The organism is Rhodococcus sp. KBS0724, assembly GCF_005938745.2.
Classification (GTDB): domain Bacteria; phylum Actinomycetota; class Actinomycetes; order Mycobacteriales; family Mycobacteriaceae; genus Rhodococcus_F.
The window spans coordinates 1,838,124-1,892,500 of record NZ_VCBX02000001.1; the positions used below are offsets into that span (position 1 = coordinate 1,838,124).

A 54,377-nucleotide genomic window follows, 5' to 3' on the forward strand; every position below is an offset into this window, starting at 1 on the left:
GACAGAGCGAAGCCCGCAGAGGTGGCAACAAATAGCACGTCGAACGTCATGAAGGACAGTGCGACGGCCGCAAGAACAGGGCTGAGCAGGCTTTCCATCGTGTAGGCGACCTGCGACGCCGACAGTGCGCGGGTGAAATCGGCCTCGTCGGTCACGATGTCCGGGATGACCGCCTGGAACGTGGGCGTGAACGCTGCCGACGCAGCTTGGAGAACGCCAACCAGCACATAGATATGCCAGACCTCGCTGACAAAGGGCAAGGCGATCACTACCGCTGCGCGAATGACGTCGAGTGCGACGAGGAAAGCCCGTCTCGGCAATCGATCTACGTAAGCTGCCGCGAGTGGCGCTATCAGGACGTACAGAGACATCTTGATCGTCAACGCTGTCGCGAGCACGGCGCCTGCCGCTGGTCCGGCCAGTTCGTAGGCGAGCAGGCCGAGTGCAACCGTCGCCAATCCGGTGCCGAACAGTGCGATGATCTGGGCGCTGAACAGAAGGCGGTAGTCGCGAATCAAGAACAGACGCATGCCATTGCGTCGTTCCGACGCGGTTCTGGCGTTCAGGTTCATGTTGTTTCACTCCGGTGAGAAGATTGAAGGCTCCGGTCAGGCTCTTCGACCTTGGGTGAGTGCATCACTACCGCGGTGATCCCAGCGCCCACCACTGCGATGACGGCTGCGCCGATGAACACTGCGGAGAACCCGTTCGTCAACTCCGTCAGGTCACCGAGTTGATCAGCGCCGAACACCGCTGCGATCGCGGTCATCACCGCGAGACCGACAGCCGAGCCGACCTGGTAACTGACGTTGACAATGCCGGAAGCCAATCCGCCCTCCTCTGGGCGTGCGGCCGAAATCGCCGTACCCAGTGAAGGAATGAACGCCAGCGTCATACCGGCCGCAGCTACCAGAGAAGCCGGCAGCACGTCGACCCAGAAGTTACCGGTGGGCCGGATCAACGACATCCACCCCAAACCGATTCCCAGGACCAGTAAACCGGCCACGATCATCGCTTTTGCGCCGAAGCGCGCCATGGCCCGTGGCGCCACGACGATCATGCCGAGCATGACGAAGATCGTCATCGGCAGCAGCGCCGCACCGGCGGGGAAGGCGCTGTATCCGAGCACTTGCTGCAGGTACAAGTTCAGGAAGAACCACATCGGTATCCAGGCGGCTCCGAGGACGAGCTGAGCGATGTTTGCGGCTCCGAGATTGGGCGCCTTGAAGATTCCCAGCCGCACCAGTGGCTCCCGACGCTTGGACTGGATCAACACGAATGCGCCCAACAAAGCGGCCGAGACGGCGAGTGCCAGCCACGTCTGCCCGGATCCCCAACCGACGTCAGGTGCCCTGACGATGCCGAAGACTCCGACAGCGAGGCCCGCGGTGACCGCCAGAGCGCCGAGGAAGTCGATCGACCCGGTACGCGCCGGTGCGTTAGGCATCAGGAAGGGAATGGCGATCAATGCGACGACTGCGATGGGGATGTTGAGATAGAAGACCCAAGGCCAGCTGGTGTATTCGGTGATGACGCCGCCTAGGAACACACCGGCCGTACCGCCCGCCGGGGCGGCTGCACCGTAGATGGACAGCGCCTTGGTCATTTCCTTTTGCGTGCTGCCGAACAGCATCATCAGCAGGGTGAGCGCCGACGGCGCGATGAGTGCGGCGCCGGCGCCCTGAACTGCGCGGCCCGCAAGTTCGACGGCGACGTTACCGGCGGCACCGGCGACAACGGAACCGATCAGCAGAATCAGCCAACCGGCGGTGAACACTCTGCGGGCACCGAACAGATCTGACAGGCGCCCGCCGAGGAGGAGCAGTCCGCCGAATGCGATGACGTAGGCGTTGAACACCCACGTCAGGCCTTCCTGGGAGAAACCAAGATCGCTCTGCATCTGGGGGAGGGCGACACCGATGATCGAGGTGTCCATGATGACCATGAACTGAGCGGCGGCGATCAACGCCAACGCCCACCACTTACGGGTGGATTGTGCCTGAGTGATCATTTCGCCTGTTCCTTACGGGTATGGGGTATGAGTGATGGCTGGGAGGAACTCGTTCGGGCAGCGCTTGGCGAAGGTGCACATCAGATCTCCTTCGAGTGAATTTGAGGTGACTCGTTCACGTTCGTTGCATACCCTAGGGGGGTATGGTACAAATTGCAATGGGTTCGGCGACAACGAGTGCGGAACCCGACTTAGACGGCAGGAGAAGCGCTGCCGACCTGACCCTTGGAGGGCAACATGTTCAGCGAAAACGGCTACACACTGGAATTGGCAACGTCGGAGGCTGCCGTCGGCAAGCGCGTACCCCTGCAGTTCCGGATCATCGACAAGACCGGAACTCCGTTGACCCGGTACGCGGACACGCATGCCAAGCAACTGCATCTGATCGTGGTGGGCCGCGACCTGACCGGATTCCAGCACGTGCATCCTGAACTCGATGCGTCCGGAACCTGGCATGTTCCAGTCGATTTCACTCACGCCGGGGAATACCGAGTCTTCGCTGACTTCACCCCGGAGGGTGGCGACGGAATCACGTTGAGCGCGGACGTACGCGTCGTCGGCGCCTATGACCCGCGGCCGTTGCCAGCTGCGGCCGCCACCGCGGAGGTCGACGGCTACACGGTTTCCCTCACTGGTTCAGCCCACGCGGGCCAGACGTCGAAGCTCACGCTCTCGGTCAGCTATGACGGACACCCCGTCATGGACTTACAGCCCTACCTCGCTGCGTACGGGCATCTGGTTGCGCTGCGCGCGTCCGATCTTGCGTATCTCCACGTTCATCCGGACGGGCATCCGGGTGACGGTGTTACCCCGGCCGGGCCGGCAATCATCTTCTACGCCACCATGCCGAGCGCCGAAGACTATCGATTGTTCTTGGACTTCAAACACGATGGTGTGGTGCGTACCGCCGAATTCACTGTGACTGCTGACAACGCAACGGCGCCTGTGTCGGAGCATGCGCACGCTCACCATGGGCACTGAATTCGAACGCCGACAGGCGAAACAACAGTGTTCGGCCGATAGGTGTCAGCGCCGAAGCGAGTCGGGAAACATTACTGCGCGGTTGAGAAAGTCGTCCGGGTCGAAGGCTCGCTTGATCGCCCACATGGTCCCGATGTCCTCCGGTGTGAGCGCCATGTCGAGGTAGTTGCGTTTGAGCGAGCCGACTCCGTGCTCGGAACTGATATTTCCGCCGTAGTGGCGCACCAGTTCGAGAATGCGGAGGTAGACGGCGTCGGCGTCCGGGCAATTCAGGATGTTCAGATGAATGTTTCCTTCGGCTACATGGCCGAACAAGATCGGGATCGCGTCCGGTGCGTGCTCTGCGACAACGCCGACCGCAGCGTCCGCGAATGCCGCCAGGGTGTCGAGGGGGAGTGCCGCGTCGAACTTGAGGGGTGGGCCGAACAACCCTACGACTTCTGCGAAACATTCACGTGCAGTCCATAATCGGGCGGAACCCGCTACATCGAGTGCCACGGCGGGCGCGTCCGGTGGATTGATCAGATCTATGGTGGAGCTCACCTCTTCGGAGGGGTCGTGTGCCCCGGATACCTCGGCCAGCAGGTACCACCGGCGTCCCGTCGGAACGACGGCACCCAATCTGCTCGCCGCAAGTTCCAAACCATGGCCGTCGAGTAGCTCAAGCGCGTCGACGCCGCCGACGGTACGCAGAATGCGTCCGGCATCGACAACGGCGCCCAGTGAATCGAACCCGATGAGTGTGGTGACCCGGTGCTTCGGGACGGGGTGAAGTGCCAGGTCGACGCGGGTGATCACACCAAGCGTTCCCTCGCTGCCCACCCAGAGTGCCGGCAGGTTGTAGCCGGAATTGTCGGACAGCACGTTCGGTGAGCGGCGCACCGTCGTACCGTCGGGGAGCACCACTTCGAGTCCGGCTACCTGCTCGGCCATGTTGCCGTATCGAACCGTGTGCAGCCCACCGGCATTGGTGGCGGCCATACCGCCGATTGTCGCCGTATCGCGCGACGCGATATCGACGCCGAACTTCAATCCGGCGTGAGCCGCCGCGGAATGTACCTGTGCAAGTGTCACTCCCGCGCCGACGGTGATCCTCCCCATTGCGGCGTCGACATCGCCGATCGTCGTGAGGCGCTCGGTGGAGAGCAGAACGTCGTCGTGTTCTGGCACCGTTCCGGCAACAAGTCCGGTGCGTCCACCCTGCACAGTGACGGGTGCGCCGAATTGCCGGCAGACATTCAGCGCGGCGGCCACTTCCGCGGTATCGGCCGGGCGGACCAAGGCCTGAGCGCGCCCGCTGTATCTGCCTGTGTGATCGACTGAGCGGGAGCGTAGAACATCGGGATCGTCGGTGACGAACCGTTGTCCCACAACGTCGGCAAGCGCTTTTCTCAGACCGTCCACTCCGTGATCGTATGCCGCCGTCGGCTGTGGCAAGGTGACGGCCATGACTGCTTCCGATCCGCATCCCACCCGTCTTGAGCGAATCCGCACCGATGGCGGCGCCGAGGTTGCCGTGCTGACCTTCGCTCACGGTCCGCTCAATCTGTTCGATCAGGCGATGTTCGACGCCGTGATCGCGGATATCGCGTCGTTGACTGCGGCGCCGCCGCGCGCGGTTTTGCTGCGGGCGGAGGGCAAGGTCAACTCGGCCGGTGTCGACGTCCATGTTTTCGACGGGTTGACCGCCGAGCAGGGCGCCGAGTTGTGGCGCGAGCTTTTTGCGCAGATCTGCCACCCGCTCGAGGCCCTGCCGTGTCCCGTGGTCTACGCCGCGCATGGTTTGACGCTGACGGCCGCATTCGAGATTTCTCTGGCCTGCGACATCATTCTCGCCGCGCCCAAGGCGAAGTTCGGACTGGTCGAGACAGTGGTCGGGCTGACGCCGTCGATGGGTGGACCGCAACGCCTGGCCGAGCGGGCGGGTTCCGGGCGTGCTCGTGAACTGGTGATGACGGGCGATCTGTACGACGCCGCGACGCTGGCGGCCTGGGGCGTGGTCAATGCCGTCCACGACGACGTCGATGTGGCCGCACGGGCGTTGGTGGCGCGGTTGGCCGACGGGCCGACGCGGGCGCATGATGCGACCAAGCAGATCGTGGCGGCGTGGCGTTCCGGCGGAATCGCTCATGCCGATGCGGTGACACCGACAGTGTCAGGAGCGTTGTTCGAGACCGACGACCTACGCGGCGCCGTGCGCAGCTTCCTCGATGTCGGTCCCGGAAAGGCCGTCTATACAGGCACGTAAGTACACGGGTATCGCCAGAGTGCTCCACTACGTGTGACTCACGTCATATAGTCGAATGACCGGGTGTGGGTTTGTCACGGTCTGTGGAGGTACAGATGCGGTCGAGGCTTGTGGAGTATCACTGTTCGAATGGGCTGCTCACGGATACACGCGTCAGTCGGGCAACGGACGGTCTGCTGCGCTACCGGCAGTTGGAGCCGTCACTGTCGGAGTTACTCGATGTTGCGGTGCACCGGTTTGCCGGGCGAACGGCGGTCGAGGAGGTGCATGGGGAGCAGATCACCTTTGCCGAACTGTGGGCCGAATCGTCTCGGGTTGCCGGCGGGTTGAAGTCGCGGGGAATCGAGATCGGCGATCGGGTGGCCATTCGGTTTGCGGCCGGTGTTCGGTGGCTGGAAGCGTGCCTCGGCGTCATCCTGGCCGGTGGAGTTCCGGTGTCCCTCGGTGCGCAGTGGGCCGACGCGGAGGTTTCCGCCGTGATCGCGGACAGTGGGTCGGTGCTGGTGCTCGACGGGGAACTGCCGCACGGGGTTCCGTTCATCGACGACGGTGCTGCGCCGGACGAGTTGGCGGTTCTGGCGTATACCGCAGATCCGTCCGGTGCGATGCTGGGCGTCGAATTGAGCAACGAAAATGTGCTCTCGACTATCGAGGCGTTACTGCATTCGCGGGACTACGGCGTCGAGGGTGTGCGAAATCTTCTGGTTGACAGTGATTTTCGATCCGTCCGGCAGTTGGTTCATGTGCTCGCCACGTTGGTGGTCGGCGGTACCGTCGTCGTTGCGGGTGATTTTTGGCGTGAGTGCACCCATACCGTCGACATTGTCACCGGGCGCCCCGAGGATCTCCTCGAACCACGATTGCTTTCGGTGGGCCCGGCGGCACGGGCCGGTTCACGATCCGTGAAGTGGGTGGACTGCAGTGGGTCGCCGGTCACGGCGGAGGAGGAAGAGAAGCTACTGGCGGCATTTCCGGCTGCGCAGCATGTGATCGGTTGGGGAAAGACCGAGACGTGTGGCGGGGGACTGATCTTGCCGATCGAATCGGCTTCGACACATTTGGGGAGTGTGGGAATCGCTTTCGGCGGAATGGAAGTCGCGTTGTACGGACCCGACGCGCCGGGCGGATACGGCGAACTGTGGTGCCGGGGGCCGAGTGTCGCGCGCCGGTACTGGAATTCGCCGGAAGTGACGTCGTCTCGTTTCACGCAGGGCTGGTTCTGCACCCATGACACCGCGCAGATCGATGCGGAAGGCTTCGTCCGTATTGTCGAACGAAACGTCGCGTGAGCGAGTGCGCGGCGTCGTCAAGACTACGAGAGGGAGCCAGATGGCAGACGAGGTACTCACCGAGCGGCGCGGGCGGACGCTGATCATCACGATCAACCGGCCCGAGGCACGAAACGCGATCAACGCGGCGGTCAGTCACGGATTGGCGGCTGCTGTCGAAGAACTCGACGGTGATGACGAGCTGTCATTGGCAGTGCTGACCGGCGCGGGCGGAAATTTCTGTGCCGGGATGGATCTCAAGGCATTTGTGACCGGCGAGAACGTCCTGGTCCCGGGGCGAGGACTCGGTTTCACCGAAGGGCCGCCGCGCAAGCCGATCATTTCGGCGGTCGAGGGCTACGCGTTGGCCGGCGGCACCGAGTTGGTGCTGGCCACGGATCTGGTCGTTGCCTCGCGCGAAGCCAAGTTCGGAATCCCCGAGGTCAAGCGCGGTCTGGCCGCAGGCGCCGGCGGATTGTTCCGTCTGCCCAAGCGCATTCCGTATCAGAAGGCCCTGGAATATGCCCTGACCGGTGATGCTTTCACCGCGGAGGAAGCGCATTCGTACGGATTTGTGAACACGCTGACCGAACCGGGTCAGGCGTTGGAGGGTGCATTGGCTCTCGCTGACCGCATCAGCCGTAACGGTCCGCTGGCCGTCGCGGTCACCAAGGAGATCATGGTCAAGGCCGCTGGATGGTCGGACGACGAGGCTTTTGCCAACCAGTTGCAGTTGCTGGCACCGGTTTTCGGATCCGAGGATGCACGAGAAGGTGCGACGGCTTTTGCCGAGAAGCGCGCGCCCGTATGGAAGGGTCGGTAACACGACATGGCTACACCAGTTGCCGAACTGCACATGCACATCGAGGGTTCGCTCGAACCCGAGCAGATCTACCGCCTCGCCGAGCGAAATCGAATGGACTTGCCCTACAAGGACATCGAAGACCTGAAGTCCCGCTACGAGTTCTCGGATCTGCAGTCGTTCCTCGATCTGTACTTTGCCAACATGGCAGTTCTGCGCACAGCCGAGGACTTTGCGGATCTCACGCGGGCGTACTTCCGTCGTGCTGCCGCTGCAGGTGTCTCGCACGCCGAGTTCTTCTTCAACCCGCAAGCGCACGTCGTCCGGGGTGTTCCGTTGACCGAGGTGCTCGACGGAATCATGGATGCCGTTGCATCCAGCGAGCGGGAGTTCGGACTCAGCAGTAGCGCCATTGCCGCGATTCTGCGTGATCAACCGGTCAGGGATGCCGAGGAGATCTTCTCGGAGATCATCCGGTTGCAGGCCCCAATTGTCGGTCTGGGCCTCGATTCTGCAGAGGTGGGTAACCCGCCGTCGCTCTTCGAGGACGTGTTCGCGCGGGCTCGCGCCGAGGGGCTTCACGTGGTTGCCCATGCCGGTGAGGAAGGCCCGCCGGAGTACATCTGGCAGGCGCTCGACATCCTCGGTGCAGAACGCATCGACCACGGCGTCCGCGCTCTCGAAGACCCGGCGCTGGTCGAGCGCCTGGTGGACGAGGAGATCCCGCTGACGGTCTGCCCGTTGTCGAATGTTCGTCTTCGCGTGTTCGACAAGCTCGAGGATCACCCGTTGCGGACGATGCTCGACCTCGGGCTCGTCGTGACAGTCAATTCCGACGATCCCGCATACTTCGGCGGGTACGTCGACGACAACTTCGCCGAACTCGGTCGAGCAATCGGGTTGACCGAGTCCGAACGTGAGACGTTGGCCCGCAATTCGATCAAGGCGTCGTTTGCCAGTGAATCGCGGAAAGCGGAATTGCTGCGTTAGAGAAGCGAACTCACTCGCCGAGAACCTGGCGCAGGTAGTCGTTGTCGAAAACGCGGTCCGCGTCGTACTTGTCTCGGACGGCGATGAAGTTGTCGAGTTTTGCGTACGTGGGGCGTAAGTCGTCGACGGACCGGTTGTGCATCTTGCCCCAGTGCGGCCGGCCGTCGACGGCTTTTGCCATCGCTTCGACTGCGGCGAAGTACTCGGTCTCGGACCGGCGGTGATATTGGTGCACCGCGACGTACGCCGTATCGCGGCCGTTGGCGGTGGAGAGCCACACGTCGTCGGCGGCGGCAAAGCGAACCTCGACGGGAAACGCAACGTTGGTTCGGGTTCTCTCCAGCCACTGGTTGATCTCGTGGAGTAGATCTTTGACGTGTTCCGCCGGGACGGCGTATTCCATTTCCTTGAACTTCACCCGGCGCGGCGATGCAAATACCCGGTAGCTGCGGTCGGTGTATTCGCGTGCGCCGAGCAGGCGTGACGAGATCTGGTTGATAGTGGGGATGGCGGCCGGCGCGCGTGCGGCGATGCGGTTGACGCCCTCGAAGAGCGTGTTCGACATGAAGTCGTCCTCGATGAAGCTTCGGATCGCGCCGACAGGGTTCAACGGCGTGTCGCCGGGGAGACGCGTGTTCCGTTTGGTGAGGACTCGATCGGTGTGGGGGAACCAGTAGAACTCGAAGTGGTCGACGCCGCGGCACTCGTCTTCCATAGTGTCCAAGATGTGGGACAGCGTGTCGGGTTTTTCAACTGCGTGCAACGTGAATCGAGGTGAACACGAGAGCGTGAACTTGGTGATGATGCCGATCGCGCCCAAGCCGATTCGGGCAGCTTCGAACAGTTCCGGATTTTGATCCGCGGAGGCGGTGACAATTGCGCCGTCGGCTGTCACGATTTCGAGGCTGTGAATCTGCGTCGACAGTCCACCGAATGCGGCGCCGGTCCCGTGTGTTCCGGTACCGAGGGCTCCGGCAAGGGATTGGGCGTCGATGTCGCCGAGGTTGGTCATCGCGTAACCGCGTTCCCATAACGCCTCGTTGAGGGCACGCAGGCGGGTGCCGGCGAGGACTGTGACTAGAGCCCCGTCATCGGTAGGCGTGATCGATTCGATCCCGGAGAAGTTGTCGAGACTGACAAGAACTCCGTCGGTGACGGCAGCGCCGGTAAAGGAATGACCGGCCCCGACTGCTTTGACACGCCACCCGCGAGTTGCGGCTTCGGCAACAAGTGTGGCGAGCTCACGAGTGTTTCTCGGGGTTGCGAATTGTCGCGGTGAGGCGCGTTGAGTGCCTGCCCAGTTCTGCCAAGTTTCTGAAGCCATTCGACAATCATGTACTTGGACGTTCGTCCAAGCAAGCATTGCGCCTAGTTTTTCCGCTCTCCGTTCTACGATCATGGGATGCTGAACAGGCTTCCGGCGGACGAGCGCCGCACACAACTGATCGAATCTGCCATATCCATCGCCGAACAGCGCGGCGTGAGTTCAGTGACGGTTCGTGCCGTAGCCGAAGAGGCGGGCGTATCGCTGGGCGTGGTTCATTACTGTTTCGAGAGCAAAGAGGAGCTCATCGCTGCGATGGGCGAGACGCTGATCGTTCAGCTCAGTGAATCGTTGCAGCATGCCTTCGGGCAGGTCCGCCACGCACCTGATCTGACGGGGATCCAAGGACTGAAGGAATTGCTGCACATTGGCTTGACGGGAATGTGGCCTCTTATCGAGGCGACGCCTGATCGGCAGTTGCTGACCTACGAGATCACGGCTCAGGCTCTGCGCAGTCGTAACCTCGGTGCCGAGCGCGCGGGGGCCGTCGCCAGCGACCAGTACCGAATCATGGACGAGCATGCCATCACTTTTCTCGAAGAGTGCGCCAAGATTTCCGGAACTGTCTGGACCGAGTCTTTGCAAGCGTTGGCGCGATGGAGTCTGGCGATGATCGACGGGCTCGTGCTGCGCTGGCTTGTCGATCGTGACTCCGACGCAACCATTGCGGAATTCGGCGAAATGGTTCAGGTCATTGCCGGAAAGGCGATCGAGGCGCCGCACTGACCCGACATGGACATGCGTCCAATTCGGGTGTTGACTTAGCCGCAACGCCCCGAAGATAGGACACACGTGAGAACAACACTGGATCGACTTACTGCCGCTACCGCTGATGTCGACCCGCCCCTGGCCGCTCTCGACCTGACGACCCTGCGCAGCAATGCCGCCGATCTGGTTCGCCGGGCCGGGGGAACTCCGGTGCGGGTTGCGAGTAAGTCGGTCCGGTGCCGCGCCGTGCTCGAGGAAACTCTGGGCAGCGGGCTCACCGAGCAGGGTGGATTTCGCGGAATCATGGCCTACTCACTCCGCGAAGCATTGTGGTTGGTCGGTCTTGGTGCCCGCGACATCCTGATGGGATATCCCACCGTGGATCGTGGAGCATTGGCCCAACTCGCCGGCGATCCTCTTGCGATCGCGTCGATCACGCTCATGATCGACGACGACGCTCAACTCGACGTCATCAGATCCGCTGCCTCCGGAACTGCGCCGATTCGGGTGTGCCTCGACGTGGACGCATCCTTGCGGATCGGGCCGATACACTTGGGCGTCCGACGCTCGCCGCTTCGCGAACCGAATGATGTTGCCGCACTGGCCTTGCGTGCGCGGTCACGCGGATTCTCCGTTGTCGGGGTCATGTTCTACGAAGCGCAGATCGCCGGGTTGCCCGACACCAGCGCGCCGATCGGCTGGGTAAAGAAGGCATCGGCCCGGGAGTTGTCGCACCGGCGAGGGGCCGTTGTTTCTGCGGTCACTGATGCGGTGGGCACCCTCGAGATTGTGAACAGTGGTGGCACCGGGTCACTCGAAGTCAGTTCTGCCGATTCGGTGGTCACCGAAGTAACAGCGGGTTCGGGACTGTACGTACCGACGCTCTTCGACAGATACCGCGCCTTCCGTCCGGACCCCGCTCTGTTCTTTGCGCTCTCCGCGGTTCGTAAACCGACGCCGAAGGTCACCACACTCTTCGGTGGTGGGTACATCGCCTCCGGGCCGGCAGGCGCCGCGAGGGTTCCGAAACCGATGCGTCCACTGGGCCTGACATTGCTCCGCAACGAAGGCGCAGGAGAGGTGCAGACGCCGGTCACCGGACGGGCTGCCGGCGACATCGCGATCGGTGACCGCGTGTGGTTCCGTCACGCGAAGGCCGGTGAATTGTGTGAGCGGTTCGATCACGTGCATCTGGTTGATGCCGACGGCACCGCCACCGCGGTACCCACGTATCGCGGCGACGGTCAGTGCTTCGGCTAGCCGGCCGTCAGGCGCATGAAGGCTCCGAGTTCCACCAACCCAGCGGGAGTAGTCGGCATGTACTGCGTCAGTGCATACGACCGGACGATGATGGCGCACCATTTTCCGCGTGAGACAGCAACATTGAGACGGTTGCGGGAGAGCAGAAACGACATTCCGCGTGGAACGTCCTCGACCGCGGACGCCGCCATCGATACGATCGCGACTGCCGCCTCACGTCCCTGGAACTTGTCGACGGTGCCCACCTCGACGTCGGTGAACCCAGCCTCGGTGAGGTCACGCTCGATGGTGCCCACCTGAGCGTTGTATGGCGCGACCACCAGAATGTCAGCCTCGGTCAGGGGACGGGTGCCGTCGAATTCGCTGGGATCGGTCCACGGTGTTCCGAGGAGTTCGCGGATCTGCGTGACGATCACGGCAGACTCTTCGGGTGAATACGTCGAGTTGCCGGAATGGTCGACGTACACCGTGTGCACACCCGCCGCAAGACCGTCGAGTTTCCGTGCGGCACTTACCGACTCTTGTGACAGGAGCTTGCCCTCGTAGGACAGAGCCGACACCGGCGCGCACAGGTCCGGGTGCATCCGCCAGGTCTTTTCGAGGAAGTACCCCAACTCCGGTGGTAGAGCGCCGTGCCCCTCGGCGAGCCAACCGAGCGCGGACTCGTCAACAGGTTCGGGATGAGTTCCCTGACTGACCTGCGGCAGTTGTTGGGGATCGCCGAGTAGCAGCAGATTCCGCGCGGAAACGGCAACGGCGATGGTGTTGGCCAGCGCAAACTGGCCGGCTTCGTCCACGACGAGGAGATCGAGGCTGCCAGGGGGCACTCGATCGGTGTTGGCAAAATCCCACGCAGTGCCGCCGATCACGCACCCTGTGGACTGCGCCTCGGCCAGGAAGCGGGGGAACTGCTGGGCCGTGATGTCGGTCCACTCCGCAGTTCGGCTGCGGCTGCCCTTCTTCGCCACCAGAGCCGGATCGAGGCCGGCTTTGACGATGCCGCCCAGCATGTTCTCCACCACCGAATGTGATTGCGCAACAACACCGATCCGCCACTGGTGCTGCTCCACCAGAGCCTTGACCACTCGCGCCCCGGTGTACGTCTTACCGGTGCCGGGCGGGCCCTGGACGGCAACGTAGGAGTCGTCCAGATCGAGAACGGCAGCCGTGATCGCGGACGCGTAGTCGTTGCCTTCGCCGACCGGAGGTAGCGCTTCGTCGGAAAGGGTTCGAGGCGCAAGTCGACGCAGAATGTCGACCGCGGCGCGGCGCGGCAACCCGGGCAATCCGTCGCAGGCTTCGGATGCCGCTGCAGCGATGGACTTTTCCATCGGCACCGTCGGGATCGGGCGTCCAGGAGCCAAGGCAACGGGAGTCTCGGAGAATTCGTCACCTCGCAGCAGTTCCTCGATGGTGACAACGTCGAGATTTCCGGATTTCGCGACCGAGACGATCTTCACCCCGTTGGTGCCTCGCTGCGCCGGATTGTCGCCGGCAACGGCGTCGGGGGCGGGGACCTCGTACAGCGCATACATGTCGGTGCCGGGACTCAATGTTGTGCCCGTGCCCAGGGTTCCGGTCAACTGGATGTGCCGACGCGGCTTCTGCCTGGCAGTGTTCTTGTGCCAGTCTGCTTGAATGTCAGGCACGTCCACCACCATCACGTCACGGACGTCGAGGAGATCTTCGATGGGTGCCGACAAGCGATCGAAGTGCGCCCACCAGTGCGGCTTCTTCTCTCGGCTGTGGTACCCGACGGCTGCCGCGAGGAGGGCTGCGGCATGTTGCTCGGCGGTACGCGTCGAACCGGCTTTGTGCCCGGCGAATTCGCGTAGTTCGATTTCGGTTTCAGTGAGATCTTCCACCGGCAGTGCGATCTGCCCCGTCGGCTGACGCAGGGTGATGTCGTGTTCGATCGCGCGATCGACCAACCAGTTGCGCAGTCGGAGTGTCGATTCGCAGTCGTACTCGTTGTAATCGGAAATGCCTTGCAGCAGTTCACGGGCCTCGTCGTCTTTGCCGCGCTCGCGTAGTTCGCAGTAGTCGGAGTACGCAACCACGGACGCGGCGGCGTTGACGACATCACCGTCGCGGCCGTGTTCTCCCATGTACAACGGTTCGAGTTTCTTGATGCTGTACGAGCGGGCCCCGATCCGCAGTGCCGAGCGAACCAGCGGATACAGATCCACGAGCACGTTCTCGCGGAGCAGCGTGTCCACGACCTGCTCGCCCACTCCGTGGCGCGCGGCGAGTCGCAAGAGCGCGGACTTCTCGTAGGCCGCGTAGTGATAGACGTGCATCCCCGGATGAGCCTCGCGCCGCGCGGTCACGTAGTCGAGAAAGTCGACGAGCGCCTGGCGTTCACCGGCGCGGTCATGCGCCCAGAACGGCTTGAACACGTAGTTCTCCGCCGGACCTTCGACGACGCCGAACAGGTACTCGAGCCCCCAGTCTGTGGAACCGTCCTCCGCCCACAGAGGATCACCTTCGAAGTCGAAGAAGATGTCTCCGTCGTCCGGAACCGGCAGCCCCCCGAGTACGGACGGTTTGTAGATATGGAACTCGGCTTCGCCGGATTGTTCCTGGCGCAACTGCAGCGCGGCCTGCGCGCGCAACTTCTCCAGAGTGTCGCGGCGGATACCGTCGACGGTTCCGGTGCTGACGGCCAACTGATCGATCGAACCGATGCCGGCGGCAATCAACTGCAGACGCTGATTACCCCGGAGACCAGCCACCAGGAGCAGATCTCGGTGGTTCTCGACTTCCACGCTGCACGTATCGCACCGTCCGCAGCGCAGGTATCGGCCGTCGAGCCACTGCGCGGGTGTTCCCTCGGCGTGATGTTCGTCGAGAACCTGCTCGAGCTTGGCTCGGCTTGCCGAGAACACCGGCGCGATGTCACCGATGTCATGAGACGACGTGCTGCCGTCGCCGAGCATCAGGTGTACCTGATCGGAGGCGGCGATGGCGTTGCGGCCCAGCGCGTCCGCATAGGCGGCCAATTGCAGCAGTGCCGACACCTTTGCGTGCCGCGACAGCTTGCTGTCGTACACCGCATACCGATCACCCTCGCGCACCAGGAAATCGCAGAATCCCAGGAACCGGCCGTCGAAGAACGTTCCCTGGTAGATGACAGGGGCGCCGGAGCGCAGAGCCTCGACCGTGGCGAGTGCCGCTTCGGTGAGCCCGGCGCGGGTGTGCTCTGGCCGTTCCATGACAACCACACCGTCACCGTGTTCGGCGATGAACCGCTCCAACTGTTCACGCTCGTGGTGCTGACCGAGCGCGGACGTTCGCTCCAGCATCGGATCGGAGTCGACGCCCTCCGTTTTGATCAGCCCGGTCCGCGCGTCGAGCCGCCGCAGTAGGCCGAATTCGCACGTTGCGGCCGCCGAGAGGTCACTGGCGCTGTAGATAATCTGATCATCGAGGAGGAACACAGGGGCGATTGTGCCAGCAGTGTCTGACAAAGATGTCCGACAAAACAGCATGTTGGGATTCAAGGCACGTCGTAAAGACCGCGAGCCGGGCAGAATGTCCTCCATGCCCTTTTTTGACGGTCGACGCGGTCAGGTCCATTTTCGGCGGTGGCCTGCTTCCGGGGACGACACTCCGGTGATGTCGCTGGTGTTCCTCCACGGGTTGGGGCAACACAGCGGTCAGTACCACCGATTTGCCGGCGCTCTGACGTCTTCCGGTATGGAGGTCTGGGCGATCGACCACACTGGGCACGGACTGTCCGAGGGTGAGCCGGGGGTGGGTGCGCCGTTGTCGGATCTTGCCGCTGATGCCGCGACGTTGGCGGATATCGCCCGTGAAGCGCTTCCCGGTGTCCCGCAGGCGGTCATGGGGCATTCTCTCGGCGCCGTGACAGCGTTGTCGATGCTGACGCATCAGGATCATCATTTTGTGTCGGCGGTTTTGTGCGGAATCCCGCGCAACGCGGTTGCCCAGGCCGGGTGGACGGACTTGGCGGATTCCGGGATTCCGGTCCTGGTGGTGCACGGCGTCGACGACCGGATGGCACCGATCGAGCCGGTGCGCACCTGGGCGTCGACGCTGCCGAATGTGGAGATGCGCGAATTCGAGGACGCAGGCCACGACCTGTTACACGAGAAGGTTCACGCCAGCGTGAGCGCCGTGAGCCGTGATTTCCTTCTCGCGCACAGTCATTGATTCACACAGTCGTCGAGTCAGGCGAGCGCCTCGAGCACGTCCTTGGACGTCACGGGATGCGAGAACATCGGGTAGTCGTAAGTGATGGCGTTCTCATGTTCCGCTACTGAGGTTCCCGCGACGCAGTCGGTGAGAGTGATGACGCGGTAACCATTTTCGTAACCGGTGCGCATGGTGGACTCGACACAGCAGTTGGTCAGAAATCCGCCGAGGATGATCGTGCGGATTCCCTTGCTGCGCAAGATGAAATCGAGGTTGGTGCTCGCGAAAGTGTCGAGACCGCGCTTGCCTTCGACGAGAATGTCGCCGTCCTGCGGGGTTAATTCGTCGACTATCGCCGCTCCCCAGGTGCCTTTGACGAACGCCTTTCCGTCCACGACTCCCTTGAGGATTCCGTATGGGTGCGAGGTGATCTCGTTGTAACCCTCGGCAAATGTGATCGGCGCATGCATGACTGTGACACCGGCCGCGCGAGCAGCCTCGACCAGCGTCGTGGTGTTTGCCAGGAGTCCGGTCGATTCCATAACGGGGGCAACGGCGTCGTGCAGGACGCCGCCCTCGGTGGTGAAGTCGTTTTGGTATTCGATGAGCACGACTGCGGTGGTTGCGGGATCCAACTCGAGCTTTTCGGTCATGTCGACACCCTTTGGTTGTGTGTTTCGGGTCGTTGTGGTTCCGGTCACGAATCACTTCTATTAAACAGTTTGTCTGACAAGCAGGCAAGAGGTAGCGTCGGCAGCATGGACACAACTCCGCTCTCGCGTATCCCGCTGAGCCTTGCGGTGTCGGGCCGGCTCCGCGACGCGATTCTCGACGGTTCCTTGCCGGTCGGTGAGTCCTTGCCAACGGAACAGGAACTGGCGCAGACTTTTTCGGTGGGCCGCTCCACTGTCCGCGAAGCGCTGCGTGTACTCCAGGCGCAAGGGTTGGTGACCGGCGCCGATACCGTGTCGACGGCCCGCCCCAAGGTCACCCACGAAAACACGGCCGATTCCGCAGCCACTGCGTTGAGCACGGCTGTGCAGGTGGGCGCCGTTCCGCTTCCGGACCTGGTCGAATTGCGGGTTCTCCTCGAAGCTGCCGCCCTGCGGGGTGTCCACGAGGTTCCGGGTGCCGCGCGTGTTGCCATCGAGGAGATGCGTCGGGCCGCCGAAGACAACAACGCGTCCGCGTTCCATGACGCGGATGTCGACTTTCACGTCGCCTTGGCGGGTGCCGGTGGAAACCGGGCCTTTGCGTTGGTGATGACGGTTCTGCGCGAGAGTATTGCCGGTTATCTGATGAGCGAACTCGAGGCGATCGAGGACTCGGCGGCCACGCTCGGTGTTCTGCTCGCGGAGCACGAAGCCATCGCCGACGCGATAACGGCCGGTGAATCCGATTTTGCGGCGCAGCTTGTCGAGAAGCATGTGCGAGGTTTCTACGAAGGACACACGAAATGACGACAACGGTGGACATGCTGGGCGATCGGCTGCGGGAAGTGCTGGGGGAGAAGGCGACCACGGATCCCGATCGGATGGGCGCCTATACCCGGGACCAATCGCTACTGACCACCGCTGGGGTTCCCGCGGCTCTGGTCAAAGCAACATCCGTCGACGACGTAGCCGCGACGATGACGGTTGCCCACGAACTCTCCATCCCGGTCGTAACCCGCGGCGCGGGAACCGGTTTGGCAGGTGCCGCCAATGCGCTCGACGGTTGCATCGTGCTCAGCGTCGCGGGGATGAATCGCATTCTCGAGATCGATGCCGCGGCCCGTACGGCAACGGTGGAGCCGGGTGTGATCAACGGTGACCTCGCGGATGCCGCTCGCGCACAGGGGCTTTGGTATGTCCCGGATCCGGGTAGCCGGGCAATCTCGAGCATCGGCGGTAATCTGGCCACCAATGCCGGTGGTATCTGTTGCGCAAAATACGGGGTCACCGGTGATCATGTCGCGGCGCTCACCGCAGTGCTCGCAGACGGCCGCGTGATCCGCACCGGAGCAAAAACTCGCAAGAATGTGGCGGGGCTGGACCTGACCCATCTCCTGGTCGGTTCCGAGGGGACGCTTGGCGTCATCGTCGAAGCCACGATGCGGTTGCGGACCGCACCCACCGCTGCAACCACGGTTGTTGCGTTCTTCGACTCGGCGGACAAAGCGATCGAGGCGGTCCTGGCCGTCGCCGCAGTTGCCGAACCGTGCCAGATGGAGTTGATGGACGCAGTGACCATCGACGCTGTAAACCGCTTCACGAGAATGGGTCTCGACGAATCTGCGGGGGCGATGCTTCTCATTCAGTGCGACGGCAGGTCTGCCGCGCAGGAAGCGGCAGACTGCGCGGCGGCCTGCACGCGGGTCGGTGCAACCGAGGTGTTCCACACCGACGATCCCGAGGAAGGTGACGCGTTCACCGCTGCGCGGCGCATGGCGTTGCCGGCGCTAGAGGCGATGGGAACCGTGTTGCTCGACGACGTCGCCGTACCGGTGCCTGCCTTGCCGCACATGCTCCAACGTATTCAGGAAGCTGCCGAGCGGCATTCGGTCACCATCGGAACCTTCGGTCATGCCGCAGACGGAAATCTCCATCCCACCATCGTGTTCGACGCCGCCGAAGTGGGCGCGCAGGATCGTGCCCGTGGGGCCTTCGACGACATCGTGCACGCGGCCCTCGCGCTGGACGGCACGATCAGCGGTGAGCACGGCATCGGAGTTCTCAAGGCGCCGTACATGTCCGACATGATCGGTCCGGTTGAACGTGAGTTGATGCTCGCGGTGAAAGCTGCGTTCGATCCGAAGAACATTCTCAACCCGGGGCGCGGAATCTGACCTAGCGCAGCGATGTGGCCCGGTACGGCAACGATGTGATCATTGCCGAACCGGGCCACAGGCTTACCGAGATGTCAGGCGTACAGATCGGTGATCGCGCCCTTGTGTGCTTCGTGAATGATGTTGCGCTTGAGCTTGAGCGTCGGGGTCAGTTCACCGGTTTCCTGGGTGAAGTCGACCTCGAGGATCGTGTACTTCTTGATCTGCTCGGGGTTCGAGACCTTCTTGTTCGCGTCCGCGACCGCTGAGTCGATTTCGGCGATGAGATCGGCATTCTTGATCAGATCGCCGATGGGACTTCCGGCAGGCAGTCCGTTGCGCTCGACCCAACCGGGCAGGGTTTCGAGGTCGAGTGTGATCAGCGCGCCGATGAACGGTTGACCGTCACCGACCACGAGGCACTGGCTGATCAGGGCGTGCGCGCGGAGTGAATCCTCGAGACCGGCCGGAGCGACGTTCTTTCCGCCTGCGGTGACGATGATTTCCTTCTTGCGTCCGGTGATCGAGACGTAGCCTTCGTTGTCGATCGATCCGAGGTCGCCGGTGTGGAACCAGCCGTCGATGATGGACTCTTCGGTGGCCTTGTCGTTGTGCCAGTACCCGGCAAAGACCACCGGTCCCTGCACCAGGAGTTCTCCGTCGTCTGCGATGCGAGCGGCATGACCGTTGATCGGCTTGCCCACCGTGCCGACGCGTTGCGCGGCCGAGGTGTTGACCGTGATGGCGGCACTGGTCTCGGTGAGTCCGTAGCCCTCGTAGATCGGGATGCCGACGCCACGGAAGAAGTGACCCAGACGCGCTCCGAGCGCCGCGCCGCCGGATACTGCGCGTTCGCAGTCGCCGCCGAGAGCAGCACGCAGCTTCGAGTACACAAGTTTGTCGAAGACAGCGTGCTTGAGCTTGAGCGCGATTCCGGGGCCGTTCTTTTCGAGGGCTTCGCTGTACTCGATGGCTGTGGCCGCTGCCTTGTCGAAGATGCTGCCCTTGCCGCCGTCGACTGCCTTCTGGCGTGCCGAGTTGTAGACCTTCTCGAATACTCGCGGAACCGAGAGGATGAAGGTCGGCTTGAACACGGCAAACTGCTCGAGGAGTGTCGTGAGGTCCGATGTGTGGCCGACGGTCACCTTGGAGTCGAAGGCGCCGAAGGAGATTGCCCGCGCGAAGACGTGAGCAAGTGGCAGGAACATCAAAGTCTTCTTGCCTGGAACCATGGATTCCGGCATGGCCAAGCGGCACGCTGCGGACTCCGCGTAGAAGTTGGAGTGCGTCAACTGGACGCCCTTGGGGCGACCGGTGGTGCCGGAGGTGTAGATCAATGTCGCGGGCGATGCTGCTGTGACCTGGTGGCGACGGGTGTCGAGTTCTTCGTCGGTGATTGCGGCGCCGCGACTCGTCAGGTCTTCGAGAGCGCCCGATTCGATGACGAGGACCTCACGAAGCGCCGGGGCGGCCTCGGTGACTTCCTTGATCTTCGACGCGTGATCGGCAGTCTCGACGAGAAGCAACGACGTCGCGGAATCTTCGAGGATCCACTGCGCCTGATCCGGGGACGAGGTTTCGTAAATCGCGACGGTGCAGCCGCCGGCAGTCCAGATCGCGTAGTCCGTGACAACCCACTCGTAACGAGTTGCCGAGAGGATAGCGACGCGGTCGCCGAGCCCGACTCCGGAGGCAATCAGGCCCTTGGCTACGGCCGAGACCTGCTTGGCGAATTCGGCTGCCGTGACGTCGACCCAGGCGCCGTTGACGAGGCGCTGGAACGGTACGAATGTGGGGTCTTCGCTGGCGTGCCGGAACACGGAATCCGCCATAGATGCGTTCTCCGGAATTGTGAATGTCTGTGGAACTGAAAACTCACGCACTTTGACCCCTCCAGTGACAACCGATAACTACGATGTGCATTGCATCACATTAGTCGTTATTTTGCACTGTCGTTACTATTCGGTAGATCCAATTGAGTCCCGACCTGGGAATTGGTGTTACCGAACGTAGCGGGTTACTTATGCTGCGCTCTGCAAAGACCGCCCGTGGATCGACAGCCAGCGCCTGATTGCGTAGTCCAGTCTGTCTGAATCCACGCCGAGTTGCTCGGCGGTTGCTGCCAGGATCTCGGCCGCGTCCGTCGGGGGCTGCGTCGTGCCGAGTGTCGTGCTGATGAACGTGTCGGCGGCGGTGCCCAGATCGGTATGGGGGATACCCGCCAGCATCAGCAGATGCGCCCACGTGACTTCGGCGTCGTCGCCGCACGCTTCTGTCCAGGCTTCCCGGACGGCGTCGAGCGCATGATCGGAATCGGCCGCGGCGAGCAGATCTTCGACGGAGTTGATGTGTAGGCGATGCAGGCGTTCGGCGACCTGCTGGATGTGCTGCGCCTCGATCGGAACGCCGGTTGCGGTGTAGCGGCGCTTGTACGAGCCGATCTTGCCTGCCCATTGGTCGGAACTGCCTGCTTCCTCGAAGGTGCGGAGGAGTTCACGTGCGCCGTCGGTCACGGGCGAGGTTTCCCGTGCTTGGCGGTAGGCGAGGTATCTGTCGACGACGGCAACTTCACTGTGCCCACAACTGGACTGCACGGATTCGATGATGCACAGGGCCAGGCTCGCGCGATAGGCGTCCGAAGCCACCCAGGCGGAAGGGTCACCCAGTCGGTCGCGGCAAGCTGCTGCGACTACGTCGACGGTATCGGTCGAGATGCTCACGATGTCCTCCAGAAAAACTTCAGCACTTGTGTCGTTTCTGCTCCACCCGGGCTATCGGCACCGGGGCGCAAAATGTTGCACACATCACAAAGTTTTTCTGAAATGTCGAAAAGCTCAGCTTTTGAGCAGGTCAACGACCTCGGCGTCGGTCAGTTGATGGAAGTCGTCGAAGGCGGCGCCGACCCCGCCGAGTATCGCCGGAACGAAGGGACATACGACGCGGTCGGCGGAATCGGCAAGTAGGCGGATCGATTCGGGTGACGCGACGGGGACGGCAACGACCACTCCCGTTGCACCCTGCGCGCGGGCACATACCGACGCAACAGCGGCACTCGCTCCCGTCGCCATCCCGTCGTCGACGATGACGGCCGTTCGCCCGCTGAGCGGCACTGCCGGGCGCCCGGCACGGAGGAGGTGTGCGCGACGCTCGAGTTCTGCTCGCTCGGACTCTTCCACCCGGGCCAGCGCCTGTGGTGATACGCGCTCGGCGGCAATCACGTCGTGGTTGAGCACCCGGGTGTCACCTTCGCCGATGGCGCCGAGAGCCAGTTCGGGATTTCGGGGGGAACCGAGTTTGCGCACCACGAGGATGTCGAGCGGTGCATCCAGTGCCGACGCGACCTCGACCGCGACGGGGACGCCGCCGCGCGGCAGTCCGAGAACGACGGGGTCGTGGAGTCGCGCAGAGTCCAGTGACCGGGCAAACATCGCGGCAAGGGCCCGGCCTGCGGCAAATCGGTCTCGGTACTGTGCCATAGCTGTCCTGATTGAGGTTCGACCTCGATGCTTCTGACGCTACTCGGTTCTCCCGTCACCGTTCGGTAACTGTGAACCGCCGCAACGAAAGTGCGGGATTCTTTTCGCGGACCTCGTCGATTCGGCTTCTACTGACCTGTGCGGTCGCCACGCCGACCTGCTCGCCGAGAGAGCACAGCACGACACCCATGGGGTCGACGATCATGCTGGCGCCGGCGCCGCCGCGCGCGCTTTGATCTGCCGCGGCGATGTACATGGTGTTCTCGATCGCACGGGCGCGGATCAGCGTCGTCCAGTGGTCTTCCTTCAAAGGGCCTGGTACCCACTGCGCCGGCAGGAGCAGTACGTCTGCACCGGCGTCGACGATCCTTCGGGTGACTTCGGGGAATCGGAGGTCGTAGCAGGTCTGGAGGCCGAAGGTGAAGCCGTCGCACCGGAAGGTCTGGGGTTCTTCGATCTCGCCGGGTGCGATCACTGCGGATTCGAGATATCCGAACGCGTCGTAGAGATGAAGTTTGCGATAGGTGGCAACCAGTTCACCGCGCGGGTCCATTACCACCAGCGTATTGGAGATTCTGCTCACGTTGGGCAGGCGCTCGTTCATGCCGGCGACGACGAAGATCCCGAACTCCGCGGCAATGGCGGCCAGCCCGATTCCGAAGTCGCCGCCGAGGTCTTCGGCCGACTCGATCAGACGCTCGTCGCTGCGCGGCGGAGTGAACATCGAGTATTCAGGGGCGACCAGCACTTTTGCACCCTGACCTGCGGCGTCGGCCGCCAGGGTGCGCAGCGACTTCAGGTTCGCCTCCTTGTTCATGTCAGGGGCGAACTGTGCAACGGCAACGACGGTCCGAGTGGGGCTGTTGGCGGTGTCTTCAGTCATGCTTCTTACGCTAGGCGAAACGCCCGGTGAACGCGGATACGTCGGAATAGTTCAGCAGGTCGGTTCTCGTGTCTATACTCCTTCGGCTAAACTGCTGGTCAAATGAGTGATATTGAGCGTGACCCCGAACCCCCAACATTTGCCGACCTCGACATCGATGATCGGGTACTGAAGGCACTGTCTGACGTGGGCTACGAGTCGCCCTCGCCGATCCAGGCTGCCACCATTCCGCCGCTGCTCGAAGGCAAGGACGTCGTCGGACTTGCCCAGACCGGTACCGGTAAGACGGCCGCCTTCGCGGTTCCCGTCCTGTCGCGGATCGACACGTCGATCAAGCAGACGCAGGCGCTGGTGCTGGCTCCCACACGTGAGCTCGCGCTGCAGGTTGCCGAGGCATTCGGCAAGTACTCCGCGCACATCCCCGGCCTCAACGTCTTGCCGATTTACGGCGGCCAGAGCTACGGCGTCCAGCTGTCCGGCCTGCGCCGCGGTGCGCACGTTGTCGTCGGAACGCCCGGTCGTGTCATCGACCACCTCGAAAAGGGCACTCTCGACCTGACCAATCTCAAGTACCTCGTTCTCGACGAGGCCGACGAGATGCTGAAGATGGGTTTCCAGGAGGACGTCGAGCGCATCCTCCGCGACACGCCCAGCGAGAAGCAGGTCGCCCTGTTCTCCGCGACGATGCCCGGTTCCATCCGTCGCATCTCCAAGCAGTACCTGAACGATCCGGTCGAGATCACGGTCAAGTCCAAGACCTCGACGGCGTCGAACATCACGCAGCGGTACATCCAGGTCGCGCACCAGCGCAAGCTCGACGCGTTGACCCGTGTCCTCGAGGTCGAGGACTTCGAGGCGATGATCATCTTCGTCCGCACCAAGCAGGCCACCGAAGAGCTGGCGGAGAAGTTGCGCGCTCGCGGGCATTCCGCTGCCGCCATCAACGGTGACATCGTGCAGACGCAGCGTGAGCGGACCATCGGTCAGCTCAAGAACGGTGCGCTCGACATCCTCGTGGCCACCGACGTCGCTGCCCGTGGTCTGGACGTCGACCGCATCTCGCACGTCGTGAACTACGACATCCCGCACGACACCGAGTCCTACGTCCACCGCATCGGCCGTACGGGTCGCGCCGGACGACAAGGTGACGCGCTGCTGTTCGTCGCTCCGCGTGAGCGTCATCTGCTCAAGTCCATCGAGAAGGCAACCCGCCAGCCGCTGGCAGAGATGCAGCTGCCCAGCGTCGACGACGTCAATGCGCAGCGTGTTGCCAAGTTCGGTGACTCCATCACCGAAAGCCTGGCATCCGAGAACCTGGCACTGTTCCGCAAGATGATCGAGGACTACGACCAGGAACACGACGTTCCGCTCATCGACATCGCTGCCGCCTTGGCAGTGCAGTCGCGTGACGGTGACGCCTTCCTGCTCGCTCCCGAGCCGCCGGCACCGCCGCGTCGTGAGCGCGAGCCGCGCGAACCGCGTCCGCCGCGCCGGTTCGACGACGGTCCGGCTCCGCGTTCGCGTGGACCCGAGGGCCAGGAGTTGGCGGCGTACCGCATCGCGGTCGGTAAGCGTCATCGCGTTGTGCCGGGTGCCATCGTCGGTGCCATCGCCAACGAGGGTGGATTGCGTCGAAGCGACTTCGGGCACATCAGCATTCGTCCCGATCACTCCATCGTGGAGCTGCCGGCCGATCTGTCCAACGAGACCCTCGAGGCTCTGCGACGGACACGTATTTCCGGCGTCCTGATTCAGCTGCAGCCCGATTTCGGCCCGCCGCAGGGACGCCCGAGCGGACGCGGCGGTCGTGATGACCGTGGTGGACGTGACGATCGTGGTGGACGCGACAGCCGTGGTGGCGGACGCGATCGCTACGACAGCTGATCTTCTTCTCGGAAACTGACAGGCGCTGCTCCCCGATTCGGGGAGCAGCGCCTGTTTTGTATCAGAGGGTGCTGGGCTTCAGAGGGTGCTGGGCTCGAGATCGTGGGGATCTTTACTGCCGGTGTTGAACTGGGTGCGGTACAGCTCCGCGTACCGGCCGCTGTGCGCAAGCAATTCGGTGTGGGTTCCGCGTTCGATGATGCGGCCGCCTTCGACAACCAGGATGAGATCGGCTGCGCGAATGGTCGACAGGCGGTGTGCGATCACGACTGCCGTCCGGCCGGCAAGGGCCTCGCCGAGTGCTTCCTGAACAGCAGCTTCGGATGTCGAATCCAGATGGGCGGTGGCTTCGTCGAGGATGACAACGCGAGGTTGGGCGAGCAGCAACCGGGCGATGGTCAGGCGTTGACGCTCGCCGCCGGACAGTCGGTAGCCGCGCTCGCCGACAACCGTGTCGAGTCCCTCCGGCAGTGAGGCGACCAGAGCGGTGAGGCGGGCGCGCTCGAGGACTTCGCGGAGTTCGGTTTCGGATGCATCCGGCCGTGCGAGCAGCAGGTTGGATCGCAAACTCTCGTGGAACAGGTGCCCGTCCTGGGTGACCATGCCGACGGTTTCGCGGATGGAGTCGGCGCTGAGGTCGCGGACGTCGACGCCGGCGAGTTCGACAGAGCCCGAATCCACGTCGTAGAGGCGCGGAATCATCTGAGCGATGGTGGATTTACCGGCGCCGGACGTTCCGACGAGCGCAACCATCTGGCCGGCTTCGGTACGGAAGGACAGATCATGGAGCACGTTCTCGCCGCCGCGGCTGTCGAGGATCGCCACTTCCTCGAGGGACGCGAGGGACACTTTGTCCGCCGACGGATAGGCGAACTTCACGTTCTTGAACTCGACGGATACCGGTCCGTCCGGTACCGACACGGCGTTGGGCTTCTCGGTGATGAGCGGCGCGAGATCGAGTATTTCGAAGACCCGCTCAAAACTGACGAGGGCGCTCATGACGTCCATTCTGGCGCTCGCGAGAGCCGTCAGCGGCGAGTACAGCCGAGTCAGCAGCAATGCCATCGAGACAACGGCACCGGCGTCCAACTGCCCGCGCAAGGCGTAGTAGCCGCCGAGGCCGTAGACGAGGGCCAGGGCCAAGGCCGAGACAAGCGTCAGGGCGGTGACAAAAACGGATTGAAGCATGGCCGTCCGGACGCCGATGTTGCGTACGCGTCGGGCGCGCACCGCGAACTCGACAGACTCTTGTGATGGCCGTCCGAACAGCTTGACCAGCGTTGCGCCCGGCGCCGAGAAACGTTCGGTCATCTGGGTGCTCATCACCGAATTATGGTTGGCGGCTTCACGATTGAGCGCCGCCAGCTTGGCGCCCATGCGCCTGGCCGGGATCACGAAGATCGGCAGAAGAAGTAGCGCGAGGACAGTGATCTGCCAGGAGATTCCGAGCATGACGATCAGCGTGATGATCAGGGTGACCAGATTGCTGACCACACCGGAGAGGGTGTCACTGAACGCGCGCTGGGCGCCGATGACATCGTTGTTGAGGCGGCTGACCAAAGCACCAGTGCGCGTCCGAGTGAAGAACGCGATAGGCATTTTCTGGACGTGGTCGAACACCGTGGTCCGCAGCAACAGGATCAGATCTTCGCCGATGCTCGCGGAGAGCCAGCGCGTCAACAGTCCGAGCGCAGCCTCCAGAATTGCCACAACCGCGATCAGCACCGCCAGGATCACGACAACCTTGACGGCGTCGCCGCCGACTATCGCGTTGACCACCCGGCCTGCCAAAACCGGTGTTGCGACGGCGAGCGCCGCCGTCACCACGCTCAGCAGGAGGTACCAGCTGAGGTTGCGTTTCTGCGGTATCGCGAACGTCGCGATTCTCTTGAGCGTCGCCTTCGAAAAAGGCCGCTTGTCGTCTTGCGCGTGCATCGCGTTGTACATCGCGTTCCACGCGGTGACTTCCATACTCATGTGTCAGGCCCTTCGGTCGCCGGCCACGAAGAGTACGCGGCCGGTACGACACGAAGGTAAAACCTCGAGTGTGCTTGAGGTCAAGCCCGCTACTTGGCTACGTCTACCACCACACGAGTCGGGTCCGACAGCAGCGTCACCGAGAAGGGCTGCTTTTCCGTTACACCGATGAATGACTGTGTGACGCCTTCGAAGACCGAGGACCCGTTGACTTCGGTGACAACTCCACCGGCAATTCCGGGGACGGGGTTGGGGCCGGAGTACTGTTCTACGCCGCTGTCGAACGGGTAGCCCGATCCGTCGATCAGCACCTGGATGATCGCGCCGCCGGCGACGTCCATGGGCTTGCCGCTACCTTCTTGAACAGCCGCGTCGACGTACTTGACGCGCCAGCCGGGGGTACCGGTTCCACCCATTTCATACACGACGCGGTCGAAGTTCTCGTGCGAGCCGATCCGGACGTCGGTGACGGTCAACTTCGATTCGGCGACTGCTGCGGCGGTTTTGTCCGAGCTGTCGGTTGGCGCCGGTTCAGCGGCGGCGCTCGTGGTCGCGGAGACCGAGGTGGTGACTGCTGTCGGTGTGGTTTCTGCGGTCTGTGAGCACGCGGTCAGGCTCGCCCCCACGATGATGGCAGCGATGGCGGCAACTGATTTCGTCCGGTTCGTTGTCATGCTTCGATCGTAGGTCTCTCAGTTCACGGCCTTGCGACGGCGTGCGCGGAGTTACCTAACCGATATCGCCGTCGACGTAGAGCCAGTGCCCGTCGATTCGGGCAAATCTGCTGCGCTCGTGGAGGTTTCCGCGTTCGCTTCCGTAAACGTAGTGCGCGCGGAATTCGACTGTGCCGTCGGAATCGAACAGACTGCCGCGCTCGGTAGCGAGAATCTCGAGCCGTGTCCATCGCTGCTGTGGGTCCAGCTCGAGTACGGCGGGCCGGTGGTCGGGATGCCAGGTCTGCTGCAGATAGTCAGCGTTCATGAGCGCAAACGCCGTGTATCTCGAGCGCATGAGGGTTTCAGCGGTCGGTGCGGTTGCTACGGCGTCGAGATACTTTCCGCAGCATTCGTCGACGGTGTTGCCGGTGCCGCACGGGCAGAGTTGGGCGGTAATGGGGCGGCGTGAGGTCACCACCCCATTACAACACGCGAGCTCAGACCAGCTTGCTGTCGTGGTTCTCCCAGTACGGCTTCCGGAGATCTCGTTTGAGGATCTTGCCCGTCGGATTTCTCGGGAGAATCTCGACAACGTCGATGCTTGTCGGGCACTTGAACTTTGCGAGGCGCCCCTGGGTGTATGTGATCAGTTCGAGTTCGGTGATCTGGGCGTCGGCGGTGAGAACTACGACGGCTTTGACGGTTTCACCCCAACGGTTGTCCGGTACACCGATGACCGCGACTTCGGCAACGGCCGGATGTTCGACGAGAACCCGTTCGATTTCGGGTGAGTAGACGTTTTCCCCGCCCGTGATGATCATGTCCTTGAGGCGGTCTTCGATGAAGACAAAGCCTTCGGAATCCGCGCGGCCCATGTCGCCGCTGCGAAGCCATCCGTCCGGTGTGATTGTTTCCGCGGTTGCGTCGGGTTTGTTGAGATATCCCGGAGTGCATTGCTCCGATCGCCACCAGAGTTCTCCGATGTTCCCCACCGTGACGTCGTCGAGAGTGACGGGGTCGACAATGCGCATCTCGACTCCCGGAATGGCGGTGCCCGCCGACGCCATCCGTGCGACTTGCGATTCGTCGCGGTGGACGTCGGGCATGAGTGCTGTGACAACGCCGGCCATTTCGGTCATTCCGTAGACCTGTACGAACTCGGTATTCGGCCAGGCCGCCAGTGCTCCTCGCAGCAAGGGGAGGGGCATGGGGGCTGCGCCGTAGGTGATGCGTTTGAAGGCACGGAAGGCTGCGACGGCCTGATCACCTGCCGCCAGCACACCGGCGATGACGGGTGGCACCAGGAAGGCGATATTGGCGCCGGCGGCAAGCCCGGCGAAGATCGACGGTCCGTCAGCTTCGCGGGTGAAGTAACAGCGTCCGCCGGCGTGAATTGCCATGATGGCGTAGCAGGTTCCGCCGACGTGAAACATCGGCATGGCGACCAGGAACATGTCGTCGTCGCGTTTGGGTAGGAGTTCGAGGACATTGTTGCTGTGCGCGAACAGGTTTCGGTGAGTGAGCTGAACTCCCTTGGGGCGTCCGGTCGTTCCGGAGCTGTAGAGGATCAGGGCCGTGCTGTCGAGCGTGACAATCGGACGAAATGCCAACGGCGCGGCTTCGTCGAGCCACGGTTCGAATTCGTCGTTCTCGCTACCGACGGCGATGATCAGTTCGACGGCAGTGAGGCGATCGCGCAAGGCAACGACCTGGGGGAGGAGCTCGTTACCGACAAAAAGGATGCGTGCCCCGCAGTCGGCAAGAATGTAGTCGAGTTCCTCGCCGGCCAGCCGCCAGTTCGGAATGGCATTTGCAGCTCCGAGTAGTGAAGCGGCATAGGTGATTTCGAGACAGGAGAGATGGTTCTTGTCGAGGAAGGCGACGGTGTCTCCCGGGCCGATTCCGGATTCGGCGAGTGCGCCCGCGATGCGCAGGATGCGGTTGTGCCACTGCGCCCATGTGTAGGTGGTTTCCTGGAACGTCACGGCCGGTTCTTCGGGTTTTACGCTCGCCCAGTGTTCGAGTTGATCGAAGATGATTGCAGTGGCGGCGTCGGACATCGGACCACCTTTCTCGAGTGATGTGTGTCACAAGGCTAGTGGGCGGCCGTCGTCAGCATGTGTGTTTTCCGTTGACAACTCAGGGAAGCATCGACGGAAATCAGGGTGGTCCCTGATGGCGGTGGCGCGGAGTAGACGACAGGATGGAGCAATGCCCGTTGGCGCCCGCGCGCTGTGGGGTGCTCGAACCACCGAAGTAGAACCACCAAAGAAGTCCCACCGAAGTGAAGACGAAAGGCGATCATGAGTTCGCACGCCCAAGATGTGGCGGCCCGCGCTGTCGGCCTGTCCAAGACGTACGGCACCGGGGATACCCAGGTGCACGCACTCAGCGCTGTATCCGCAGATTTTGCTCGGGGTGAGTTCACGGCGATCATGGGGCCGTCGGGTTCGGGGAAGTCGACGTTGATGCATTGCCTGGCCGGTCTGGATTCGGCGAGTTCCGGTTCGGTTCTTATCGGGGACACCGAATTGACCGGGCTGTCGGACAAGCAGATGACGGCGCTCCGACGCGATCGCATCGGGTTCGTTTTCCAGGCGTTCAATCTGGTGCCGACGCTGACGGCGCTCGAGAACATCACGTTGCCGCTCGATATCGCGGGGCGCAAGGCCGATCCGGCGTGGTTGGACAATGTGCTGACGAAGCTCGGATTGAAGGACCGCCTGGACCACCGGCCGGGTGAGCTGTCGGGTGGGCAGCAACAACGTGTTGCGTGTGCGCGGGCTCTGGCGGGTCAGCCCGAGATCATTTTCGGCGACGAGCCCACCGGCAATCTCGATTCGCGCTCGTCCGGCGAGGTCCTGTCGATTCTGCGGTCCGCGGTGGACGAGTTCGGTCAGACCGTGGTGATCGTGACGCACGATCCGCGCGCTGCTGCGTATGCGGATCGCGTCGTATTTCTGGCGGACGGCAAGATCGTCGACGAACTGCGTGAGCCGACGGCCGATTCCGTTCTCGATCGGATGAAGCGTCTGGATGCTCCGCAGGTTCCGGTCAACGTAGAAGCCGGAGCTTGACGATATGGCTTCGGTAACCAATTCGCCGATGCGCAAGGTGTCCTTGCGTAACTTGGCGGCGCACAAGGTGCGGTTGGCGCTCACCGTGTTGTCGGTGGTGCTCGGTACGGCGTTTGTCGCCGGATCGTTTGTGTTCACGGATACGTTGCAGAAGACGTTCGACTCGATTTTCGAGAACACTGCTCAGGGCGTCGACGTCCGGGTGTCGATGCCGGATCGCAACACCAGTGGCGTTCCGATCGAGGATGTCGACAAGTTGGCTGCGATCGACGGCGTCCGCGCCGTGGCTCCGGCCGTGAGTGGACAGATCGTTCTGATCAATGCCGACGGCGGTGCTGTTCAGACTGGCGGTGCGCCGAGCATCGGTGGGTCGTACCTGCCGGAAGACAAGGCGATCACACCGCCCGATCCGTATTCGGCAGGTGGGCCGCCTACTGCCGACGGAGATATTGCGTTGAACGTGAGTGCGGCGGAGCGCGCGGGTTTGTCGGTCGGTGACCAGGCGCGGGTTCTGGTTCCGGCGCGGGGAATCGTCGATGTGACGTTGTCCGGTATCTACACCAGTTCCGGTAGTGACACCGGTGGTTTCATCGGCGCGTTGTTCACCGACGATCAGGCACGCAGCCTGTTCACGGACGGCAAGCATGTCGACTACATCGACGTTGCCGGCACCGGACTGTCACAGACCGACATGCAGCAACGGGTGGAGCAGGTCTTCCCGGATTTGAAGGTGCAGACCGGAGACGAGGTCCGTGAGGAGACCAAGGCCGAGGTCGACACCGCACTGAGTTTCATCAACTACTTCCTGCTGGCGTTCGGCGCTATTGCTCTGCTGGTCGGCACGTTCATCATCTACAACACCTTCTCGATGATCGTGGCGCAGCGCTTGCGTGAACTTGCGTTGCTCCGGGCGGTGGGGGCGAGCCGGGCTCAGGTCGGCCGATCCGTCGTCACCGAAGCGTTGATCGTCGGATTGATCGGCAGTGTCATCGGATTGCTGGCCGGTATCGGACTGGCGTACGGTCTGCGCGGGTTGCTCAATGCCTTCGACGTGGGACTGCCGGAGGGGCCGTTGCAGGTCAGCCCGCGGACGGTTCTTGTCGCGTTGGTTGTCGGCGTTGTCGTGACGACGCTCAGTGCTTATGCGCCGGCGCGCCGGGCGTCCAAGGTTCCGCCGGTCGCGGCGATGCGCGAGGAGTTCGCCTCCACCGGTGACTCGCTGCGTGTCCGGACGCTTGTCGGCGCCATCCTCGGTGTTCTCGGTGTTGTCTTGGTGGTCGCCGGTTCGCGGGGAACGGGTGAGGGTGCCGCTCTGACTGTCGGCGGCGGAGCGTTTGCGTTGATCATCGCGGTTCTGCTGGGCTCTCCCGCTCTGTCGCAGCCCATCGTGGGCGCACTCGGTGTTGTGTTCGCCAAACCGTTCGGTGCGGTGGGTCGTCTGGCTCGCACCAATGCGGTCCGCAATCCGCGTCGTACCGCGGCTACGGCTTTTGCCCTGACATTGGGCCTGATGTTGGTGACGGTCATCGGTGTGTTCGGTTCCTCGGCAAAGGCGAGTATCAATGCGCTGGTCGACGTGGGTGTCACTGCGGATTACATCCTGTCCGGGCCTAATTCGATCGGTGTGCCGCGAGGCGCGGCCGACGCAGTACGCGCGCTCCCGGATGTGCAGAGTGCGACATCTCTGCACGGGGTTCGAGCCACCGTGAACGGACAGGACGAACAGGGTGCGTCGTTGGACGGGCCCATCGACGGAGTCCTCGACTACAACATCGTCGAGGGAACCGCAGATCTGTCGGGCAACAACATGATGGTGTCGCAGACCACGTCGACCGACAACGGTTGGACCGTCGGATCGACCCAGACGTTGACGGGCGCGGACGGGACCCAGTATCCGGTTGTCGTTGCGGGAGTGTTCGAGGACAACCAGCTGATCGGATCGTGGATCGTCTCGGACGAGGCGTACCAGGCCTTGATGCCGGCAACCAGCCTGCCTGATTTTGCCGTTCTCGTGAAGGCGAAGCCGGGGACCGATCTGAGTGCCTTGCGCGGCGAACTCGAGAAGGCCACGGAAAAGTATGTGGTTGTTCAGGTTCAGGATCGTGAGGAGTTCAAGGGAACCCAAGGGCAGCAGATCAATACGTTGCTCGCGATCTTGTACGGGCTACTCGCACTGGCAGTGGTGATCGCAATCCTGGGCATCATCAACACCTTGGCGCTCTCGGTCGTGGAACGCCGACGCGAGATCGGAATGCTGCGGGCCGTCGGTATGCAGCGGGCGCAGATGCGGCGCACGATCTACCTCGAATCCGTTCTCATCGCTGTCTACGGTGCGGCCGTCGGTGTGGTGCTCGGAATCGGTTTCGGTTGGGGATTCGTGAGCACACTTCGGGACCAGGGCTTGGGTGAGATCACGATTCCGTGGGGTCAGGTTGCGTTGATGCTGGTCGGTTCCGGCATCGTCGGTGTACTCGCGGCACTGTGGCCGGCCAATCGAGCGGCCAAGACCAAGCCACTGGAGGCGATCGCGGACCTGTAGGGCTTACGGCTGTCACATTCACGCGACCGGTACCGTGCGCACTTTTGGCTGTTCACGCAGCGAAAAGTGCGCACGGTACCGTTTCCTCATGAGCACTCTTCAAGAAGTCGGCGATCGTGAATCCTGGCGCTGCTGGCTGTGTGACGAGCCCGTCGATCCCGACATGTCGGTTAACGATCCGCGCGGCCCGAGTATCGACAGCATCAACACCGCCAAGAAGGGCGGCAAATCCAAGGGTGGTGTCGAGCGACTCGCACACCGCGCGTGCAATACCAAGAAAGGTGCCGTCAAGCCTGTTGTGGAGTGGCCGGATCGGTTGTTCGTGGTTGATCCGGCGCCGATCATCGGTGTTGTGGAGCAGCTCGAACGTAAGGGTGGCCGGGTCGCGGTTGCACGTTGCCCCGGCAAGGACGACGCCCAGGATGCGTCGGAGTGGTTGCTTGATCGGCTCTCGCGATTGGCCCCGAATCTGAACGTCGAAACGAGTATCGACCCTGCTGGTGGTGGGTTCCTTCTGGTTTTGAAAACCGTGTAGTCGGATTCGGTCCGCCTTTTCTTCGGGTGTCCTAGCCTTGTCGTGAGCGATCGGGGTACGGTCGAGTCGAACATGAATCCGGTTTCGAGTGCGAAGGAATCACGATGAATCTGGCGTTGACCGACGAGGAACTGGCGTTCCGGGACGAGATGCGGACTTTCTTCCGCACACAGATTCCTGAATCGACCAGGAACGCGTACGCCCACGGGGAAGAGTTGGGGCGCGACCGCATGGTCGAGTCGCAGCAGATTCTCAACGCCCACGGCCTGGCCGTGCCGCACTGGCCGGTCGAGTGGGGCGGTAAGGATTGGACTCCGGTTCAGCACAACATCTGGCTCGACGAGCTGCAGTTGGCGTCTGTTCCGGAGCCCCTTGCGTTCAACGCGAACATGGTCGGACCTGTCATCGCGGCTTTCGGTTCGCAAGAACAGAAAGAAAAGTTCCTTCCGGCGACGGCAAACCTCGATATCTGGTGGTGCCAGGGCTTTTCGGAGCCGGAGGCGGGTTCCGACCTCGCGTCGCTCAAGACCCGCGCCGTCCGGGACGGCAACGACTGGGTGATCAACGGTCAGAAAACCTGGACCACGCTCGGCCAGCACGCAGACTGGATCTTCTGTCTCGTTCGCACCAACCCCGATGCTCCCAAGCGGCAGGCGGGTATCTCGTTCATCCTGGTCGATCTGAACACACCGGGCGTGACGGTCCGTCCGATCAAACTCATCGACGGCGGCTACGAGGTCAACGAGGTCTTCTTCGAGGACGTCCGCGTTCCGGGCGAGAATCTGGTCGGCGAAGAGAACCAGGGCTGGGGCTACGCCAAGTTCCTGCTCGGCAACGAGCGCACCGGCGTCACGCGGGTCGGTTTCTCCAAAGTGCGTGTGGCTCAGGCAAAAGCGCGTGCCGCGCAGGTCAAGGTCGGGAACGGGACACTTCTCGAAGATCCCCTGTTCGCCGCTCGCCTGGCCGAGCTCGAGAACGAGTTGCTTGCGCTGGAGCTCACTCAACTCCGGGTTGTTGCAGGGTCCGCGGACGGTAAGCCGAACCCGGCTTCTTCTTTGCTGAAATTGCGTGGCTCCGAATTGCAGCAGGCCAGCACCGAGTTGCTGATGGACGTTGCCGGCCCCGATTCGCTGCCGTTCGACGCGGGCACCGACATCGCGTCGGCGAGCTGGGCGCAGCACTCGGCCCCGGCTTACCTGAACTACCGCAAGGTATCCATCTACAGCGGATCGAGCGAAGTGCAGCGCAGCATCATCGCCTCCTCGATCCTCGGATTGTGAGGCGTGGCATGGACTTCGAACTCAATGACGAACAGAAGCTTCTTCGTGACACCACCAAGGATCTTCTCGCACGCAGCTACGACGCGGAAAAGCGAAATGCAATCACCGACGCCGACCCCGGGTGGAGTCCGCAGGTGTGGAAGCAGTTGGCAGAGGTCGGTCTGCTTGGTCTGACGTTCTCCGAGGACGACGGCGGGATGGACGCCGGTCCCGTCGAGATCGGTGCTGTCATGACCGAGATCGGCCGACGCCTTGCGCCGGAGCCGGTTCTGGACGCGGCGGTAACGCCGGGTGGACTCATCTCCGAAGGTGGCAGCGCTGAGCAGCGATCGTCCATCCTTCCCGGAGTTGCCGAGGGCGTCACGTTCCTGGCGTTTGCCGATCAGGAACCTGGAATTCGTTGGCCTGCAACGCAACGGGCAACCACCGCAGTACGCGCGGGTGACGGCTGGAGCATTACCGGCATCAAGAATCCGGTCGGCCACGGCGGCGCTGCGGACATCCTGGTTGTCAGCGCTTCGCTGCCGGACGGCGGAGTAGGGCTGTTCCTGGTCAAGAGTGACGCATCGGGTCTGGTGCGCAAGTCGTACGCAACCCACGACGGTTTGCGTGGTGCGCAGGTCGAGTTCACAGATACTCCTGCCGAGGCGCTCGGTGCGGGTGGTGACGCGTCGGCGTTGATCGTGGCCGCGCAGATTCGGGAGCAGGCCGCGTTGTGCGCCGAGGCTGTCGGTGCGATGGAAGAGGCACTGCGCCTGACGACGGAGTACCTCAAGACCCGCAAGCAGTTCGGGGTTCCGCTGGCCAAGTTCCAGACGCTGACCCATCGAGCTGCCGATCTGTACGTGTCACTCGAGTTGGCGCGCAGCATGAGCTTGTACGCGACCATGTCGCTGGCCGACGGTGTGGTAGACCCGGTCATCGCGTCTCGGGTCAAGTTGCAGATCGGGCGATCAGCGCGGCTGATCGGTCAGGAAGCAATTCAGATGCACGGCGGCATCGGCATGACGGCGGAGTATCCGGTGGGCCATTACGTCAGCAGGCTTGTTGCCATCGAGCACACGCTCGGCAGCACCGAAGATCACCTGCGTGTGTTGGCTGCAGGCGTTGCCGACCATGAAATGGTCAGTGCGGTCTGATCTTTCACGAGAGCTGATCGGGGCCGCATTCCGCAGTCGCGGGGTGCGGCCCCGGTTTTGTCAGTGCCCGCCCCGCAGTACGTCCAACCGGATGCGGCGTGCTTCGATGTGTTCGGCCGTCTCGGTGAAGGCCCGTTGCCAGTCGGTTGACGCCGTTCGGTCGGCCGCGTCCAGCAGCAGTGCACCAGCCTCGAGGGGGAACCGGGCTTGGGCGCTCCGCAGCGTCGAGTAGTGGCTGTGGCGAGAGTGGATGCCGAGTTCTTCGCCGGAGGCAGCGTGTTTGGCGGCTTCGCCTTCGAGGGCGCTGACAAGTTTCTGTGCAATGGCCAGTGGCCAGGGCCGGTCGATGCCGTCCAGCAGTGCGCTGCCGTCGACGCCGAGGAGATAACTGTCGGCATGACCCGCAAGGATGTACGCGATCCGTTCACGTGGACGTGCAATCGCGACGACGCGGCGATCGGTGTTCCGGCCGTCCCGCGCGAGTAGAGCCGATGCCCAGGCGGGGTTCTTCTGTAGAACTGTTGCGGCGGTCCATGATTCGGTCATCACGTCGCGCCATTGTTTCTCGATGGGAATGCGAAGTACGTCGTGTGGTGAACCGATCATCGATTCCCACAACGTCAACGGCGTCGCCGTGACAACTTGGCGCAGCCACCACTTGCCGATTCCCTTGTACTGGGCCCCGACGTCTTCGATGCCGTCGCGTGGGGCCTTGTCGTCGAGTGAACCGGGTAATCGAATGACGAGGCGCGGTCGCAGTGGCTTGGTCTCGAGTCGCACCCAGGTGTGGGCCCGGGTAGCCATCCGTTCGGCAAACGGGGATTCGGGAAGTTGGCGGAGCAGTTGGATCGAGCGTTCACGGATCGGCGGCGACGGATCGTCGAGTCCGCGTTCGAGAAGGTCGTAGTCGTGCTCGCCCAAGCCGACGCTCAGCCGGTCCAGGAATTGGCGTCGCAGACCCGCGGGTTCGTTGTCCCACGCGATGTCGAGTTCTTCTGTCGCGAGTGCGGGGTCGACCGTTCGGATGTAGTCGAACCAGGCGAGTCGGTCGTCCGGGTCGGGGGAGAGCCACAGTTCGTCGCGGCGTGACCCGACGCGACGCAGTTGCGCCCAAGCCGGGTTGTGATCTGCCAGATATTGCCCGCGCGGACCGGCGAGGCGAAGGAGTGCCTCGCGGTGTTCGAGGTTCGTGCGGGCCGCTTCCATGAGCGCGGGAACAGTCGGTGCGGGCGCAACATATCCGTAGGTTTCGGCAACGTCGAACCATTCGGGCAACGACGGTGACCGCGTCTCGAGTAGTGACGTCACGTGCTCGATCGCCGACGCGGGGAGCGTCGGACGCCCTACCGTTATGTCGGTTCGCAGCGAGGTCACTTGCCTACGGTAAGGCAGAGGTGTGTCAACTTTCACTCTGGGTAGCGGCGCGGATGTCGAGATTCTGGGAGAGTGGACAGCGGCACCTGGGAGGCTTGACATGGCAGAAATTCATGGCGTCACCGTGGGCGATGGAACCAATGGGGCGGAAGTTAACAGTGGTGCGGATGTGTCGGTTGCCGAACGTCGTGCACTGATTTCCAGCCATGTCCTCTCCTGGTGCGAAGCAGGAATCGTCGAATCGAATCGCCCCGAGCTGTCCACCGAGGTCGCGCTGTTGTTGGCCGGCGGTTACGTCGACGACGAGACTCGGGCGATCATGGCCGAACGCCGCGCGGTGGGACGGTCGTTCCCCGACATCGGTAGTTGGTCCGAACTGAGGTACCTCACGGACGAGTACACGAGAACGTGTCGGCGGCTCAGTGCTGCCCGAATCGGACCGGTGCAGGTTGTCCTGGAACGACGTGTTCAGGCCTTGGAGAAACGCGTCCAGGCCGCGCGCTCGGCGGTTGTGCGATCCAACCGGCACTTCGCGAGCAGTGTCCGCGCTATCCGCAAGGACCGGCGCGACGGGCTGCATCTCGACGTGGAGCAGCGCGAAGCCCTGTTCGTCGGACTCACCCGCACGCCCGTCCCGGCGAAGTCGACCACCGGCCTGGGCGCCGTTGCCGGTAGCGGAAGCGCGGCACTCGACAAACTAGCCGGACGGCTCGCAAGCCTCGAGGGCTCCGGGGTCCTCGCCGACGCGGGCCGTCGCATGGCCGAGGTACTCGACGGCTTGGCACCGCACGACGACGACGGCGTGACCGGGAAGTACGACGCGCTGCTCTACCTCGCCGGCAACGTATACGACCGCATCGAGTCCTCGAATGCCTGGCATTCCGATCATTTTGTCGTCCAACGCAATCAACTTGATCTTGCCGACGAGATCACCCAGATATCCGTGGATACGGTTGCCTTGCGGTCGATCCTCGCCGAACTCGACGAAGCCGCAAACCTGGCGCGCGACGAGGCGACCCGAGCGTCGATCGACTCGAGAACGCGAGCCCTCGGCGCTGTGTGGGATCAGTTGGTCGAGCGAGTTGCGGCGTTGGCGCGGATCGGTGACCTGGTCTCGCGGGCCGAGGAACAGCTCAGTTCTCAACGCGCCGTCGAGCACGCGGCGAGCTTGGACAGCCGCATCGACGATCTGCTCGCGCGGTCCGGATCGCGTGAGCTCTCGGCCGCAAACACGCACTACGTCGGCGATCAATTCGACGGCGTCGACGAGTTGATGTTGGCGCACCGCGCGGCACTGTACGGCGACATCGCACTTCTGACCTCTGGGAATGAGCGGCCCGCACCTTAGGCGCTGGAGCGAGGGCGCGGTAAGGTCGAGGTAACTAGCCGGCCGTGAGCCGGATTCGCCGGGCGTCGGTCGCGACAATTGTTCGCTGACGCCCCACCCGCAGGCCGATCTGGCGATACCGGGCGCAACAGCTTCAAGAAGGTCGACCATGGAAGACACCGCAAGTCGTGGCATCAACGCGTTCATTTCCGAAGTAACCCAGCGTGGGGGCCACGCCGTGCGGTTGACGCATTCGCGCCGCAACCCGGTGCAGGTGACGGGCAATGACGGCAGCACCCGCATCGTCCGCGTGCGATCCAAGCTTGACGGTGACTGGCAGGCCAGGCGCCAGGACGAATCCCTCGAGAGCGACGACACCCGCTCGGAGTTCTGGGTTTTTGTCGATCTTGCGGTCACGCCTCACCAGTTCTTCATGCTGCCGTCGGTGGAGGTGGCGGACGATATCCGGTCCGAGGTCGATCTGTGGATGATGGACACTCCTGGGCGCACCAGGACGGGCCATCACGCGATTGCGCGTGGACGGGTTGCCCACGGGCATGACCGTTGGGACGTTTTGGGTGTCGCTGCGGTCAAGGATCCGAGCATTCAGGTCGCAGCGCCGGTGGCCCCGAAGCGTGCGAAGACTGCGGTTGTCGTCAAGAAGCGTCGTGCCAGCGCCGCCGATGACGAGATTCCGGTGATCGATCTGCGCGTCGAGGTAAGCGCCGATTGCCACGGTTACCGCTGGATCGGTCGATTCGACGAAACGAGCGGCGTACTCGAAATCGTGCGTGGCCCGATGGAGGGACGCAGGTTCCCCAACCCGACAGCTGCCGCGAATGCTGTCACCGGACATATTTCCGGCGATATCGAGAGCTACGACGGTTGGGTGTTCTGGACTGTCGACGGTACCGCGTTGGGTGCGCGGCACCGTCGTAGCGCTTAAGCGTCGTAGCGCCTAGGCGCCTACTGCGGCGGACACCCGTTCGAGTAGGTCGAGTTCACTTGACGAGAGCACCAGATCCGGTGCGTCGAGTAGGGCCGGAAGTTGCTCTACTCGGCTGACACTGGCAATCGGCGCGGTGATGCCGGGCCTGGTCAGCAGCCAGGCCAAGGCGATGGTCGACATTTCGCTGGTGTGATTCTCGGCGATTTCGGCGATCGCATCGACCACGGCGAGGCCGGCGTCACTGAAGTAACTTGCCGTGATGCGTTCGCGGGGGCTTCCGTCGATATCTGCGCGGGTTCGGTACTTTCCGGTGAGGAAACCCGAGGCGAGTGCAAAGTAGGGGAAGACGCTGATGTTGTTGTCGGTGGCGATCTTCGCAAGTTCCGGTTCGTATGATTTCCGGTGCACCAGGTTGTAGTGCGGCTGCAGTGCGATGGGACGCGCGTACCCGTTCTCTTCGGTGATTCGCAACCATTCGCGAACGCGGTCGGGGGTGTAATTCGAGATTCCGAGGTATCGAACCTTGCCGCTCTCGACCAGTGCGTTAAGCGCTTCGAGAGTTTCCTCGAGTGGCGTACTCGGATCGTCGAAGTGCGCGTAGTACAGATCGATGCGATCGGCTTGCAGGCGGCGAAGCGACGCGTCCGCTGCCGCGGCGATGTTGTCTGCCTTCAAACCCTTGAAATCGGGGTGGCTGCCAACCTTGGTGGCGACGACGATGTCTTCCTGAAGCCCGCGATCGGTGATCCACTTTCCGATGATGGTTTCGGATTCTCCGCCGGAGTTACCCGGGACAGCGGCGGTGTACGAGTCGGCTGTGTCGATGAAGTTCGCGCCGGATTCGGCAAAGGCGTCGAGAATCTCGAAGGACGTCGCCTCGTCGGCGGTCCACCCGAAGGGGTTGCCGCCCAAGGACAACCGAAAAATGTCGATATCCGAGCTGCCGATTTTCGCCACTGCGCAGAACTCCCGTCGATGCAACGTCGACGCCATTCGCCGACGTCCGAACCGTACCGTGTTGCATCCCGATAGGGGGTGTGGAGTCCGGGGATCGCGTCGAAATCGTTGTTGTTCGTGATTGCCGCGTGCGGTGTGGGGTATGGCCACTGGGTAATGATCTGTGTTCGACGGACTGTGCGAAGGAGAGTCCGATGTCGATGGTCAGTGAAGCGACCCGGGTGGTCACGGGCGCGGCGAGCGTGACCACCAGTGCGGTGGGAGCCGTTGGCGGCGGCGTTGTCGGAGGAGTGAACGGCGGAATCCGCGGCGCGGTCGGTGGTGTGCGCGACGGAATGCGAGCGGGAAGCAAGTCGACGCCGACGGCTGTTCTCACACTCGCGGCGATGGGTGCTGCCGGTTTGGTCGAGTGGCCGATTCTGCTGGGATTCGGCGGCGCTGCCGTCGTGCTACGGCAGTGGGATCGTCATGACGGTGAGCGCGAAGAAGGTGAGCCGAAGAAAATTGAGAAGACTGCGCGAGCGGAGTTGAGTGCCGCCCCGGCGCCTCGGCCTGAGCAGGTGTCAGGTGCGGGCACACCGGAGAAAACTGCGACAAAACCGGGACCGGTGGCATGAATCTATTCCCAGCGGGACTGGCCGGGCTTCTGTCCACACCGTTTCGATCCACGGCCGAGCGGCAATTGATCGGGCGGGCCTTCAGCACAGCCGTCGCCGCAGCGGGAATTGTTCCGGCACTTGCCGGTTCGGTGTCGCGGGTACCGAATCTTCCGGGATCGTCGTTGCTTGCGGCCGGGGTCTCGGTTCTGCACCATCAACCGGCTCTGCGTCAGCAGTTGGAACGCATGCTCGGGCGCGAATTGACCGATCTGGTCCTCGAATCGGCCAAGTCGGTGACCGACGTGGTGACACAGGCTCCTGCGGCGTTGACGGTAGATCTCGGTATGCGCTCGCTACTGCTCGGTGAGGCCTGGAGCCTGCGCAATGCATCGCAGGAGTGGGGTGTTGCGGTGTCGTCGGAGGTGCCGGACGACGAAAGTCGTGGGCCAGGTGAGCGCCACGCGGAGCGAGTAGCGCTAGCTCAGTTGGCAAGTGGTGCTGTGATCGGTGCTGTCACACAGAATTCCGAGATTGCGTCGACTGCGGTGCGTGTTGCGGCGCCGCGGGCGTTGCGGATTTCCCGAGAGGCGTTTGCCGCAGTGTTGACGAGGGAGCTGTGGCAGCGCGAGGGATCGCTGGTTGTCGACCCCGGCGCTGCCCGACGGCTCGACCGCGTCGACACAGTTCTGATCGATCCGCGTGTACTCCTCACCGAGGAGCTTCGGGTGTCGGATATCCGGGGCGTTGCTGACTCGGATCGGGTACATATTTGGGATCGCGCGCGCCGAAAACTCGAAGACGGCAAACTCACTGTCGGGTGGCACCGGATCGGCGGTGCCGATGTGCTCGTGCGTCCCACCCGAAAACCGTTGGCACAAGCTGTAGTAGCGGAGCTGCGTGCTGCTGGGGTGCGCGCTGTCAGCCTCGATGTAGACACTCTCGGGTCTCTGCGCGGCGGCTTCGACGAACTCCTCGAGGCCGCTGGCGACAGCGACCGAGACATCGACCGGGCGTTGGAATCTGCCCTGACCACATTGTCGGAAGCAAACGCACGTGTCGGAGTTGTCAGTTCATTCCACCCGGCCGGGCCGACGGAGCTCCGGATCGGTGTTGCCGAGCCTGACCGGGCGCCGCCGTCGGCAGATATCCTCGAACGTGACCTTGCCGGGGTGTGGCGGGTGCTGCATGCCCTGCCGGCGGCGCGGGCAGCGACGCGGCGTGGTGTCGAATTATCCAGCGGTGCTTCAGTCCTGGGTGCCTTGGTCATGCTTCCCGGTGTGCGTGGACGCGGGCCGGGGCCGATCACGATCGGTGCGGGGGCCGCATTGTGGACCGGCTTCCGGCTGGCGCACTCCGCGGTTGGCGTGGACGTTCCCGAAGGTTCCGCGCGCAACGACTGGCACGAACTGGGCACAGACGAAGTGTTACGCGAACTCCCGTCACCCGACGAGAAGGCCGTGGCTGCACCTCGATTCGGAACGCTGTCGCGCGTTGCTGCGCCGGTCCGGGTGGGCCGCGACGTTCTGGATGCAGTCAGATCGGAGTTGTCGGATCCCTTGACGCCGGTCCTGGCGACCGGATCGGCTGCCAGTGCAATTCTGGGCTCGCCGATCGATGCAATTCTGGTGGGTTCCGTGCTGACTGGCAACGCCACTCTGTCGGCGATTCAGAGACTGCACTCGGAACATGTTGTTCGCGAACTTCTTCGGGTGCAGGAGCCCTTGGCGCGACGGGTACCGGCGGGACAGGAATCGACTGGGGCAGACCCTGAGCGGGTTTCGGCGGACGAATTGCAGATCGGCGACATCCTGGTTCTCGAGTCCGGAGATGTGGTGCCTGCCGATGCTCGGCTACTCGACGTCGATTCGCTCGAGGTCGACGAATCTTCCCTGACCGGCGAATCCATGCCGGTCGAGAAGCAGACCGATCCCACCCCCGGAGTGCCGGTGGCTGAGCGAAGTTGCATGGTCTACGCCGCCACAACCGTCGTTGCCGGTGAGGCCCGTGCAGTGGTGACTGCCGTGGGCTCGCAGACCGAAGCCCGCAAGGTCGATGTCCGGGAGCCGCAGCGTGGCCCCGAAGTAGGACTGACGCACAGACTCCGAGATCTCACCCGAAAGACGCTCCCCGTCAGTCTCGGTGGCGGGGCGTTGGTTACCGCGGTGGGAGTGCTTCGGGGCACAGCGCTGCGCCAGGCAGTGACCAGTGGGGTTGCGGTTGCCGTTGCCGCTGTGCCGGAAGGTTTGCCGTTGGTTGCCACTCTGGCACAGCAGGCCGCCGCACGCAGGCTGACATCGGTGGGAGCGCTGGTCCGTTCGCCGCGCTCGATCGAGGCGCTGGGACGCGTGGATGTGGTGTGTTTCGACAAAACCGGAACTCTGAGCGAGAACCATCTGCATGTCGCGGCAGTCGAGCGGGTTGACGGGTGGCGGGGAAATCGGATCTTGGAAGTTGCCGCGCGAAGTGCCTTGAGTAACAGCGGAGATCAGGTCTTTCACTCGACAGACGCGGCTGTTGTCAGTGCTGCCGACGACGTGTTGGCCCATCCGGTGGTGTTCGAGGATGCCGAAGCGTCGGCGATGGTGCCGTTCCGCTCGGGCCGGCCGTATTCTGCTGCATTGATCGGGCATCGGATTGCTCTCAAAGGTTCACCAGAGTTCGTGGCGCACGCCGCCGTATCGAAGAAGCGTGTGTCCTCGGGGCATGTCAAGAAGATGGCCAAGCGTGGACTCCGGGTCATCGCGGTGGCTCAACGTGAGCTGTCCGAGTCGGCTGCCCAGCGCGCTGCACAGGACCCCGAGTTTCTGGAAGAGTGCTGCGCACATGATCTGGAGCCGGTCGGACTGCTCGGGCTCTCCGACACTCTGCGCTCCGATGCCGGGCAACTCGTCGCGGAACTTCGCGAGCGGGGACTGGGTGTTCGGGTACTCACCGGCGATCATCCGCTGACCGCGGCAGCTGTTGCGGGGGAGTTGGGTTTGGACGTCAAGCCCGGCGACGTGCTCACCGGTTCGGAGTGGGAGAACATGTCCCACGCCGAGAAAGAGGCCGCGGTTGCGGAACGAACCGTGTTCGCGCGCATGACACCCGAACACAAAGTGCAGGTTGTGCACGCGCTGGAGTCGAGTGGCTCGGTATGCGCGATGGTGGGTGACGGTGCCAACGACGCAGCCGCGATCCGTGCTGCCAGTGTGGGAATCGGAGTTGCTTCCACCGGTAGTGATCCCGCCAGGGGCGCTGCAGATATCGTCCTACTGGAGGGACGGGTCAGCGGGTTGATCGACGCTCTCGACGAGGGCGCGCAATTGTGGCAACGGGTGCGCTCCGCGGTAGGTGTTCTTCTCGGTGGCAACGCAGGCGAAGTGGCATTTGCGTTGATGGGCAGCGCATTGTCCGGAGTATCGCCACTCAATGCGCGACAGATGTTGCTGGTCAATCTCATGACCGATGCGTTGCCCGCCGCAGCCTTGGCGGTGAGTACGCCGACGGCCGAGGGTCGCAGCGATACGCCGGCGACGGACGCGGACGCGTTGTGGCGCACCATTACCGTCCGCGGCGGTGCAACCGCAGCTGGGGCTCTGTCCGCCTGGATTCTTGCCCGGATGACCGGTCGACGGCGACGTGCGTCGACGGTGGCTCTGGTGGCCTTGGTAGGTACCCAACTCGGGCAGACCTTGATCGAATCGCGGAGTCCGCTGGTAGTGGTGACGGCTGTGGGGTCGGTCGGGGTGCTCAGCGTTCTTGTCAGCACCCCCGTAGTGAGCCAGTTCCTGGGCTGCACTCCACTCGGTCCGCTCGCGTGGGCACAGGCAATCGGATGTGCGTGCGGCGCAACCACTCTTGCAGCGGTTGCCTCTCCCATCATCGAGCGGTTGGTGATGCCCCAGAACGGCACCCAGAACGGCAGTTGATACAGAGATGGCCCCCGCCGGAGTTATCCGACGGGGGCCATGTGTGTCTGCAGTGATTACTGCTGTGCGAGCGAGCGCTTCATGCCGCGCTCGACGGCCGCGATGATCTGCGGACGCAGTTCGGCGGCAGGCACGATCGCATCCACCGAGCCGACCTCACGGGCACGCTGGATGTTGTGGATAGCTTCGAATTCCGATGCCACCTCGCCGAGCTTGTCGGAGCGCACTGCGATGCGCTGCGCACTCAGTTCGACGCGCAGGCGCGCCTTTTCGGTGTCGTCCTTCGCCGCGGCGAGATCCGATTCCAGCTGCTGCACCTTCGGGTCCTTGTTGGTGCGGGTGTTCACGTCGCGAGTGAATACCACCGCTGCGGCGGGAGCGCCGCCGAGGACGGATGCAAACGATCCTTCCACGGCCAGAACTTCCATGTTGTCGTTGAGCGCTCCGGAGAACACCACAAACGCGCCACCGTGGTAGCGGGAGACGACGCAGAACACGATCGGGCCGTCGAAGTTGACGATGGCCCGGCCGATCTCGGCGCCGTATTCCAACTGAATGTTGCGCAGCGACTCGGGGGAGCCGTCGAAGCCGGACAGGTTGGCCAGCACCACGATCGGACGGTTGCCACTTGCAGCGTTGATGGCGCGCGCCGTCTTCTTCGACGAGTTCGGGAACAGCGTTCCCGACGTCCAGGTGTCCGGTCCGTCTGCGGGGAAGTGACCCTTACGCGGAATTGCGCGAGACTCGATGCCGACGACGGTGACCGGGTATCCCGAGAGGTGCGCGTCGATCACCACGGAGGTGTCGGCGCCGGCCATGTCGGCCCATCGCTCGAGTACGGAGTGGTCCTGGTCGACCACCGAACGCATGACCGTCCGAATGTCGAAGGGCTTCTTGCGATCCGGGTTCTTGACGGACGAGAAGACGTCGCCGACGGTCTCGAAGTCGCTCGACGGGTGGGTGTGCGGGAAACTGCGCACGTCACGGTCGATCGGGTCGGCCGTATTCGCCCGGCGCGGGAAGCGTTCTCCGGGAGCGAGGTACGAGTGCGCGTAGTGACGGAACAGGATTTCGCACGCGGCCGTGAGGTCGGGTGCCCAGTACTGCGCCTGGCCGTTGGGGCCCATGACGCGGTCGTAGCCGCCGATGCCGAAGTTGTCCTCGGCCGAGACACCACCGGAGTAGTCCAGTGACTGCTTGCCGGTCAGCACCATCGCGCTGTCCGGGGTCATCACCAGAATGCCCTTGGTGTGCATGAGCATCGTGGCTTCGGCGTTCCAGTACGGCTGCGCGCCGACGTTGATGCCGGTGACAACGATGTTGATCTCGCCGCCGTTCTGGGTGAACGTGATGATCCGGCGCAGTCCGCGTGAGACCCAGTCCATGTTCTCGGTGCCGCTGTCCATGGAGATGGTGGCACCGGAGGACAGTGCAAACCACTCGACGGGCACGTTCAGCTTTTCGGCCAGGTCGATGGCAGCGACAACGCGGGAGCACTCGGCCTCGGCAACCGTTCCCAGTGCCTTGGTGGGATCACCGAACAGTGCGACGCGTGTCATGCCCTCGGGGTAACGAGGCGTCGGTGTGTTGACAAGTCCGACAACAATTCCGGCCTTGTTGAGGCCGAACGGGCGGTCGACGGGAGCCAGAACTCCGGCGTCGTCGAAATCGTGCTCGACGAACGTGCCCTTGTTGCCGGTCAGGAGCGGCACTAGTTCGTACGGGTAGACGGTGCCGCGAGCGCGTGAGCTCTGCACCTTCTGGGCGTACGCGTCGAGGGGGAGCAGCGGTTCGGTGGGAGGAGTGGTCTTGTTGATGACCACTCCGGCACCGGCGCGGTACGAGAAGCGCAACGCAACTTCCTCGGGCGCTCCACCCTTGGGGTCCTTGAGACGCGTGATCAGGGTGATCTCTTCGATTCCGGCGCCGACGGTCAGGCGGGCGGCGTTCTGAGCGATCACGGAGAATCGATCAGCGGGAACGTCGGCAAGCGGCCACACGTAGAGAACAACCCGGTTGGCGGCAAGACGACGCTTGTCACCGCGCTGACTCTGGGCGCGGCGGATACCGTCGAGGCAAGCCGCGAGGGTGCGTTCGATTGCGGGAAGCGCAACCATACGGCCTTCGTCGTCGAGTTGCGGTGTCACGTCGCGAATTTCGGCCAGCGCGATCAGACGCTCATCCGACGGGTTTTCCTTGGCGGAGAGGTGGAACAGGTAGGTGTTCTCCGGGGCAGGAAGGCGCTTGCCGTTGAAGTTCTTCAGACGCCACATGTCGAGACGCTGACCGGTCAACGGGTGCATGTCGCGAATGATCTGGTCCTCGACCAGTTCTCCGTCAACGGGACGGAACGTGACCCAGCGGACCGGATCACCGTTCGGGTTGCAGACGATGACCGTCACGCGGCGTGAGCGGTTGACGGTCTCGTTGCGAGAGAGCGCAGTCCGGAGTGTTTCGACGAGGGTGTCGCCGTCGGCAGGCTGGTTCGGCCAGTCCAGGTAGATGTCGATCACCAGACCGCGACCGGCCGGGGCGTCCTGTGCGATCGTGGTGACGTCGTCGAGAGCCGTTCCGAGAGCATCGAATTCGGCCACGGTGGAGACCAGGTGGAGGCCGTCGCCCTTGAGATCGAAGTTACCGGTGACAAATCGGCGATCGACATGCTCGAATGCGCGCACGTCCTCGAAGGAGTGAATCTTGTAGTACCGGCGCGTGATGACCTCGACGAGCGGTCCGCCGTCACGGCTACCCAGGCCGATCTTGCGGCCCAACAGATCGAGCAGCGGTTCCGGTGTTGCCACGAGGTTCGCGATCCGCTGGTCGAAGTCCGCAGCGTCCGGCTGTTCTTCGAGGTACGCAATGTTTCCGCGCACACCGTCGTACACGTCTTCGCGAACCTTGCGGATACGCGGCTCGTCGAAGAACCGGAACCGAAGGTTACGGGCGACGTCGCCGATAACCGGGAAGCGCACCTGCGTTGCCACGATCAGCCGGTCGAGGACCTCGTTGAGTTCCTGGGCCGAGCAACCGGGTGCCTTGTCGCCTGCGAGCCAGCCTTCGAGAAGTGTTGCGATGACCGGGATCTGGGCTTCCATGCGCTGCAATGCGAGGAAGAGTCGGTAGACAGCTTCCTCGACAGCGGTGCGATCGTCGAGATCGGTGACGTCGTAGTGGCGCAGGGCGCGCTCGAGGCGAGTGCGGAACGACGCCGGGACACCTTCACGTTCGACGTCGAGCGAATGCAGGAACGTGTGGAAATGCTCGCGCGGGCTGTGGACGGATTCGTCCTTCTCCGTCTCGCCCGACGTGGGCTTGTTGCGGGAGAGTTCGCAGATGTCGGCAAACGTGGTCAGAACGGCAAGTTCCGCCTGCACCAGTTCACGGTCTTCCGATTCGAGAGCCCCGCGCAGTGCGTCGTACTCGGCGAGAACGGCATTGGCGTGCTTGCCGCTCACGTCGTAACCGCTGATCATCGCGGTCAGAGCTTCGAGCTGGGCCAACGCGTCGGTGCGGGTGTCGGAACCGGAAACCGAAGCAGATAGATCGAATTCGACGCGCGGAGCCTTCTCGGTGACAGCTTCGTCGCCAACCTGATCGACGCGCAGCAGCGGTGCGCCCGCGTCGACCTGTGAGTTGACCGTCGCCAGGACCTCGCGAACCTTGCCGGCATACGGCGCGCGAACCGCAGTTTCCATCTTCATGGATTCGAGAACCACGAGGGTGGAACCGGCTTCGACGTCGTCACCGACGGCTACCGGCACTGCGACGACCACCGCGGGAGCGGGCGCACGGACCACGCCGGCGTCGTCCTGGCTGATCTGGTGGCTGATGCCGTCGACCTCGACGAGGTAGCGCGACGGGCTTGCGACGGAAACGATGTGAAAGCGTCGATCGCCGATGACCAGGCGTGACTCGAAGTCGCCGAGCCGATCGACGTCCACCTCGACGTCACCGGCATCGCCGTCGACGCGGTAGCTGTGCGGACCGGTGCGGCCGACGGTCAGCTTGTACGCCTGACCCTGGTAGTTCAGTTCGACCGTGCGGCCGATGGCGTGGTTGGCGCGGGGGCGGCCACCACGGGCGGACGCCAGGAAGGCTGCGCGCTCGAGCGATTCCTCGGCGTCGTAGGCGTCGATCGCGGTGGCGATGAGGGCGACGTCTGCGCGACGCGTCGTGGAATCCAGAGCACCGGTGCGGTCCAGCCAGCCGGTGTCGGCGGACGCCGAGATGACCTCGTCACGATCGAGAAGATCGAGGAGGAACGACTTGGTGGTGGTGCCGCCGTCGAGTACGACGGTGGTTTCCCGCAACGCCGTGCGCAGGCGTGCGAGGGCTTCCGGACGGGTGCGTCCCCAGGCGATGACCTTGGCGACCATCGAGTCGTAGTCGGGAGGAATGACGTCGCCTGCCGCGATTCCGGTGTCGACGCGGATACCCGAGCCGAGGGGGAACTTCAGCAGTTGGACGGTGCCGGGTGCGGGAGCGAAATCGTTGTCGGCGTCTTCGGCGTTGAGGCGGGCCTCGACGGCGTGACCGAATGCAGGCGGGCAATCGCCCACCAGTTCTTCACCGCTGGCAACAAGAATCTGCAGCTTGACCAGGTCGATACCGGTGGTGACCTCGGTGATGGGGTGCTCCACCTGAAGGCGCGTGTTGACCTCGAGGAACGTGAACAGCTTGTTCTCGGGCTGGTAGAGGTACTCGACCGTGCCGGCGCCCTGGTATCCCGCAGCCTTGACGAGTTCCGCGGAGACCTCCTTGAGGTGGTCCGACTGCTCCTCGGTGAGGACGGGGGAGGCAGATTCCTCGATGACCTTCTGGTTGCGACGCTGGATCGAGCAGTCGCGGACGCCCGGAGCCCAGACATTGCCGTGATTGTCGGCGATGATCTGCACCTCGACGTGGCGTGCGTCGGTGACCAGGCGTTCGAGGAAGACGACCGGGTCGCCGAAGGAACGCTCGGCCTCACCCTGAGTGCGCTCCAGCGCAACTTCGAGCTCGTCCTCGGCCCAGACCTTGCGGATTCCGCGTCCACCGCCGCCACTGCGAGCCTTGATGATCAGCGGGTAGCCGATGGCCTGCGCGTGACGACGAGCGTCGGCGCGCGTGTCGACCGGTCCGCCACTCCACGGCGCGACGGGGACGCCGACCTTCTCGGCGAGGATCTTCGCGGCAACCTTGTCGCCGAGCAGTCGCATGGCGTCGGCGCTGGGGCCGATGAACGTGATGCCCAGCTTTGCGACGATCTCCGCGAACGCCGGATCTTCGGCGACGAAGCCCCAGCCGACCCAGACCGCGTCGGCCTTTGCGGCCAGCAATGCCCGTTCGAGTTCGACGTAGTCGAGGTACGGGCTGCCAGTGCCGGTGCTGCGAAGAGTGACACCTTCGTCGGCCTGGCGAACGAACATGGCCCGACGCTCGGCCTCTGTGTGCAGTGCAATGACGCGAATGCCGTAGTCGTGTTCAGCATTCAGTTCGCGTACTGCCCTGATCAGGCGGACCGCGGCCTCACCTCGATTGACCACTGCGATTCGTTTGAACATTGTCACTGCCACCGTCCTTGATGAGATTCATACGTCGCGTACGACGCGATATGGGCTGATCGTGCGTCACATACCGTCATGCTGTGGTTCTGACCCGCTCCGGGTTGTGGGCACTGCTGCTGTGACAAAAACTGCGGTGATGCGAATTGCTTGCCCCCGGTATGCGCATCTGCAGGTGTTTGCCAGGTGGGTTCGTGAGTCCGGTGACGCCGAGTGCACGCGTCACGCCTGTGGCATGGACTCAGAACCGCTCCAATCACGAAATAGCAACATAGTGTTTCTGCCTCCAGGGAGTCCCTGGTTTATCTAAGGATGCAGCATGCGCGCCCACATGTCACCTGGGCGAATTGAAGAATATTAGTCAACGTGAACTCCGGTAACGCTTACCGTTTAATACGCTGCGACACAGTCCTTTTCGCTGCTGTGATACGGATCACGAAGCATTCGAAAGGGCTCGAAATTGAATACTCATGGGTAACAAATTCGATTCTGGCGCAGCAGTTTTGAATTTCTCGCATGCTACCGACCAGTGTTACTCATCAGTACTACTGACGAGTACGTTGATACTGCTCAAATGCGGCAGCAATGAAATTGTGGCTCTCGGGTCAGTGTGGATCAATTCCGAAAGCGGTGGCGTGCCACTCGCGGTGAGTGACACACCCTGTTTCCCAGTGTATGCCACTAGTTATGTTGCTGTAGAACTGCTTTCAAGATTTCCGGGGTCTGATTTATCGGCTGGGAGACGAGCCTCCAGTTCGTCGAGATGGCGAGCAATGTCGTCGAATCCGGACTGGGGCAGGTTCAACCGGTCACCGAGTGTGGTTGCTGCCGTGCGGAAATCCTGGACCAGAGGTGCGTATTTGACGGACAGCCTTGTTCGAGTCGGTTCGTCGAGATGCTTCACGCTGCCTGCGTTGTCGACGAAATCGCTGAATTTGACGAGGAATACACCGGGATCGTCGATAACCGAGACAACGTGGTCGCGATAGCTGACGGCATTTCCGTCGCGGCTGTCGTTGATCGGATTAGTAACGGCTGCAACGATATTCGATACTCGTTCTCCGAAGGTGTCGGAAATTGCGCGTGACGCCAACTGCCTCAGTAAGGATTCGTCCTCGTCGGATGTCGGGTGGTCGGACAACAGTTCGATAACGGCACGCGGTTGATCTTCTACCGTGTCGTGGAGCGCCGTGGCGGCCAGAACATCGCCGTCGACGCATCCATATCGGAGGAGTCTGAGAACATTGCGCAGAGGGTGGACGATATACGGGTCCTCGGGGTTCTTGATTCCGTTCTTGCGGTTCTGGTCGATGTGAGCGAGCGCGGCTACATTCATTGCTTGCCGCAAGACTCCGCCGGAAATGGACGCCCGCTCCGCTGCCTCCAGGACTGCGAGTGCGAGGAGGGCCGGGTCCATCTCTTTGAGAGCGATAGCGTCGAAAGTTCGGCTCATCGGTGTGGTGTCGTGCATAGGAATCCTCTCGATCATGGGGCAGGAAAAATGGCAGGCGTTGTTGCCTCGAGTCCTCCTGTGTATCTCGGCTTCGGCCACTAGTCTGAGGAAATGACAGTCGATCAGGCGTTGGACAGCGATTTTCTGACACTTGCCGATCCGTATCGGCGGGAGCTTCTAGCGCACTGCTATCGCATGATGGGTTCCATCCATGATGCCGAGGACCAGGTCCAGGAAACCTTCATCCGGGCGTGGCGGGGATTCGATGGTTTCCGCGGCCAATCGTCATTTCGGACCTGGCTTTATCGTATCGCGACGAACACGTGTTTGACGGCATTGGAAGGGCGCGCCAAGCGCCCACTTCCGACCGGCCTGGGCGCACCCAGTTCCGACCCTTCCGACGAGTTGGTCGAGCGCAGCGAGATCGCGTGGCTGGAACCCATTGCCGACTCGTCGTTGGGTGACGTGAACGATCCGGCCGTCATGGTTGTACAGCGAGATTCCGTGCGACTGGCATTGATCGCCGCGCTGCAGCATCTCTCGGCGAGGCAGCGAGCGGTACTGGTGTTGCGCGACGTATTGCAGTGGAAAGCCGCCGAGGTAGCCGAAGCTCTCGATACCACCACAACCGCGGTCAACAGTGTCTTGCAGCGAGCGCGCGCACAGATCAGCAACATCGCGCCCACTGAAGACACGCTTATCGAACCCAGCTCTGGGGAAGCGCGAACCATGCTGCGTGAATACGTCCGAAGCTTCGAGAGCTACGACATCGAAGCCATCGTCGCTTTGTTCACGCGCGACGCCGTCTGGGAAATGCCACCGTTCGAGGGGTGGTACCGCGGCCCCGAGGCGATCGGCCAGCTCATCGGGAACAAATGCCCAGCCGACGGGCCAGGGGCAATGCGTCTATTGCCGACATCTGCCAACGGCCAGCCGGCCTTCGGGCTCTACATGCGTCAGGCGGACGGCATTCACCATGCATTTCAGCTGCATGTTCTCGACGTCACCGAATCCGGGATATCGCATGTGACCTGCTTCTTCGATCTGAGCCTGTTCCCCAGATTCGGTTTACCGGCAGAGCTGTAAACAGGTCAGGGGTTGAACGCGTACTCGCGCACAACCCCTGACGGTCGCAGTTCTACCGGGGATTCGTCTCTACTGGGGAACCGTCGCGGCGGGGTCCATCCACATGACCTCCCAGACGTGATTGTCGAGGTCGCGGAATGCGCGACCGTACATGAAGCCGTGATCCTGAGGCTCCATCCACTTGGTGCCGCCGGCCGCGATCGCCGCATCGACAAAGCTGTCCACCTCTTCTCTGCTCTCTGCAGAGATACACATGAGGGCTTCGCGGGCTTTCGACGTGTCACAGATGTCGTCCGCGATGAAGTCGCCGAATCGGGGCTCGTTCAGGAACATGACAGTCGCCGCGTCGCTGACGATCATCGACACAGTGTTCTCGTCACTGAACATGTCGTTGAACTCGAAGCCGAGCCCGGCAAAGAAAGAGCGTGTGGCGGAAACATCCTTCACAGGCATGTTGACGAAGAGCAGACGGGACATCAGGTACTCCTTGCGCTCGGATGGAACCGCAGTTGTTCGGTTCCTTTCGCATATACAGACCATCCGAGAAGCAAAAAATCATCGGGGGAGTGAGGATTTTGTTGAGTATTTTCAGCTGTTAACTATTCGCAGTGCTGTGACCAGGCGATTTGGTGTTGTGTTGATCTTCGCGTAACTTATTCCAAGTCAGAGCGACACGGACACCGACTCCCACCTGCGAGGGTGAGTGACACGAGGTTGTACGAAGTGCCTGGCGAACACAATCCAGTTAGTTGATGAGGATCAGCCCGGTTTGCGCCGGTGCAGAGAATCGGATAGGCTGGAAAAGTTGCCCCGGAGCGGCGGCCATAGGGTCGTGGTGATGGTGTGTGCGTGTTCTTTGAGAACTCAACAGTGTGTCGATGAATGTCAGTGCCAAAATTATTTTGGTACTTCACATGTCGAATGATGTTCCGGGCCTTCGGGTTTCGGTTCTGATGTTCGGGGTGTGAGTATTTTTCGTCGGTGATTGTTCATTCTTCCGTCTGAATGGTTGCCGACACATTTTTTGCTAGTTGAGTTTTTTTGCTAGTGATTTGGCTCTTTTTGTCTATGACTGATTAGTGGGCTTGCCTGCGAAATCTAGAGTCTTCAACGGAGAGTTTGATCCTGGCTCAGGACGAACGCTGGCGGCGTGCTTAACACATGCAAGTCGAGCGG

General features: G+C 62.8%; 40 protein-coding genes and 1 rRNA gene (2 of these 41 cut by a window edge). 22 read left to right on the forward strand and 19 right to left on the reverse strand.

The window, feature by feature from the left end:
* Nucleotides 1-572 carry the 5' end (the start) of an MFS transporter gene (locus tag FFI94_RS08590; protein ID WP_221937742.1) on the reverse strand. It extends 766 nt beyond the left edge of the window, so only the first 572 of its 1,338 coding nucleotides appear in the window; it begins with the start codon at nt 570-572; its stop codon lies off the left edge, out of view.
* On the reverse strand, nt 569-2,011 hold the full coding sequence (locus tag FFI94_RS08595; RefSeq protein WP_138872594.1) for an MFS transporter: 1,443 nt from the start codon (nt 2,009-2,011) through the stop codon (nt 569-571). Before FFI94_RS08595 ends, FFI94_RS08590 begins: the two co-directional genes overlap by 4 nt.
* A 237-nt stretch (nt 2,012-2,248) precedes the next feature.
* Here FFI94_RS08595 and FFI94_RS08600 point away from each other — a divergent pair, with 237 nt between their 5' ends.
* Complete coding sequence (locus FFI94_RS08600; RefSeq protein WP_260683955.1) at nt 2,249-2,992, forward strand: hypothetical protein; 744 nt, start codon at nt 2,249-2,251, stop codon at nt 2,990-2,992.
* A gap of 45 nt (nt 2,993-3,037) precedes the next feature.
* Here FFI94_RS08600 and FFI94_RS08605 read toward each other — a convergent pair whose 3' ends face one another.
* Nucleotides 3,038-4,441: an FAD-binding oxidoreductase gene (locus FFI94_RS08605; RefSeq protein ID WP_138872595.1), complete on the reverse strand. Its 1,404-nt coding sequence runs from the start codon at nt 4,439-4,441 to the stop codon at nt 3,038-3,040.
* Between FFI94_RS08605 and FFI94_RS08610 the strand changes: the two genes are divergently transcribed.
* From FFI94_RS08610 to FFI94_RS08625, 4 genes are all read left to right on the forward strand, one after another.
* Nucleotides 4,440-5,240, forward strand: a complete 801-nt coding sequence (locus FFI94_RS08610) for an enoyl-CoA hydratase/isomerase family protein (protein ID WP_138872596.1) — start codon at nt 4,440-4,442, stop codon at nt 5,238-5,240. The genes FFI94_RS08605 and FFI94_RS08610 overlap by 2 nt on opposite strands.
* Before the next feature lie 95 nt (nt 5,241-5,335).
* Nucleotides 5,336-6,529, forward strand: coding sequence for a class I adenylate-forming enzyme family protein (locus tag FFI94_RS08615; RefSeq protein ID WP_138872597.1), 1,194 nt, complete (start codon nt 5,336-5,338; stop codon nt 6,527-6,529).
* Nucleotides 6,530-6,569: 40 nt separating this feature from the next.
* Complete coding sequence (locus FFI94_RS08620) at nt 6,570-7,331, forward strand: crotonase/enoyl-CoA hydratase family protein (protein ID WP_138872598.1); 762 nt, start codon at nt 6,570-6,572, stop codon at nt 7,329-7,331.
* Between the two features lie 6 nt (nt 7,332-7,337).
* Complete coding sequence (locus FFI94_RS08625; RefSeq protein ID WP_138872599.1) at nt 7,338-8,300, forward strand: adenosine deaminase; 963 nt, start codon at nt 7,338-7,340, stop codon at nt 8,298-8,300.
* 10 nt (nt 8,301-8,310) lie between these two features.
* Here the strand turns inward: FFI94_RS08625 and FFI94_RS08630 are convergent, their stop codons facing one another.
* The gene (locus tag FFI94_RS08630) at nt 8,311-9,624 is read right to left on the reverse strand and encodes a D-arabinono-1,4-lactone oxidase (RefSeq protein ID WP_138872600.1); all 1,314 of its coding nucleotides are present in this window, start codon (nt 9,622-9,624) and stop codon (nt 8,311-8,313) included.
* 78 nt (nt 9,625-9,702) lie between these two features.
* Here FFI94_RS08630 and FFI94_RS08635 point away from each other — a divergent pair, with 78 nt between their 5' ends.
* Together FFI94_RS08635 and FFI94_RS08640 are read left to right on the forward strand one after the other, a co-directional pair.
* The gene (locus FFI94_RS08635; protein ID WP_138872601.1) at nt 9,703-10,350 is read left to right on the forward strand and encodes a TetR/AcrR family transcriptional regulator; all 648 of its coding nucleotides are present in this window, start codon (nt 9,703-9,705) and stop codon (nt 10,348-10,350) included.
* Between the two features lie 66 nt (nt 10,351-10,416).
* A complete protein-coding gene (locus FFI94_RS08640; RefSeq protein ID WP_138872602.1) occupies nt 10,417-11,592 on the forward strand; it encodes an amino acid deaminase/aldolase in 1,176 nt (391 codons plus the stop codon).
* Here FFI94_RS08640 and FFI94_RS08645 read toward each other — a convergent pair.
* Nucleotides 11,589-15,032: a bifunctional RecB family nuclease/DEAD/DEAH box helicase gene (locus FFI94_RS08645; RefSeq protein WP_138872603.1), complete on the reverse strand. Its 3,444-nt coding sequence runs from the start codon at nt 15,030-15,032 to the stop codon at nt 11,589-11,591. The genes FFI94_RS08640 and FFI94_RS08645 overlap by 4 nt on opposite strands.
* Nucleotides 15,033-15,126: 94 nt before the next feature.
* Here FFI94_RS08645 and FFI94_RS08650 point away from each other — a divergent pair, with 94 nt between their 5' ends.
* Nucleotides 15,127-15,768, forward strand: coding sequence for an alpha/beta hydrolase (locus FFI94_RS08650; RefSeq protein ID WP_138873682.1), 642 nt, complete (start codon nt 15,127-15,129; stop codon nt 15,766-15,768).
* Nucleotides 15,769-15,785: 17 nt separating this feature from the next.
* Here the strand turns inward: FFI94_RS08650 and FFI94_RS08655 are convergent, their stop codons facing one another.
* Entirely contained in the window at nt 15,786-16,403 is a 618-nt protein-coding gene (locus tag FFI94_RS08655; protein WP_138872604.1) for a cysteine hydrolase family protein, read from the reverse strand.
* 105 nt (nt 16,404-16,508) lie between these two features.
* Here FFI94_RS08655 and FFI94_RS08660 point away from each other — a divergent pair, with 105 nt between their 5' ends.
* Both FFI94_RS08660 and FFI94_RS08665 read left to right on the forward strand, forming a co-directional pair.
* Nucleotides 16,509-17,210, forward strand: coding sequence for a FadR/GntR family transcriptional regulator (locus tag FFI94_RS08660; RefSeq protein WP_138872605.1), 702 nt, complete (start codon nt 16,509-16,511; stop codon nt 17,208-17,210).
* A complete protein-coding gene (locus tag FFI94_RS08665; protein WP_138872606.1) occupies nt 17,207-18,577 on the forward strand; it encodes an FAD-binding oxidoreductase in 1,371 nt (456 codons plus the stop codon). The genes FFI94_RS08660 and FFI94_RS08665 overlap by 4 nt, the downstream gene beginning before the upstream one ends.
* Nucleotides 18,578-18,651: 74 nt before the next feature.
* Here the strand turns inward: FFI94_RS08665 and FFI94_RS08670 are convergent, their stop codons facing one another.
* The 4 genes from FFI94_RS08670 to FFI94_RS08685 all read right to left on the reverse strand — a co-directional run bounded on the left by FFI94_RS08670 (nt 18,652) and on the right by FFI94_RS08685 (nt 22,915).
* Complete coding sequence (locus tag FFI94_RS08670) at nt 18,652-20,439, reverse strand: long-chain fatty acid--CoA ligase (protein WP_138872607.1); 1,788 nt, start codon at nt 20,437-20,439, stop codon at nt 18,652-18,654.
* Between the two features lie 138 nt (nt 20,440-20,577).
* Nucleotides 20,578-21,276, reverse strand: coding sequence for a heme peroxidase (locus FFI94_RS08675; protein ID WP_138872608.1), 699 nt, complete (start codon nt 21,274-21,276; stop codon nt 20,578-20,580).
* Nucleotides 21,277-21,390: 114 nt separating this feature from the next.
* Nucleotides 21,391-22,032: a phosphoribosyltransferase gene (locus tag FFI94_RS08680; protein WP_138872609.1), complete on the reverse strand. Its 642-nt coding sequence runs from the start codon at nt 22,030-22,032 to the stop codon at nt 21,391-21,393.
* Between the two features lie 55 nt (nt 22,033-22,087).
* Nucleotides 22,088-22,915, reverse strand: a complete 828-nt coding sequence (locus FFI94_RS08685; protein WP_138872610.1) for a carbon-nitrogen hydrolase family protein — start codon at nt 22,913-22,915, stop codon at nt 22,088-22,090.
* A gap of 102 nt (nt 22,916-23,017) precedes the next feature.
* On the opposite strand from FFI94_RS08685, the gene FFI94_RS08690 reads away from it, so the two are divergent.
* Complete coding sequence (locus tag FFI94_RS08690) at nt 23,018-24,799, forward strand: DEAD/DEAH box helicase (RefSeq protein ID WP_138872611.1); 1,782 nt, start codon at nt 23,018-23,020, stop codon at nt 24,797-24,799.
* Nucleotides 24,800-24,877: 78 nt separating this feature from the next.
* Here FFI94_RS08690 and FFI94_RS08695 read toward each other — a convergent pair whose 3' ends face one another.
* The 4 genes from FFI94_RS08695 to FFI94_RS08710 form a co-directional block, all read right to left on the reverse strand.
* Entirely contained in the window at nt 24,878-26,776 is a 1,899-nt protein-coding gene (locus tag FFI94_RS08695; protein ID WP_138872612.1) for an ABC transporter ATP-binding protein, read from the reverse strand.
* A gap of 89 nt (nt 26,777-26,865) precedes the next feature.
* The gene (locus tag FFI94_RS08700) at nt 26,866-27,450 is read right to left on the reverse strand and encodes a hypothetical protein (RefSeq protein WP_138872613.1); all 585 of its coding nucleotides are present in this window, start codon (nt 27,448-27,450) and stop codon (nt 26,866-26,868) included.
* A gap of 55 nt (nt 27,451-27,505) precedes the next feature.
* Nucleotides 27,506-27,907: a YchJ family protein gene (locus FFI94_RS08705; protein WP_138872614.1), complete on the reverse strand. Its 402-nt coding sequence runs from the start codon at nt 27,905-27,907 to the stop codon at nt 27,506-27,508.
* Nucleotides 27,908-27,929: 22 nt separating this feature from the next.
* Complete coding sequence (locus tag FFI94_RS08710; protein WP_138872615.1) at nt 27,930-29,492, reverse strand: long-chain-fatty-acid--CoA ligase; 1,563 nt, start codon at nt 29,490-29,492, stop codon at nt 27,930-27,932.
* A gap of 243 nt (nt 29,493-29,735) precedes the next feature.
* Here FFI94_RS08710 and FFI94_RS08715 point away from each other — a divergent pair, with 243 nt between their 5' ends.
* The 5 genes from FFI94_RS08715 to FFI94_RS08735 all read left to right on the forward strand — a co-directional run bounded on the left by FFI94_RS08715 (nt 29,736) and on the right by FFI94_RS08735 (nt 36,002).
* On the forward strand, nt 29,736-30,509 hold the full coding sequence (locus tag FFI94_RS08715; protein ID WP_033236733.1) for an ABC transporter ATP-binding protein: 774 nt from the start codon (nt 29,736-29,738) through the stop codon (nt 30,507-30,509).
* A 4-nt stretch (nt 30,510-30,513) separates the two neighbouring features.
* Nucleotides 30,514-33,048, forward strand: a complete 2,535-nt coding sequence (locus FFI94_RS08720) for an ABC transporter permease (protein WP_138872616.1) — start codon at nt 30,514-30,516, stop codon at nt 33,046-33,048.
* Nucleotides 33,049-33,136: 88 nt separating this feature from the next.
* A complete protein-coding gene (locus FFI94_RS08725) occupies nt 33,137-33,583 on the forward strand; it encodes a hypothetical protein (RefSeq protein ID WP_138872617.1) in 447 nt (148 codons plus the stop codon).
* A 104-nt stretch (nt 33,584-33,687) separates the two neighbouring features.
* Nucleotides 33,688-34,863 carry an acyl-CoA dehydrogenase family protein gene (locus FFI94_RS08730; protein WP_138872618.1) on the forward strand — a complete coding sequence of 392 codons (1,176 nt, stop codon included), beginning with the start codon at nt 33,688-33,690 and terminating at the stop codon, nt 34,861-34,863.
* Between the two features lie 8 nt (nt 34,864-34,871).
* Entirely contained in the window at nt 34,872-36,002 is a 1,131-nt protein-coding gene (locus FFI94_RS08735; protein WP_138872619.1) for an acyl-CoA dehydrogenase family protein, read from the forward strand.
* 60 nt (nt 36,003-36,062) lie between these two features.
* Here FFI94_RS08735 and FFI94_RS08740 read toward each other — a convergent pair whose 3' ends face one another.
* Nucleotides 36,063-37,376 (reverse strand): DUF5691 domain-containing protein, encoded by a 1,314-nt coding sequence (locus FFI94_RS08740; RefSeq protein WP_260683958.1) that lies wholly within the window; start codon nt 37,374-37,376, stop codon nt 36,063-36,065.
* Between the two features lie 100 nt (nt 37,377-37,476).
* On the opposite strand from FFI94_RS08740, the gene FFI94_RS08745 reads away from it, so the two are divergent.
* Nucleotides 37,477-38,724 (forward strand): hypothetical protein, encoded by a 1,248-nt coding sequence (locus tag FFI94_RS08745; protein ID WP_260683959.1) that lies wholly within the window; start codon nt 37,477-37,479, stop codon nt 38,722-38,724.
* A gap of 148 nt (nt 38,725-38,872) precedes the next feature.
* Nucleotides 38,873-39,649, forward strand: a complete 777-nt coding sequence (locus tag FFI94_RS08750) for a hypothetical protein (RefSeq protein WP_138872620.1) — start codon at nt 38,873-38,875, stop codon at nt 39,647-39,649.
* Between the two features lie 12 nt (nt 39,650-39,661).
* Here the strand turns inward: FFI94_RS08750 and FFI94_RS08755 are convergent, their stop codons facing one another.
* Nucleotides 39,662-40,609 carry an aldo/keto reductase gene (locus FFI94_RS08755; RefSeq protein ID WP_138873684.1) on the reverse strand — a complete coding sequence of 316 codons (948 nt, stop codon included), beginning with the start codon at nt 40,607-40,609 and terminating at the stop codon, nt 39,662-39,664.
* A 194-nt stretch (nt 40,610-40,803) separates the two neighbouring features.
* Between FFI94_RS08755 and FFI94_RS34150 the strand changes: the two genes are divergently transcribed.
* Nucleotides 40,804-41,226, forward strand: a complete 423-nt coding sequence (locus FFI94_RS34150) for a hypothetical protein (RefSeq protein ID WP_260683960.1) — start codon at nt 40,804-40,806, stop codon at nt 41,224-41,226.
* Complete coding sequence (locus FFI94_RS08765) at nt 41,223-45,119, forward strand: cation-translocating P-type ATPase (RefSeq protein ID WP_138872621.1); 3,897 nt, start codon at nt 41,223-41,225, stop codon at nt 45,117-45,119. Before FFI94_RS34150 ends, FFI94_RS08765 begins: the two co-directional genes overlap by 4 nt.
* Before the next feature lie 56 nt (nt 45,120-45,175).
* On the opposite strand, the gene FFI94_RS08770 is transcribed toward FFI94_RS08765, so the two are convergent.
* Entirely contained in the window at nt 45,176-50,662 is a 5,487-nt protein-coding gene (locus tag FFI94_RS08770; protein WP_138873685.1) for a carboxyl transferase domain-containing protein, read from the reverse strand.
* A gap of 685 nt (nt 50,663-51,347) precedes the next feature.
* Entirely contained in the window at nt 51,348-52,133 is a 786-nt protein-coding gene (locus FFI94_RS08775) for an HD domain-containing protein (protein WP_185993161.1), read from the reverse strand.
* Between the two features lie 93 nt (nt 52,134-52,226).
* On the opposite strand from FFI94_RS08775, the gene FFI94_RS08780 reads away from it, so the two are divergent.
* Entirely contained in the window at nt 52,227-53,201 is a 975-nt protein-coding gene (locus FFI94_RS08780) for a sigma-70 family RNA polymerase sigma factor (RefSeq protein WP_138872623.1), read from the forward strand.
* A 69-nt stretch (nt 53,202-53,270) separates the two neighbouring features.
* Here FFI94_RS08780 and FFI94_RS08785 read toward each other — a convergent pair whose 3' ends face one another.
* Nucleotides 53,271-53,678, reverse strand: coding sequence for a VOC family protein (locus tag FFI94_RS08785; RefSeq protein WP_138872624.1), 408 nt, complete (start codon nt 53,676-53,678; stop codon nt 53,271-53,273).
* 630 nt (nt 53,679-54,308) lie between these two features.
* On the opposite strand from FFI94_RS08785, the gene FFI94_RS08790 reads away from it, so the two are divergent.
* A 16S ribosomal RNA gene (locus FFI94_RS08790) occupies nt 54,309-54,377 on the forward strand; it runs 1,449 nt beyond the window's last position.

Coding starts and splice junctions, on each gene's coding strand:
- FFI94_RS08735 (WP_138872619.1), top strand. CDS start 34,872: ATGGACTTCGAACTCAATGACGAACAGAAGCTTCTTCGTGACACCACC.
- FFI94_RS34150 (WP_260683960.1), top strand. CDS start 40,804: ATGTCGATGGTCAGTGAAGCGACCCGGGTGGTCACGGGCGCGGCGAGC.
- FFI94_RS08685 (WP_138872610.1), bottom strand. CDS start 22,915: ATGACTGAAGACACCGCCAACAGCCCCACTCGGACCGTCGTTGCCGTT.
- FFI94_RS08720 (WP_138872616.1), top strand. CDS start 30,514: ATGGCTTCGGTAACCAATTCGCCGATGCGCAAGGTGTCCTTGCGTAAC.
- FFI94_RS08655 (WP_138872604.1), bottom strand. CDS start 16,403: ATGACCGAAAAGCTCGAGTTGGATCCCGCAACCACCGCAGTCGTGCTC.
- FFI94_RS08660 (WP_138872605.1), top strand. CDS start 16,509: ATGGACACAACTCCGCTCTCGCGTATCCCGCTGAGCCTTGCGGTGTCG.
- FFI94_RS08625 (WP_138872599.1), top strand. CDS start 7,338: ATGGCTACACCAGTTGCCGAACTGCACATGCACATCGAGGGTTCGCTC.
- FFI94_RS08770 (WP_138873685.1), bottom strand. CDS start 50,662: ATGTTCAAACGAATCGCAGTGGTCAATCGAGGTGAGGCCGCGGTCCGC.
- FFI94_RS08610 (WP_138872596.1), top strand. CDS start 4,440: ATGACTGCTTCCGATCCGCATCCCACCCGTCTTGAGCGAATCCGCACC.
- FFI94_RS08605 (WP_138872595.1), bottom strand. CDS start 4,441: ATGGCCGTCACCTTGCCACAGCCGACGGCGGCATACGATCACGGAGTG.
- FFI94_RS08650 (WP_138873682.1), top strand. CDS start 15,127: ATGTCCTCCATGCCCTTTTTTGACGGTCGACGCGGTCAGGTCCATTTT.
- FFI94_RS08680 (WP_138872609.1), bottom strand. CDS start 22,032: ATGGCACAGTACCGAGACCGATTTGCCGCAGGCCGGGCCCTTGCCGCG.
- FFI94_RS08730 (WP_138872618.1), top strand. CDS start 33,688: ATGAATCTGGCGTTGACCGACGAGGAACTGGCGTTCCGGGACGAGATG.
- FFI94_RS08665 (WP_138872606.1), top strand. CDS start 17,207: ATGACGACAACGGTGGACATGCTGGGCGATCGGCTGCGGGAAGTGCTG.
- FFI94_RS08785 (WP_138872624.1), bottom strand. CDS start 53,678: ATGTCCCGTCTGCTCTTCGTCAACATGCCTGTGAAGGATGTTTCCGCC.
- FFI94_RS08635 (WP_138872601.1), top strand. CDS start 9,703: ATGCTGAACAGGCTTCCGGCGGACGAGCGCCGCACACAACTGATCGAA.
- FFI94_RS08595 (WP_138872594.1), bottom strand. CDS start 2,011: ATGATCACTCAGGCACAATCCACCCGTAAGTGGTGGGCGTTGGCGTTG.
- FFI94_RS08690 (WP_138872611.1), top strand. CDS start 23,018: ATGAGTGATATTGAGCGTGACCCCGAACCCCCAACATTTGCCGACCTC.
- FFI94_RS08700 (WP_138872613.1), bottom strand. CDS start 27,450: ATGACAACGAACCGGACGAAATCAGTTGCCGCCATCGCTGCCATCATC.
- FFI94_RS08710 (WP_138872615.1), bottom strand. CDS start 29,492: ATGTCCGACGCCGCCACTGCAATCATCTTCGATCAACTCGAACACTGG.
- FFI94_RS08780 (WP_138872623.1), top strand. CDS start 52,227: ATGACAGTCGATCAGGCGTTGGACAGCGATTTTCTGACACTTGCCGAT.
- FFI94_RS08630 (WP_138872600.1), bottom strand. CDS start 9,624: ATGGCTTCAGAAACTTGGCAGAACTGGGCAGGCACTCAACGCGCCTCA.
- FFI94_RS08765 (WP_138872621.1), top strand. CDS start 41,223: ATGAATCTATTCCCAGCGGGACTGGCCGGGCTTCTGTCCACACCGTTT.
- FFI94_RS08600 (WP_260683955.1), top strand. CDS start 2,249: ATGTTCAGCGAAAACGGCTACACACTGGAATTGGCAACGTCGGAGGCT.
- FFI94_RS08725 (WP_138872617.1), top strand. CDS start 33,137: ATGAGCACTCTTCAAGAAGTCGGCGATCGTGAATCCTGGCGCTGCTGG.
- FFI94_RS08775 (WP_185993161.1), bottom strand. CDS start 52,133: ATGCACGACACCACACCGATGAGCCGAACTTTCGACGCTATCGCTCTC.
- FFI94_RS08695 (WP_138872612.1), bottom strand. CDS start 26,776: ATGAGTATGGAAGTCACCGCGTGGAACGCGATGTACAACGCGATGCAC.
- FFI94_RS08715 (WP_033236733.1), top strand. CDS start 29,736: ATGAGTTCGCACGCCCAAGATGTGGCGGCCCGCGCTGTCGGCCTGTCC.
- FFI94_RS08745 (WP_260683959.1), top strand. CDS start 37,477: ATGGCAGAAATTCATGGCGTCACCGTGGGCGATGGAACCAATGGGGCG.
- FFI94_RS08750 (WP_138872620.1), top strand. CDS start 38,873: ATGGAAGACACCGCAAGTCGTGGCATCAACGCGTTCATTTCCGAAGTA.
- FFI94_RS08615 (WP_138872597.1), top strand. CDS start 5,336: ATGCGGTCGAGGCTTGTGGAGTATCACTGTTCGAATGGGCTGCTCACG.
- FFI94_RS08620 (WP_138872598.1), top strand. CDS start 6,570: ATGGCAGACGAGGTACTCACCGAGCGGCGCGGGCGGACGCTGATCATC.